The organism is Arthrobacter sp. D1-29, from assembly GCF_054130585.1.
Map to the genome: position 1 here is coordinate 734228 of NZ_CP096383.1, position 56054 is coordinate 790281.

Annotated in this window: 52 protein-coding genes, 1 tRNA gene, 1 other RNA gene and 1 pseudogene (2 of these 55 running past the window's edge); 28 read left to right on the plus strand and 27 right to left on the minus strand. The window is 64.0% G+C overall.

Going from position 1 to position 56054, the window contains the following annotated elements:
• Both M1E17_RS03520 and M1E17_RS03525 read right to left on the minus strand, forming a co-directional pair.
• Window positions 1-486, minus strand: partial view of a serine protease inhibitor gene (locus tag M1E17_RS03520; RefSeq protein WP_457965508.1) — the 5' portion only. Its footprint begins 75 nt before the window's first position; only the first 486 of its 561 coding nucleotides appear in the window; its start codon is at window positions 484-486; the stop codon falls past the left edge of the window.
• 25 nt (window positions 487-511) lie between these two features.
• A complete protein-coding gene (locus M1E17_RS03525; RefSeq protein WP_457965509.1) occupies window positions 512-1057 on the minus strand; it encodes a MarR family winged helix-turn-helix transcriptional regulator in 546 nt (181 codons plus the stop codon).
• A 78-nt stretch (window positions 1058-1135) separates the two neighbouring features.
• Here M1E17_RS03525 and M1E17_RS03530 point away from each other — a divergent pair, with 78 nt between their 5' ends.
• Window positions 1136-1378, plus strand: coding sequence for a hypothetical protein (locus M1E17_RS03530; protein WP_457965510.1), 243 nt, complete (start codon window positions 1136-1138; stop codon window positions 1376-1378).
• A 132-nt stretch (window positions 1379-1510) separates the two neighbouring features.
• Window positions 1511-1717 (plus strand): hypothetical protein, encoded by a 207-nt coding sequence (locus M1E17_RS03535; protein WP_457965511.1) that lies wholly within the window; start codon window positions 1511-1513, stop codon window positions 1715-1717.
• Window positions 1718-1842: 125 nt separating this feature from the next.
• Here the strand turns inward: M1E17_RS03535 and M1E17_RS03540 are convergent, their stop codons facing one another.
• Complete coding sequence (locus tag M1E17_RS03540; RefSeq protein ID WP_457965512.1) at window positions 1843-3201, minus strand: aspartate kinase; 1359 nt, start codon at window positions 3199-3201, stop codon at window positions 1843-1845.
• Between the two features lie 212 nt (window positions 3202-3413).
• Between M1E17_RS03540 and M1E17_RS03545 the strand changes: the two genes are divergently transcribed.
• The 3 genes from M1E17_RS03545 to M1E17_RS03555 all read left to right on the plus strand — a co-directional run bounded on the left by M1E17_RS03545 (window position 3414) and on the right by M1E17_RS03555 (window position 6804).
• Window positions 3414-4385: an ABC transporter ATP-binding protein gene (locus M1E17_RS03545; protein ID WP_457965513.1), complete on the plus strand. Its 972-nt coding sequence runs from the start codon at window positions 3414-3416 to the stop codon at window positions 4383-4385.
• Window positions 4382-5515, plus strand: coding sequence for an ABC transporter permease (locus M1E17_RS03550; protein WP_457965514.1), 1134 nt, complete (start codon window positions 4382-4384; stop codon window positions 5513-5515). Before M1E17_RS03545 ends, M1E17_RS03550 begins: the two co-directional genes overlap by 4 nt.
• A 104-nt stretch (window positions 5516-5619) precedes the next feature.
• On the plus strand, window positions 5620-6804 hold the full coding sequence (locus tag M1E17_RS03555) for a hypothetical protein (protein WP_457965515.1): 1185 nt from the start codon (window positions 5620-5622) through the stop codon (window positions 6802-6804).
• Here the strand turns inward: M1E17_RS03555 and M1E17_RS03560 are convergent.
• The 5 genes from M1E17_RS03560 to M1E17_RS03580 form a co-directional block, all read right to left on the minus strand.
• Window positions 6793-7395: a GNAT family N-acetyltransferase gene (locus tag M1E17_RS03560; RefSeq protein WP_457965517.1), complete on the minus strand. Its 603-nt coding sequence runs from the start codon at window positions 7393-7395 to the stop codon at window positions 6793-6795. The two genes, M1E17_RS03555 and M1E17_RS03560, sit on opposite strands and share 12 nt — an antisense overlap.
• An 8-nt stretch (window positions 7396-7403) precedes the next feature.
• Complete coding sequence (gene recR / locus M1E17_RS03565; protein WP_457965518.1) at window positions 7404-8003, minus strand: recombination mediator RecR; 600 nt, start codon at window positions 8001-8003, stop codon at window positions 7404-7406.
• Window positions 8004-8048: 45 nt separating this feature from the next.
• Window positions 8049-11477, minus strand: coding sequence for a DNA polymerase III subunit gamma and tau (locus M1E17_RS03570; RefSeq protein ID WP_457965519.1), 3429 nt, complete (start codon window positions 11475-11477; stop codon window positions 8049-8051).
• A 62-nt stretch (window positions 11478-11539) separates the two neighbouring features.
• Window positions 11540-11636, minus strand: an RNA gene (ffs, locus tag M1E17_RS03575) — signal recognition particle sRNA small type.
• 55 nt (window positions 11637-11691) lie between these two features.
• The gene (locus tag M1E17_RS03580) at window positions 11692-12015 is read right to left on the minus strand and encodes a hypothetical protein (RefSeq protein ID WP_457965520.1); all 324 of its coding nucleotides are present in this window, start codon (window positions 12013-12015) and stop codon (window positions 11692-11694) included.
• A gap of 347 nt (window positions 12016-12362) precedes the next feature.
• Here M1E17_RS03580 and M1E17_RS03585 point away from each other — a divergent pair.
• Window positions 12363-12450, plus strand: a tRNA-Ser gene (locus tag M1E17_RS03585).
• 23 nt (window positions 12451-12473) lie between these two features.
• On the opposite strand, the gene M1E17_RS03590 is transcribed toward M1E17_RS03585, so the two are convergent.
• Window positions 12474-13451, minus strand: coding sequence for an oxygenase MpaB family protein (locus M1E17_RS03590; RefSeq protein ID WP_457965522.1), 978 nt, complete (start codon window positions 13449-13451; stop codon window positions 12474-12476).
• 170 nt (window positions 13452-13621) lie between these two features.
• Here M1E17_RS03590 and M1E17_RS03595 point away from each other — a divergent pair, with 170 nt between their 5' ends.
• A complete protein-coding gene (locus M1E17_RS03595; protein WP_457965523.1) occupies window positions 13622-13801 on the plus strand; it encodes a MarR family winged helix-turn-helix transcriptional regulator in 180 nt (59 codons plus the stop codon).
• A 427-nt stretch (window positions 13802-14228) separates the two neighbouring features.
• Here M1E17_RS03595 and M1E17_RS03600 read toward each other — a convergent pair whose 3' ends face one another.
• On the minus strand, window positions 14229-14387 hold the full coding sequence (locus M1E17_RS03600) for a hypothetical protein (RefSeq protein WP_457967972.1): 159 nt from the start codon (window positions 14385-14387) through the stop codon (window positions 14229-14231).
• Here M1E17_RS03600 and M1E17_RS03605 point away from each other — a divergent pair.
• A pseudogene (locus M1E17_RS03605) lies at window positions 14364-14669 on the plus strand (M23 family metallopeptidase); the annotation flags it as partial. The gene M1E17_RS03600 and the pseudogene M1E17_RS03605 sit on opposite strands and share 24 nt — an antisense overlap.
• A 95-nt stretch (window positions 14670-14764) precedes the next feature.
• Here M1E17_RS03605 and M1E17_RS03610 read toward each other — a convergent pair.
• On the minus strand, window positions 14765-15388 hold the full coding sequence (locus tag M1E17_RS03610) for a hypothetical protein (protein WP_457967973.1): 624 nt from the start codon (window positions 15386-15388) through the stop codon (window positions 14765-14767).
• 211 nt (window positions 15389-15599) lie between these two features.
• Here M1E17_RS03610 and M1E17_RS03615 point away from each other — a divergent pair, with 211 nt between their 5' ends.
• Together M1E17_RS03615 and M1E17_RS03620 are read left to right on the plus strand one after the other, a co-directional pair.
• Window positions 15600-16112, plus strand: a complete 513-nt coding sequence (locus M1E17_RS03615; RefSeq protein ID WP_457965524.1) for a glutathione peroxidase — start codon at window positions 15600-15602, stop codon at window positions 16110-16112.
• Window positions 16113-16249: 137 nt separating this feature from the next.
• On the plus strand, window positions 16250-17176 hold the full coding sequence (locus M1E17_RS03620) for a phosphodiesterase (RefSeq protein ID WP_457965525.1): 927 nt from the start codon (window positions 16250-16252) through the stop codon (window positions 17174-17176).
• A gap of 2 nt (window positions 17177-17178) precedes the next feature.
• Here the strand turns inward: M1E17_RS03620 and M1E17_RS03625 are convergent, their stop codons facing one another.
• Together M1E17_RS03625 and M1E17_RS03630 are read right to left on the minus strand one after the other, a co-directional pair.
• A complete protein-coding gene (locus M1E17_RS03625) occupies window positions 17179-18594 on the minus strand; it encodes a stealth family protein (protein WP_457967546.1) in 1416 nt (471 codons plus the stop codon).
• 282 nt (window positions 18595-18876) lie between these two features.
• A complete protein-coding gene (locus tag M1E17_RS03630) occupies window positions 18877-19803 on the minus strand; it encodes a hypothetical protein (RefSeq protein WP_457965526.1) in 927 nt (308 codons plus the stop codon).
• A gap of 149 nt (window positions 19804-19952) precedes the next feature.
• On the opposite strand from M1E17_RS03630, the gene M1E17_RS03635 reads away from it, so the two are divergent.
• Both M1E17_RS03635 and M1E17_RS03640 read left to right on the plus strand, forming a co-directional pair.
• Window positions 19953-20252 carry a type II toxin-antitoxin system VapB family antitoxin gene (locus tag M1E17_RS03635; protein WP_267277686.1) on the plus strand — a complete coding sequence of 100 codons (300 nt, stop codon included), beginning with the start codon at window positions 19953-19955 and terminating at the stop codon, window positions 20250-20252.
• The gene (locus M1E17_RS03640; protein ID WP_457965527.1) at window positions 20245-20922 is read left to right on the plus strand and encodes a LytR C-terminal domain-containing protein; all 678 of its coding nucleotides are present in this window, start codon (window positions 20245-20247) and stop codon (window positions 20920-20922) included. Before M1E17_RS03635 ends, M1E17_RS03640 begins: the two co-directional genes overlap by 8 nt.
• 19 nt (window positions 20923-20941) lie before the next feature.
• On the opposite strand, the gene M1E17_RS03645 is transcribed toward M1E17_RS03640, so the two are convergent.
• Both M1E17_RS03645 and M1E17_RS03650 read right to left on the minus strand, forming a co-directional pair.
• On the minus strand, window positions 20942-21592 hold the full coding sequence (locus M1E17_RS03645) for a TetR/AcrR family transcriptional regulator (RefSeq protein ID WP_457965528.1): 651 nt from the start codon (window positions 21590-21592) through the stop codon (window positions 20942-20944).
• Window positions 21593-21716: 124 nt separating this feature from the next.
• On the minus strand, window positions 21717-22415 hold the full coding sequence (locus M1E17_RS03650) for a DsbA family oxidoreductase (protein ID WP_457965529.1): 699 nt from the start codon (window positions 22413-22415) through the stop codon (window positions 21717-21719).
• Between the two features lie 186 nt (window positions 22416-22601).
• Between M1E17_RS03650 and M1E17_RS03655 the strand changes: the two genes are divergently transcribed.
• The gene (locus tag M1E17_RS03655; protein ID WP_457967548.1) at window positions 22602-23663 is read left to right on the plus strand and encodes a glycosyltransferase family 4 protein; all 1062 of its coding nucleotides are present in this window, start codon (window positions 22602-22604) and stop codon (window positions 23661-23663) included.
• A 172-nt stretch (window positions 23664-23835) separates the two neighbouring features.
• Window positions 23836-25023, plus strand: a complete 1188-nt coding sequence (locus tag M1E17_RS03660) for an IS30 family transposase (protein ID WP_457962543.1) — start codon at window positions 23836-23838, stop codon at window positions 25021-25023.
• A gap of 71 nt (window positions 25024-25094) precedes the next feature.
• On the opposite strand, the gene M1E17_RS03665 is transcribed toward M1E17_RS03660, so the two are convergent.
• Genes M1E17_RS03665 through M1E17_RS03680 form a run of 4 tightly spaced genes read right to left on the minus strand, consistent with a single transcriptional unit; the run spans window position 25095 to window position 29246 of the window.
• A complete protein-coding gene (locus M1E17_RS03665; protein WP_457965530.1) occupies window positions 25095-26090 on the minus strand; it encodes a sugar phosphate isomerase/epimerase family protein in 996 nt (331 codons plus the stop codon).
• 1 nt (window position 26091) lies between these two features.
• On the minus strand, window positions 26092-27318 hold the full coding sequence (locus M1E17_RS03670; protein WP_457967550.1) for a Gfo/Idh/MocA family protein: 1227 nt from the start codon (window positions 27316-27318) through the stop codon (window positions 26092-26094).
• A 60-nt stretch (window positions 27319-27378) separates the two neighbouring features.
• A complete protein-coding gene (locus tag M1E17_RS03675; RefSeq protein ID WP_457965531.1) occupies window positions 27379-28497 on the minus strand; it encodes a Gfo/Idh/MocA family protein in 1119 nt (372 codons plus the stop codon).
• A complete protein-coding gene (locus M1E17_RS03680; protein ID WP_457965532.1) occupies window positions 28494-29246 on the minus strand; it encodes a sugar phosphate isomerase/epimerase family protein in 753 nt (250 codons plus the stop codon). Before M1E17_RS03680 ends, M1E17_RS03675 begins: the two co-directional genes overlap by 4 nt.
• A gap of 139 nt (window positions 29247-29385) precedes the next feature.
• On the opposite strand from M1E17_RS03680, the gene M1E17_RS03685 reads away from it, so the two are divergent.
• Window positions 29386-30597, plus strand: coding sequence for an ROK family transcriptional regulator (locus M1E17_RS03685; RefSeq protein WP_457965533.1), 1212 nt, complete (start codon window positions 29386-29388; stop codon window positions 30595-30597).
• Between the two features lie 73 nt (window positions 30598-30670).
• Here M1E17_RS03685 and M1E17_RS03690 read toward each other — a convergent pair whose 3' ends face one another.
• The 3 genes from M1E17_RS03690 to aceA form a co-directional block, all read right to left on the minus strand.
• On the minus strand, window positions 30671-31630 hold the full coding sequence (locus M1E17_RS03690; RefSeq protein ID WP_457965535.1) for a D-2-hydroxyacid dehydrogenase family protein: 960 nt from the start codon (window positions 31628-31630) through the stop codon (window positions 30671-30673).
• A 278-nt stretch (window positions 31631-31908) separates the two neighbouring features.
• The gene (gene aceB / locus M1E17_RS03695; RefSeq protein ID WP_457965536.1) at window positions 31909-33561 is read right to left on the minus strand and encodes a malate synthase A; all 1653 of its coding nucleotides are present in this window, start codon (window positions 33559-33561) and stop codon (window positions 31909-31911) included.
• A gap of 101 nt (window positions 33562-33662) precedes the next feature.
• Window positions 33663-35009 carry an isocitrate lyase gene (aceA, locus tag M1E17_RS03700; protein WP_457965537.1) on the minus strand — a complete coding sequence of 449 codons (1347 nt, stop codon included), beginning with the start codon at window positions 35007-35009 and terminating at the stop codon, window positions 33663-33665.
• 153 nt (window positions 35010-35162) lie between these two features.
• Between aceA and M1E17_RS03705 the strand changes: the two genes are divergently transcribed.
• Both M1E17_RS03705 and M1E17_RS03710 read left to right on the plus strand, forming a co-directional pair.
• Window positions 35163-36677, plus strand: coding sequence for a helix-turn-helix domain-containing protein (locus M1E17_RS03705; RefSeq protein ID WP_457965539.1), 1515 nt, complete (start codon window positions 35163-35165; stop codon window positions 36675-36677).
• A gap of 367 nt (window positions 36678-37044) precedes the next feature.
• Window positions 37045-38355 (plus strand): Nramp family divalent metal transporter, encoded by a 1311-nt coding sequence (locus M1E17_RS03710; RefSeq protein WP_457967552.1) that lies wholly within the window; start codon window positions 37045-37047, stop codon window positions 38353-38355.
• Window positions 38356-38443: 88 nt separating this feature from the next.
• Here the strand turns inward: M1E17_RS03710 and M1E17_RS03715 are convergent, their stop codons facing one another.
• The 3 genes from M1E17_RS03715 to M1E17_RS03725 are packed head-to-tail and all read right to left on the minus strand — an operon-like array spanning window position 38444 to window position 41560.
• On the minus strand, window positions 38444-39466 hold the full coding sequence (locus tag M1E17_RS03715) for a TAXI family TRAP transporter solute-binding subunit (RefSeq protein WP_457965540.1): 1023 nt from the start codon (window positions 39464-39466) through the stop codon (window positions 38444-38446).
• Complete coding sequence (locus M1E17_RS03720; RefSeq protein WP_457965541.1) at window positions 39459-40895, minus strand: sensor histidine kinase; 1437 nt, start codon at window positions 40893-40895, stop codon at window positions 39459-39461. The genes M1E17_RS03715 and M1E17_RS03720 overlap by 8 nt, the downstream gene beginning before the upstream one ends.
• Window positions 40892-41560 carry a response regulator transcription factor gene (locus M1E17_RS03725; RefSeq protein WP_457967554.1) on the minus strand — a complete coding sequence of 223 codons (669 nt, stop codon included), beginning with the start codon at window positions 41558-41560 and terminating at the stop codon, window positions 40892-40894. The genes M1E17_RS03720 and M1E17_RS03725 overlap by 4 nt, the downstream gene beginning before the upstream one ends.
• Window positions 41561-41881: 321 nt before the next feature.
• Between M1E17_RS03725 and M1E17_RS03730 the strand changes: the two genes are divergently transcribed.
• Window positions 41882-43183, plus strand: a complete 1302-nt coding sequence (locus M1E17_RS03730; RefSeq protein ID WP_457965542.1) for a serpin family protein — start codon at window positions 41882-41884, stop codon at window positions 43181-43183.
• 9 nt (window positions 43184-43192) lie between these two features.
• Here the strand turns inward: M1E17_RS03730 and M1E17_RS03735 are convergent, their stop codons facing one another.
• Complete coding sequence (locus tag M1E17_RS03735) at window positions 43193-43501, minus strand: hypothetical protein (protein ID WP_457965544.1); 309 nt, start codon at window positions 43499-43501, stop codon at window positions 43193-43195.
• 95 nt (window positions 43502-43596) lie between these two features.
• Between M1E17_RS03735 and M1E17_RS03740 the strand changes: the two genes are divergently transcribed.
• From M1E17_RS03740 to M1E17_RS03750, 3 genes are all read left to right on the plus strand, one after another.
• Complete coding sequence (locus M1E17_RS03740; protein WP_457965546.1) at window positions 43597-44229, plus strand: TetR/AcrR family transcriptional regulator; 633 nt, start codon at window positions 43597-43599, stop codon at window positions 44227-44229.
• A 118-nt stretch (window positions 44230-44347) separates the two neighbouring features.
• The gene (locus M1E17_RS03745; RefSeq protein WP_457965548.1) at window positions 44348-45127 is read left to right on the plus strand and encodes a queuosine precursor transporter; all 780 of its coding nucleotides are present in this window, start codon (window positions 44348-44350) and stop codon (window positions 45125-45127) included.
• A 23-nt stretch (window positions 45128-45150) separates the two neighbouring features.
• Window positions 45151-45459, plus strand: a complete 309-nt coding sequence (locus tag M1E17_RS03750) for a hypothetical protein (RefSeq protein ID WP_457965550.1) — start codon at window positions 45151-45153, stop codon at window positions 45457-45459.
• Here M1E17_RS03750 and M1E17_RS03755 read toward each other — a convergent pair.
• Window positions 45402-46649: an ROK family transcriptional regulator gene (locus M1E17_RS03755; protein WP_457965551.1), complete on the minus strand. Its 1248-nt coding sequence runs from the start codon at window positions 46647-46649 to the stop codon at window positions 45402-45404. The two genes, M1E17_RS03750 and M1E17_RS03755, sit on opposite strands and share 58 nt — an antisense overlap.
• A 336-nt stretch (window positions 46650-46985) precedes the next feature.
• Between M1E17_RS03755 and M1E17_RS03760 the strand changes: the two genes are divergently transcribed.
• From M1E17_RS03760 to M1E17_RS03790, 7 genes are all read left to right on the plus strand, one after another.
• Window positions 46986-47378 (plus strand): hypothetical protein, encoded by a 393-nt coding sequence (locus M1E17_RS03760; protein WP_457965552.1) that lies wholly within the window; start codon window positions 46986-46988, stop codon window positions 47376-47378.
• Between the two features lie 235 nt (window positions 47379-47613).
• Window positions 47614-48930 (plus strand): extracellular solute-binding protein, encoded by a 1317-nt coding sequence (locus tag M1E17_RS03765; RefSeq protein WP_457965554.1) that lies wholly within the window; start codon window positions 47614-47616, stop codon window positions 48928-48930.
• Window positions 48927-49868, plus strand: coding sequence for a carbohydrate ABC transporter permease (locus M1E17_RS03770; protein WP_457965555.1), 942 nt, complete (start codon window positions 48927-48929; stop codon window positions 49866-49868). The genes M1E17_RS03765 and M1E17_RS03770 overlap by 4 nt, the downstream gene beginning before the upstream one ends.
• Complete coding sequence (locus M1E17_RS03775; protein WP_457965556.1) at window positions 49865-50761, plus strand: carbohydrate ABC transporter permease; 897 nt, start codon at window positions 49865-49867, stop codon at window positions 50759-50761. Before M1E17_RS03770 ends, M1E17_RS03775 begins: the two co-directional genes overlap by 4 nt.
• Before the next feature lie 32 nt (window positions 50762-50793).
• Window positions 50794-51756, plus strand: coding sequence for an ROK family protein (locus tag M1E17_RS03780; protein WP_457965557.1), 963 nt, complete (start codon window positions 50794-50796; stop codon window positions 51754-51756).
• Window positions 51757-51797: 41 nt separating this feature from the next.
• Complete coding sequence (locus tag M1E17_RS03785) at window positions 51798-53474, plus strand: glycoside hydrolase family 13 protein (RefSeq protein WP_457967556.1); 1677 nt, start codon at window positions 51798-51800, stop codon at window positions 53472-53474.
• A 97-nt stretch (window positions 53475-53571) separates the two neighbouring features.
• Window positions 53572-56054: the 5' portion of an alpha-amylase family glycosyl hydrolase gene (locus M1E17_RS03790; protein WP_457965559.1), read on the plus strand. Its footprint extends 337 nt past the window's final position; 2483 of the gene's 2820 nt are visible here — the first part of the coding sequence; its start codon is at window positions 53572-53574; the stop codon falls past the right edge of the window.

Genomic DNA, 56054 nt, shown 5'->3' on the forward strand with positions numbered 1-56054 from the left:
GGCGAAGGTGGCATCAACAGGCGTGTCGTCAACGATTCCGGTGACAATGGCCTCTTGCGGCCCGCCATATTGCTCAGTACACGCCTGGTCCTTGCCCTGGGCGGACGGGCTGAGCACGGCGGCGTTGTTCTTGATGGCCTCACAGGCCGCTTCGGCTGACGGGTGCTTGCTTTCAGCTGCCGGGACCCCGTCCTGGCATACGAGCGTGTAATTGACGGCAGGTTCCGTCTCCGAGGGCCTGACCGTGATGGCCAGTTCGGCGTTGCCGACTCCCGGTCCTGCTGTAGGGGTGCGTGAGGCAGACGGCGCCGGAGCCGGGACGGAGGTTTCGGTGTCCGGGGCGGGCGTGGTGGCAGCTCCGGAAGTGGTGGGGGAGCTTGCGGCCGGCGGGGTGGAGGCGGGAGCGCCGGTGTCCGCAGCCGAGCAGGCGGGAATGAGCCCTGCCGCCAGCAGCAGGGCCGCCACCTGGGTCAGCAATTTACGCATATCGGCCTCCTCGATCGCTGCCATTCTACTGCCGTATTTCGGGCCGCTCGTTGGTCCCTGCGCTGGTCTCTTCGCTGGTCCCTGCGCTGGTCGCTCCTGAAGTCGCCGCGATCAGGCCCATCATTGAGGCGTGCAGTTGGCCCACCTGTTCGCGCGTAAGCCCCAGCCGCTCCATCATGGTGCCGGGCACGGCGAGGGCCTGGTCCCGCAGCCTTGCTCCAGCAGGGGTCAGGTCCACGGCCAGGGCGCGTTCGTTTCCATCCATGCGGTGCCGTGTGAGGAGGCCAGCGGCCTCGAGCCGGCGGAGCAGCGGGGAGATTGTTGCCGGCTCCTGCGCCAGGGCATCACTGATGTTACGCACGGTGCGGGGGCTGGACTCCCAGAGGCAGAGCATCACCAGATACTGCGGATGCGTCAGGCCCAGCTTCTCAAGGACCGGCTTGTAGGCGCCCACCACGCTGCGGGAGGCAACAGTGAGGGCGAAACAGAGCTGGTGCTCCAGCAGCAGCAGGTCATCGTCCGGCTGTTGTTCCCGGTTCTGCTTCCTGAGCTGGGACGGTGCGGTGGACATCACGGGCCTCCAATAGTTAGTGCAGTAATGATTAGCGTACACTTGGTATCAGCAATTCGTTCTCTCCAAGGAGTCAAGATGGGCAAGGGCAAGCCGGCTGACAAAGACAACGCTTCGCAGCGGTTCATGCGGGCAACCGGAAAACTCAGGGCCATCTTCGGCCCGGCCAACCGCAGTTCCCTGTCTCACGACATGACTGAGGAGAACCGCAAACTGCTGCAGCAGCGCGAAGTCGAAAGCCAGCAGTGGGAAACGTTGCGCCGGCCCGATGGCAGCACCTACGTCGTACCCAAAAACCCGGAGGACAAGTCCCTCCGCTGAGCCCGCCGGCAGGGGCCTTTTCCCCGCTCCGGGCGTAAAATAAGGGCACTGGCTCCAGTTGGGGCCGTTGCTCCTTTCGCGGGCAATGGTCCTGCGGCTCTTCCTGGGGAGCGTGGGAAGGGGGTGGAAATAATGGCACATGTAATCAGTGGTTTTATGAACCTGACTGAACGGCTCCGGTTCATCTTTGGCCCGGCGACGCGCCTCGACATCGACGAACCTGTTGTGCACAAGCATGATGCGTTCGAGCAGGCCTCAGACGAGGAACTCTCCCACTTCGAAGTGGAGACCGATTCCCACGGCCACCATTACGCAGTCCGGCGCGAAGATCTCACCTGAAGACCTCACCTGAAGAACGCTGACGGAAAAAGCCGCCCCGCACAGTTCGATGTGCGGGGCGGCTTTCGTTGTGAGTCGGGTGGCTTTGCCCAGGGGGCGCCGCCTCCAGTGCCGGGCGTCCCGGCCTAGCGGCCGGTGCCGCCGTAAACGGTGGCTTCGTCGTCGCTGTCCAGGTCAAAGGCCTTGTGGATGGCGCGGACGGCGTCGTCCAGAAGGTCCGCGTGCGTCACCACGGAGATCCGGATCTCGGAGGTGGAGATCATGTTGATGTTGATTCCCGCTGCGGACAGAGCCTTGAAGAACGTAGCGGAGACACCCGGGTGCGAGCGCATGCCGGCGCCGATGAGCGACAGCTTTCCGATCTGCTCGTTGTATTCGATGTTCTCGAATCCGATGTCGGGCTGTGCTGTCTTCAGCGCCTTCAGTGCGTCCGCCCCTTCGACGATGGGCAGCGTAAAGGAAATGTCCGTCCGGCCGGTGCCGTGGGTGGACACGTTCTGGACGATCATGTCGATGTTTGAATGGGCATCAGCGATGACCTGGAAGATCGCCGCGGCCTTGCCCGGGATGTCCGGTACGCCCACCACGGTGACCTTGGCTTCGGAACGGTCATGTGCAACGCCGGAGATGATTGGCTGCTCCAAGGCAACTCCCTCTTGAGTGGTGATCTTGTCTTCGGCGCTGGGGATAACCCAGGTGCCTTCGTGCTGGCTGAATGAGGACCGTACATGGAGCGGCACACCGAAACGGCGCGCGTACTCAACGCACCGGAGGTGCAGGATCTTGGCACCGGAGGCGGCCAGTTCCAGCATTTCCTCGCTGGAGATCGTGTCGATCTTCTGGGCAGAGGGGACCACACGCGGGTCAGCAGTGTAGATGCCGTCAACGTCGGTGTAGATTTCGCAGACGTCAGCGTCCAGCGCGGCTGCCAAGGCAACGGCGGTGGTGTCGGAGCCGCCCCGGCCCAGGGTGGTGATTTCGTTGGTGGACCGGCTCATGCCCTGGAAGCCGGCAACGATTGCTATGTGCCCCTTGTCCAGTGAGGTACGGATGCGGTGCGGGTCCACATCGATGATCCTGGCCTTGCCGTGGATTCCGTCCGTGATCATGCCGGCCTGCGATCCCGTAAAGGACTGCGCCGATGCACCGAACTTGTTAATGGCCATGGCCAGCAGTGCCATGGAGATGCGTTCCCCGGCCGAGAGGAGCATGTCCATTTCGCGTGCAGGGGCAGAATCGGTCACCTGGGCGGCCAGATCCAGCAGTTCGTCAGTGGTGTCACCCATGGCGGATACCACCACCACAACTTCGTTGCCGGCCTGCTGGGCATCCACCACGCGCCTGGCGACCCGCTTGATTCCCTCGGCGTCGGACACGGATGATCCGCCGAACTTCTGGACAATCAGCTGTTTGGTGACTGCACCGCCGTCGGGCCCCTTTTGTGGCTGGACTGCGGTGTGCACTTCGGTAGTGGGCGTACTCATGCGCGTACCTTCACGGATCAATCGGAGTTTTGGAGGCCAGCCGCATTGAGGCGCAACGGCGTAGCTTGTATGCCCAGTTTATCTTTGCCTGCCGTCCGCCGTTGAATTGTGACCCAATCCCATCCTGTCGGAGGACCCGGGAGGGCACAGTGCAGGCGTACGATCCTATAGTCAGTATGCATTCACAGACTTGGGGGACAGGTGCGCGGAAAATGACAGCAGATCAGCACACGAAGGGCAGGCCGGGCCAGCCGGACAGCGGGCAGCAAGGGGGCATCACAGCCAGCGGGGTAAGCCGAAGCTTTGGCGCTGTACACGCCGTCGAGCACATGGACTTCCATGCCCCCGCGGGAAAAGTGACGGCCCTGATCGGTCCCAACGGGGCTGGAAAAACAACATTGCTCCTGATGCTGGCGTCCCTGCTGGCGCCGGATTCCGGAACCGTCAGCGTGGGCGGGCTTGATCCCCGGCACCATCGGTCGGAGGTACGGAGCAGGATCGGGTGGATGCCGGACACCCTGGGCGTGTGGGAGTCCCTCACGGCCCGCGAAATCCTGACGCAGATGGCCCGCTTCTACCGGCTTCCGGCCGCAGGAATCGCCCAGCGTGTTTCGGCGATGCTGGAGCGGGTCCGGCTCACCGACCTGGCGGACCAGCCGGCGCGTGTCCTGTCCCGCGGCCAGCAGCAGCGGCTCAGCCTGGCGCGTGCCCTGATTCACGAGCCCTCTGTCCTCCTCCTTGATGAGCCGGCATCGGGCCTGGACCCGGGGTCACGGGTGGAACTCCGGGTCATGCTGCGCCAGCTTGCAGCCGAAGGAACCGCCGTGGTGGTCTCCTCCCACGTCCTGAGCGAACTTGATGAAATTGCCGACGGCGCCGTCTTCGTCAACAACGGCCGCACCGTCAGGCAGCAGACCATCGAAGAGGCTGCAGCCTCCGGGCGCCGTTACGCCATTTCCGCGTCGGACGGGGCTGCCCTGGCAGCCAAGCTCACCAGCCTGGGCCTTGCGTTCCGGGTTGAGGACGGACGCCGGCAGGCCGTCAGCCTCATGCTGATGAACGACGACGACGCCGCGCGCCTTCTGCGGGACCTCGTGCTGGCAGGCGTGGGAGTGAGCTCCTTTGCCCCCGCCTCAGGTGCCCTGGAAGAGACGTACATGAGCCTTGAAGGGGAACGCCGATGAGCCAGCTGACCGAAACACAGCACCAGCCATCTGGGCCACATGCCGCCGGAGGCTACCTCGCCGGAATCAGGGACGTGGTGGTCCTTGAACTGAAACAGCGCCTGCGCTCGCGGGGCTGGTACATCATGCTGTCCATCTGGTTTGTCCTCACCGGCCTGGTGACCTGGCTGACCTGGGCCAGCTGGAGTGCCAACCAGGCAGCCCAGCGCGCCTATTCGGACTTCGCTCCCGAGGCCACTGGCCCTGGTTCCATGATCTTCGAAGTGGTTTTGGCCTTTGTCCTCCTGTTCGCGCTGCTGGTGGCGCCGGCGTTGTCAGCCAACGCCGTCAACGGCGACCGCGCCGGCGGAACCCTGGCGATCCTGCAGGTGACACTGCTGCAGCCAGGGCAGATCCTGTGGGGGAAATTTTTCGCCGCCTGGCTTGCGGCGCTGGCGTTCCTGGTATCCAGCGCACCTTTCCTGGTCATCGGCGTGGCACTTGGAGGGATGACGCCTGGCCACGTCTTCGTGGCGCTCTTGATGCTCACGCTGGAAGTGGGCGTTGTCTGCGCCGTGGGCGTGGGAATCTCGGCCCTGGCCGGGCGTCCATTGTTTTCCATTGTGGTGACCTACCTCGCGGTGGCGGGGCTGGTCTTCGGCACCCTGATTTCCTTTGGGCTGGGCACCGGCCTGACCCATGGCACCGTCATGGCAAACGAGGCCCAGTACAGCGGGTTCAGCCAGCCGGCACCGGATCCGGCAGAACCTGAATACACGTGTTCCGGGCCGCTCCGGGAACGTTCCACCATGCACACCGAACGCATCGCCTGGCTGCTGGCCATGAATCCGTACGTGGTGGTGGCCGACGCGATTCCCTATCCGGACCGTAGCGTGAGCCCGTTCGGCTATTCAGCTGTTGGAGCCATTGAATCGATCAGCCAGGGGGCTCGGCACGCCATGGCCGGCCCGGAGTGGACATTTCCCTGCGCCAACGGGGAGCCCAAGCCCCGGTATTTGGCGCAGTCCGCCCCGTTGTGGCCCCTTGGCCTTGGCCTGCAGCTGTTGTTCGCCGGGCTCCTGATGTGGCTGGGGTGGCGTTCACTGCGCACTCCCGCACGCAAGCTGGCGCGGGGCACGCGGATCGCCTAGCTTCTCCTCTGGACAGGCCTGCCACAGCGGATCACGATTGTAGGAGCCGGCGGTGCTGCCGGATCTCGGGTGGCTGGGCCTGTCCAGGGATGGAGGCTGGAACGATGCCCGAAGATGACCACCAGGCTGCCATGCGGCCGGCTCCGGAACCGTTCCACGAAGAACCGTTCTACGAACCCATCGGCGGGGGCTGGATCAATGAGCCGCAGGAAGACGGGGACGACGCCGGCCGGCCACCGCGGCAGCTTAGCGCCACCCGGGTGGCGCTAAGGCAGGCCGCGGACGACTGGCTGCGTTCCATCAGGACGGTCCGGTTCTGGGGCTCTACGGTAATTGTTGTGTTTGGTGCCTGGCTCGCGGCCGCGGCTGTTATCGGGGTCAGGACTGTCCAGGAGGATCCATTCCCGGAGGAAAGCCAGCTCTGGACCTACATTCTGGCCTCGGCCTTTATGGCCCCGGCCGCTGCCCTGCTGGCTGTGCATTGGGGGCGCCGGGGTATCTCCTCATTCGATGGCATGGAACGGCCCGGCCACGCCAGCCGGAGCCCCCTGGCGGATTTCTTCGCGACGGCGGCCCGCGGCTTCGTCTTTGCGGTGCTGGCACTGGTTGTCCTGCTCGTTCACGCCGGTGTTGTGGGCGCCCCAGGCGGGCTTGCGGTGGCAGCCGCAGGGTTGGCCCTTCTCGAGTTCGCCGTATTCGGCGCCCTTGCGGCCGGCATCTCGGCGTGGCTCGGGCGTTCCCGTGCTGCGGACACGGCTGCCTGGGCACTGGCCTGGTGGCTGGTGCTCGGGAACCTTGCCGCCGTGTGGGCTTTATTTCCTGCAGTCCGGTCAGAAGAACCGGTGACGGTGGTGCTGAACATAGAACGGGGTCCTGACGGCGTTCCGGTGGCTTACGACTGTGCAGCGGAGATTGTGGGTGTAGCCGAGGTCTTCCACACGGAACGGATTATGTGGCTGGCCGCTCCCAATCCGATGATGATTTTCGTTATGGTGGCTGCGGGCGCAGACGGCGGCTCCGACGCCTACCCCGACTACACTTCCGCTCTCGGTGGCCCCGGTGTCTTGGGCTGGTTTCCCATGGCCCTGCAGGCGACAGCCGACGGAACCCAGGTCCCGTGCGTCAATTCCGAGCCGAAGGCTGCCGGCTCCTTCCAAACCCCTTTGGTGGCGATGGGCCTGGCCATACAGGGTGGGCTCGCCGTTGGGCTCCTGGCTGCCGGCCATCATGCCGCCCGTCGCCGGGTGAATTCGGAGAGAGTGGACCAGGGGGAGGCCTCAGCCGGATGAAGCGCCGGGGTTGTCCAGCCTGAACATCAGCGAAGGGAAGCCTTTGCCGAATTTGTCCAGCTCCGGGGCGACGTAGCCGTCCCGGGTAAAACCCAGATGCCGGAGCAACCTAATCGATGCAGTATTCGGTTCATAGACTCCGGCGAAGACAGTGCTGACGCCAAGCTCCCGGAAAAGCCACTGCACGAGTGCACCTGCAGCCTCGCGGCCGTATCCCCGGCCCTGGTAATGGGGGTGCAGGACGTAACCCAGCGACGCCTGATGCGAGGGGAGGCGGCCGGGAGTTAACGTTCCGCGTGCCGGTGAACCCGCACTGTTCCAGGTCCTCCCGTCGCCGATGAGCTGGCCGGTTTCCCGAAGAGTAATGGCCCAGCCGTAGTGAAACCACTCATGCGTGGACACGGCAGCACGCTCCACTACCTCCTCCAGCCGCACACGGTTCTCTTCGGCTGTCAGGGGCCCGTGGGACAGAAAGCGTGTCACGGCTTCATCCCCGCGGAAACTGTGAACGGCAGCGGCGTCAGCAGGGGTCAGCAGGCGCAGTGTGAGGCGTTCAGTCTCAATTGGTGCGGTGCCGGCCGTGCTCATCATGCCTCCCGTTAGGTCAGTGCGTTGCGGCGGCCTTCGAAAGCCCGGCCAAGGGTGACTTCGTCTGCGTATTCCAGATCCCCGCCGACGGGCAGCCCGGAAGCCAGGCGGGTAACCACTATCCCGATCGACTTCAGCATGCGGGCCAGGTACGTGGCCGTCGCCTCGCCCTCCAGGTTGGGATCGGTGGCGATGATGACTTCCTGGATGGCGCCGTCATTGAGCCGCGTGAGAAGTTCGCGGATCCGCAGTTGCTCCGGGCCCACGCCGGCGATGGGATTGATGGCTCCGCCGAGCACGTGGTACCGGCCACGGAATGAGCGGGTGCGTTCCACCGCAAGGACGTCTTTGGACTCCTCCACGACGCAGATAACTGAAGGATCGCGCCGGGGGTCACGGCAGATGTTGCACAGCTCCTGCTCCGTAACGTTGCCGCAGGCAGAGCAGAACTTCACCCGCTCCTTCACCGTGGTGATGGCATCCACCAGCCGCTTCATGTCCTGCGGATCGGCTTCAAGGATATGGAATGCAAGACGCTGCGCAGACTTGGGGCCAACACCGGGAAGGCGTCCGAGCTCGTCAATCAGCTCCTGGACCGCACCTTCGTACACGTTTCCCTCTTTTAATCGGTTTGGATGGTCGGTGGATCAGTGCGGTCAGAACCGCGGTGGAAGCGGGCTACCGTCAGGGGAGCGCTCTTCGATCAGCTTTCCGCCCAGAATACGCTCCACCGCAGCACGCCCAAAGACGCCCGATTCTTCGATGGTTTCATCGTCCGAGCTGGGAATGTCCTGGACATAGGTAGCGCTCGCCGCTACCACCCGGGCCGGCGCCTTGGCCCGGCCGGCCTCGGCTTCGGGACTGTTGGAAAGCCGCTGGTACAGGCTTTGCCGGGCAGCGGCCGCCGCCGGCGATGTTGCAGGTGCTGCCTGCGGGGCGGCGGCGGGTGCCGACGAGGCCATGGCATAAACGGGCTCCGCATAGATAGGTGCCGCATCAACAGGTTCCCGTCGGGGTTCCGTCACCGGCTCTGGCGCAGCCGGTGCTGAGGCCGGAATGGTGGTGGCAGTGGGGGACGCCACTGGTTCTGGTGACAGACCCCAACTGGCCTCCGCTTCCGGATTAGCCCGGACGGCAGCAGGGCCGGGGACTTGGGCCGCGGCAGGCTCGTAGGACGGCGCCGGGGCGGCCTCTGGAATTGCCGGGTCGGCGGGGGCAGGGCTTTTGCCGACGTTGCTCTCTGCACCCGTGACCCAGATGCCCGGTGCCTGCTCGACAGCACGGGTCCACGGATCGTGCGACGTGTCAGGCTTCGATGCTTCTGACGACGAAGCCGGTTTCCTGCCGCCGGAGCGCGGGGTGGTCTCCGCCCGATTCTTTGCAGGCTGTGAGGCGGCAGCGGGAACGGGGGCGTGCCCCTGCTGGGAGCCAAGCCCCTGCTGGGAGTCAACGGGGGCCGGGGGTGCCCAGTCCATGGGCGGTTCCTCATCCAATGGCGGCGCGTCCTCGTCCCGCGGTGGACCCCAGTCGTCGTCAGAATACGAGTACGTGCCCTCAGTGCTCAGCCCTGGTTCGGCGGCGGGAGCCGGCCAACCCGGAGCCGAGGAGGCTTCTGTGCCGGTGTGCACGGCCTGAGCCCCAGAGTGCCCTGCTGAGGGGGCTGGATCGTCCCGGGTTGGTTCGTCCCGGGTTGGTTCGTCCCGGGATGGTTCCGGAAGCACGGGGCGTGCGTTGCCCGGCACAGCATCCTGCGGCGGTGACTTCGCTGGCTCCCGTTCCGGGGACTCCGCCGGGGACTCGGCTTGGGACTCCCCCGGGGACTGTACGGCGGACTGCGACGGGGTTGCGTTCTGGCCCGGCGTGGGTCCGGGAACCGGGCCGGCTGGTTGCTGTGCAGGCGCGGCAGCGGGACTGGGGGCAGGGGCCAGTCCCCAGGCAACGTCCGCGGACGTGGCCTGGGCCTCCGGGCTAGCGGGTGCTTTTGGGTTTGGCTCAGAGCTCACTGGACTGTTGGCGGTGCCGGCGACTGCGGTGATCTGGCAGTCGATGCCAACGGTCTTGTGGATTGCCTGGCGAAGGTTGTCGGAATGATCGGCCCGGCCGAACGCGCCGGCAAGGCCGGTGGTGGTGAAGGCCAGCGTGAGGACCTGGCCATCAAAGGCGCCTACCTGGGCGTTGGGCTCCACCAGCGCCCAGGTGCTGCGCTTGATCTTGGACAGTGCCTGAAGGATCTCGGGCCAGGCACGGCGGAGCACTTCCACGTCGCCTGAGGAGCTTGCACTGCTTGGTGCCGGAGGCCGTGGGGATGCTGCTGGTTCTGGTTCCCGCCCGGCAGGTCTGGCATTTTGGACCGGACCGCCACTTTGGACCGGGCCGCCACTTTGGACCGGACCGCCACTTTGGACCGGCCCTGCAGTATGGACGGGCCCTGCAGAAGGGACGGGCGCGCCACTAGTGGCGGGCACAGGTTCATGGGCCGGCAGGGGATGAGGGGCCGGCGCGGGTCCTGGTGCTCCTGCCGCCTGCGCTGCCTCCTGAGGCGACTGGGCGGCATGCCTGTTGACCGGAGCGGTTTGTCGTCCATCCGCCCGTTCCTCCCTGGGCCAGTCGGCAGTAGTGACGCGCGGCGGGGTCAGCGGCTGGCCCGGTTCCGCCTGCGCACCCGGTTCTGCCTGCCCGGCCCCGGCGGCCTGCCCTCGCGGCTCCGCCGGCACAGCAGGCGTCGGCTCGGAAACGGGGGATTCCGTCGGCAGCTCACGCCGCAGCGGTGCGGCGGCGGATGAAACAGCCTCCGGCCGTTCAGGGCGGCGCTGACGAGGGCCGGCTGGGTCAGCCTGCGTTACAGGCACAGCCGCCGAGGCTGATTCCGGCCTCGGTGCCGCGATGGCAGCGGCGGGAGCACCGGCGTCGTTTCCTGCATAGTTGAGCCGCCGCTCCACGCGGTCGATCCTGGCGGCGATGCCGCGTTCAGTCTGTTCGGAACTGGGCAGCAGGATACGGGCGCAGAGAAGTTCCAGGTGCAGGCGCGGTGACGTGGCCCCGGTCATTTCGGTCAGTGCCGTGTTGGTGACGTCCGCGGCGCGCGAAAGTTCTGCCGCGCCCAGGTTGTGGGCCTGGTTCTGCAGGCGGGCGATCTGGTCCGTGGGCATGCCGCGCAGGATGGTCTGAGCACTTTCAGGCATGGCCTGAACGATGATGAGATCGCGGAAGCGTTCCAGCAGGTCCTCGACAAATCGGCGCGGATCATGGCCGGTCTGGATGACCCGGTCCACCGCCCGGAACACTGTGGCGGCATCGGAAGCTGCGACGGCCTCCACAACGTCGTCCAGCAGGGAAGCGTGGGTGTAGCCGAGCAGGGCGACCGCGAGCTCGTAATCCAGGCCAGTGGGACCGGCGCCGGCCATGAGCTGATCCAGCACCGAGAGGGAGTCACGGACGGACCCGCCGCCGGCGCGGATCACCAGGGACAGGACTCCGGGGGCAACTGGCACGTTCTCCTGCCGGCACAGCAGTTCCAGGTATGCCATCAGCGGTTCCGGCGGCACCAGGCGGAAGGGGTAGTGATGGGTGCGGGAACGGATGGTGCCGATGACCTTGTCAGGCTCCGTGGTGGCGAAGATGAACTTGATGTGCTCCGGCGGTTCTTCCACGATCTTGAGCAGGGCGTTGAAGCCGGCGGAGGTGACCATGTGGGCTTCGTCGATGATGAAGATCTTGTAGCGGTCCCGGACGGGGGCATACGTGGCACGTTCGCGAAGGTCCCGCGCGTCGTCCACACCGCCATGGCTGGCGGCATCGATCTCGATGACGTCAAGGGAACCGGAACCGCCGCGGGCCAGTTCGATGCAGCTGGCGCAGGTGCCGCACGGAGTGTCCGTGGGGCCCTGGGCGCAGTTGAGGCAGCGGGCCAGGATGCGGGCGGACGTGGTCTTGCCGCAGCCGCGGGGGCCTGAGAAAAGGTAGGCATGGTTGACGCGGTTTTTGCGCAGGGCCGTCATCAGGGGCTCGGTGACGTGTTCCTGCCCGATAACGTCTGCAAAGGAGTCAGGACGGTATCTGCGGTAAAGGGCGGTTGTAACAGTCACAGAGAAAACCCTACCAATCCGGGCTGACAATCAGGGCTCCTCGCCGGGCCCTGTGGGGGAATAGTAAAGACCCCCCATGCACCCGCCAGAGCCCGCTTACCCTTGCTACCTTCCGGTCCTGGGGGAGTTCAACAGGATGACGCCACATGAGGGGCCGTCAGCAAGTTTACCCGACGTTTTGGGGTGCCTCGAACCGGGCAGCCTGACCGCAGGGCTAACGCCACCCGTCCACGGGCCAGCTCATAAACGCTGGTTCCTCATAGGGGTGGGCATCACGTAAAGCCAGCACTGCGGCGTCGAGCTTTGTGGCCTCAACTACGCATTCGATCCGGTCCTCGGCCACGGTGGTGGGGCTGCCCACCCTCCCAATGAAGGGAGCGGCGCCTTCGAGCGGCATGAAGCGGCCGGTCCCGGCAGTGACGAAGGAACAGTGCGAGTAGTTCCCGATCCTGCCGGCCCCGGCGTCACCCAGGGCAGCCAGAACAGCGCCCGTATGGGAGGCCGGGACGTAAACCACCAAGGCGTGAAGCGCAGTCATGAGTCCATGGTGCCAAGAAAGCTGCCCTGAGTCCCGGGTTCAGGGTGTTCGAGGATGGCAATTTTCATTGCTTATCTGGCCCGCAGGCACGATCATGGGTATGTACAACGATTGGGGCAATCTCCAGATTGTGAGCTGCGGGGCCTGGCTGGTGGGGCCGGACCCGGCAGCTCAACGTGTACCGGTGGAATGGGCGCGTTGGGGGCGTCCATTTTGGCGTTAAAGCGCCCGCCGCACCCGGGCTCTAAGTCCGGCCGGGCCCGCTGCCGCCGCCTCAGCCCCGGCTCAATTGGGCGATGCTGCGATGTTCAGGTATTCTAGTATCTGCTTTTGATTCAGAAGCAGCTGGAGAATTCGCCTAGCGGCCTATGGCGCACGCCTGGAACGCGTGTTGGGTTAACGCCCTCGGGGGTTCAAATCCCCCATTCTCCGCCATCAAAAACCCGGCTCTGACATTGTCAGGGCCGGGTTTTTGCATTCCTCAATGAAGTAATTATTGACGCCCCTGACGAGTGGGTCTTTGTAGAATCCTCGGTGATGTAGCCAAGTCGCCGCAGCCTTTGCAGGGCGGCGAGCTCGCTGGGGCCCTTCCGTCCCAGTGCCAGATGTACGACGCCGAGCGTCACCTTCGTTGCCAGCTTCACTGGCAGCGGGAGCGGACCCAGCCGCGGGTTCCTGAGCCCCAGCATCCGGCGATAGGCGGGCTCCAGGCTGTAAACGGCCCCTGCGAACATGATCCGGTAGCCGGGCCGCAGGAGTGGATGCAGCGGCGGGTAGCGGATAAACGCCACCGTTTCGCTGACTCTGCCGTCCGCACGAAGCTCCCTGTTGTAGCGGTCCAGTTGCCGGCGCATCTCCGCTTCTGTCAACGGCGGATCCTCCACCCCCATCAGCCGTCCTGCCTGTGCCCACTCGCGGACGTACGCGTCCGGCCCGCCGGGGATGGGGCCGCCCCAGATTTTGTGGGCAGAGAGAAAAGCGTCCATAAAAGCGATGTGTACCCAGCGGGCCAGGTCAGGATCATTGGCGGAATAGCTCCGCGGGCGTCCCTGCCCGTCGAGGTAGGTACCTTGGACGGGCTCGTGGAGGCGGCGGAGCCTGGCTGAAGCTTCCTGGGCCGCAGCCGTGGATCCGTAGGTGACAGTAAAGATCCATCGGATGGTCCGGGCCAGCCGCCCCAGCGGATCCTCCCGGAAATTTGAATGCTCGTGGACCCCCGCCAATGCACCAGGGTGAAGCGCCTGCATCAGCAGCGTCCGGATTCCGGCAACAATGGTTGGCATCGACCCGTGCACAGCCCACACGGCAGAACCCGGCTGGTGATATCCGGCGTCGTCCCCTTCCGCCAGCCGCGGAACCCAATCGGGCAGGGCGTCGGCGCTGCCGGTGAACGCCTTTTTCAGCTCGCCCTGCCACTCCCTGAGGATGTTGCGCATATTCCCATTGTTGCGCACTCCCTCAGCTGCGTACCGCCAGGGCTGCAGCCGTAGGCAGCTGCTTCCGCGCGTCAGATATGGCCGGCAGCTACAGGCTCGGGGACATGGCGACGGCGTGGCCGACAGCGTCGAATCGGCCTGCCGGATGAAGCAGCTGGGGAGCGCACCCCATGACCCAGAGCGCCATGTCCAAAGTTGTGGACCGCCTTCAAAAAGCCGGCCTGCTCATCCGCAAGGCCTGCGAGGAGGACCGTCGTTCCCTCTACCTTGAACTGACCGAGGCTGGACGCACGCTTGATACCGCTGCCGCGGCCGTTCATCGCACCCTCCTGAAGGAAAACCTGGGTTGAATCCGGCCTGACACTGGCCCGCACGGTTATCCACAAAATCCGCAGTAAATCAGAAGCGGGGTTCCCAGGCCACTGGCCATGTGTTCCCATGGGAGGGAGAACACGCCCGGCCGGATTTGGGGTCTGACGGGACGATCGGGGAGTCAATGTAGTGGGTAGTCACTGGGGGTCCGGCCGCGAGAAGGAATCTGCGGGCGCGTGTGCCATTGCCGTGCGGGCACTGGCTGCCTCAGCGGTTGTGGCAATGGCCCTTTTTGCCGCCGGCCTCCCTTTGCCGGGCCGGAACGACGGCGGCACCGCAGCTGGCAGTGTTGGCCCCGTTCCTGGTGGCTTGGCCCCCGGCCAGGCCCACCATGCCTTGCCACCAGGGGGCGGGACGGAAGCGCCTTGGACAGGAACAGCCGGTCAATCGGACCTGACCGGCCTGTCAGGCGGCTTCGTGGCTGATGCCAGGGCCCTGGTTCCCTTTAGCCGGACCATTGTCAGGGCAGTTCCAAGAGACGGCCTGCCCCAGCTCAATGTCGCCTCCGCCGGACTTCCACGGCCGCCGCAGGGATTCCTTATGGCGCCCCTTGAAATCCTCCATTCGAGTTCACCCTTTGGCCACCGTGTCAGCCCCCTCACCGGAGCAGGCGGTGACTTCCACCTCGGCCAGGACTATGCAGCCCCCTGCGGCACCAGGGTCTATGCCTCGGATTCGGGCGCGGTGCGCGCCGCGGGCTGGCACCCGTGGGGCGGCGGCAACCGAGTAGAGATCGATCATGGCAACGGTCTTATCACCACCTACAACCACCTGGAAGCCATTGGCGTGCAGGCGGGTGACTCTGTGCAGGTGGGCCAGGTGATCGCCCGGGTGGGAACCACCGGATGGTCCACCGGCTGCCACCTGCATTTCGAGACGATCCTGCATGGCAGGCATACCAGTCCGCTCAATTGGAGGCTCATCCCCATCAGCCAAGTGGATCAGCTGGCTGCCATTGCCATGATCAGCTTTGCCGATAGTACGCCTGCTTCCGCCCGGACGAACAACTGGGCGATCCCCGCCGCCTCCGACCACAGCCACACGGTCCTGGGCGGCGAGAACGAACTGACCGTGGCGCCCACGCCGGACCAAAGCACAGCTCCACCTGCGCCCACTGCCGACGCCGAACCTGCCCAGCCGCCCGCCGCATCGACGCCGGCTCCCAGCGGATCGCCTACACCAACAGCTACGGACACGCCTTCGGGTACTGCGAGCCCGACGGAGACGGCCACGCCTTCGGGTACTGCGAGCCCGACGGAGACTGCCACGCCTTCGGGTACTGCGAGCCCGACGGAGACTGCCACGCCTTCGGGTACTGCGAGCCCGACCGAGACTGCCAGCCCCACCGCTCCTGTGCCGTCGGACTCTGCGTCCGCCACATCAACGCCGGCTGGCCCGCCCACCCTCGCTGTGACCTCCGAGCCTGCGCCCACAGCTGCGGCCACCATGGCGGACCCGGCGCCGCCGCCAGAAACGGCTGCCGTGGCTCCCGGTACCCCGGCTGATCCATTGCCGACACCGGCCCTTCCGCCAGCACCCCCGCCAGCTACCGAACCTTCAGCCACGGAGTTGGCCTCGAGGGAGGCCGAAACAGCGGCGATTGCCCCGGAAACAGCAACTGCAACGGTCAGCGCCGCTCCCTGACCCGAAAAGAAGCAGTTTGATAAGAAAAGGACCGCCCTGACAGGAAACACCCTGACAGGAAACGTTCAGCGTGGCACCGTACGCTTAAGTTGGCAAGAATCTCCGGCATCACCAACTTTTCGAGGACCGCCCGTGACATCCCTGTACTCCATTCCCCTCACCCTCAACGATGGCACCTCAACTGACTTCGGCCGGTTCAAGGGGGACGTGGTGATGGTGGTTAACGTCGCCTCGAAGTGCGGCTTCACGGCCCAGTACGCAGGCCTTGAGACCCTCTACGAAAAGTTCCAGGACCGGGGCTTCGCGATTTTGGGGGTCCCCTGCAACCAGTTCGCAGGCCAGGAACCAGCCAGCGACGCCGAGATTGCAGAGTTCTGCCAGCGGAACTTTGGCGTCACCTTCCCCCTGACGGAAAAGGCGAATGTCCGGGGCAAGGACCAGCACCCGCTCTACGCCGAACTCACCAAGTTCAAGTCCGGCGTTCTGCCCGGGCTGGTGAAATGGAACTTCGAGAAGTTCCTGGTCAACCGCGACGGCGAGGTGGTGGCCCGCTTCGCCCCCGCCGTCGAGCCGGACTCCGCGGAGGTCATCGACACGATCGAGAAGGCCCTCGGGTCTGCGTTGCCGGATAGGCCGTCTGCATAAAAAGCCGAGGGTAATTCTTTTACCTTTTTTCAACTCGGCCGCGGCAATTTACCCAAAGTTTGCCAAATGTCTGATTGGATAAAGATAACTGATAGGTAGAAGGGAAACGCCGTTTCCCACCGACCACAGAGGCAGCAATGGAGCACATCGAGGCCGAACACCCCCGGCCACGCCACTTCCTACTCCACCTGAGCGATCCCCATCTGATGGGAGGTCCGAACCCCCTATACGGCGCCATAGACAGCGAAGCCAAACTCATCCAGCTTTTTGATGAAGTGCGGGCTTCCGGAGCCCAACCTGAGGCTGTGATTTTCACAGGAGACCTGGCGGACAAGGGTGATCCCGAAGCCTACGTGAAACTCAGGGCCATCGTGGATCCCGCCTGCGAGGAACTCGGTGCCAAGGTTATCTGGGCCATGGGAAACCACGACAACCGGGCAAACTTCCGCACCGCGCTGCTGGACCAGCCCGGAAGCGACGCCCCGGTGGACCACAGCTACTTCATCAACGGCCTTCGCGTCATCACTATGGACACCTCGGTGCCAGGGTTCCATCACGGTGAGCTCGACGAAGCGCAGCTGGAGTGGCTGGCCAATGAGCTGGACACCCCTGCCCCTGACGGCACCATCCTGGCGCTGCACCACCCGCCCGTCCCGTCTGTCCTGGACCTGTCCGTGCTGGTGGAGCTGCGGGACCAGGCGAACCTCGAAGCCGTTGTGCGCAATTCGGACGTCCGGACCATCCTGGCCGGGCACCTGCACTACTCCACTACTGCGAGCTTTGCCGGCATCCCCGTCTCGGTAGCTTCCGCCACCTGCTACACCCAGGACCTCAACGTTCCGGTCGGCGGCACCCGTGGGCGCGACGGCGGGCAGGCGTTCAACCTCGTGCACGTATATGAGCACACCATCGTGCACTCGGTGGTCCCGCTGGGCAGCACGCCCACCGTGGGGGAGTACGTTACGCCGGAAGGGACGGCCGAGCGGTTAGCTGCAGCAGGCGTCCGCATCCCGGACAAGGCAAAACCCAGGGGCACCAAGGTGGGGGTCAGGTCAGCCGGTTAGGCTCAGATTTCCCAAGGTGCCTTGATGGGGAAGTACTTCTCCAGGAAATCCGTCACCAGCTCCGCCCGTTCGTCCGCAGGGACTTCGGGGAAGCTTCCGTCATTGAGGCAGAAGAAGTCCATGTTCCGCTTGGCCAAAAGCTTCGGCAGGTAGTTCAACCCTGCACGCATGGTGGTGTCCACGTAGCGCACCTTCGCCGCTGTTTGGGTCACGGCCTGTCCGGTGAGCAGGGCGTAGTAGTGGTAGAGCGAGTTGGTGACGGAGATGTTGTCGGCGGCCCGGAAACGGCTGGCGGCCGTCTTCCTGAACTCCTCCGGAAACTCGCGTTCCATCTGTGACACCACGCTGCGCCTCAGCGGTGCGGCAGTGTGTTCCAGGTGACGGGTGGTGATGCGGCCGAACCTGTTCCACAGCAACTTGCGGTTGACCCGGGCCGCGTTCTCGAACCCGCTGCGCTCGGCGTCGTTGTCGCCGAGCCCGATTCGGGTTTCGGCCTCGACGAACTTGGTGATGCCACCCGGGGTGAAAAACATGTCCGGGCTGACGGGCCGGCCAAAGAACATGTCGTCGTTGGAGTACAGGAAGTGCTCAGACAGCCCTTCGATGTTGTGCAGCTGGCATTCCACGGCCTGTGAGTTGTGCGTGGGCAGCACCGAGGGGTCGGAGAAGAATTCCTCGCTGCGCACAATCGTCACGGCCGGGTGTTCCGCGAGCCAGGCAGGTGCGGGTGAGTCCGTGGCAATAAAGATCCGCCGGATCCACGGCGCAAACATGTACACGGAGCGCAGGGCGTACTTGAGTTCGTCGATCTGCCGGAAGCGTGCCTCGTGGTCATCGCCTTCGCCGAGCACCACGCCCTGCTGCTGCGCGCGACGGGCAGCGATATATTCGGGCGAGCTGCCATCCACCCAGGAAAACACGAGGTCGATGTCGAAGCTGATGTCGCTGGCGTGGTCAGCGAACATGTTCTCGATGGTGGGCCACGTGTGGCCGTAACGTTCCACAGTTCCGCGGACCGCGTCCTGGCTGAGCATGGTCCGCCGGGTCAGGGAATTTTCGATCGGCAGGATCACCTGGTTGCCCTCAAAGCTCCACAGCTCCACCTGGACACCGGCCGAGGATCCAAACTCGAAGCCGCCGTCGGGCTCCACGCGCGGGCGGTACAGGCGGAAGATGCGCGCCTGCCGGTTGGGCGAGAGCTCGCCGTCGGCAACGAGGACAAAGGACTTCTTTTTGGCATCCACCGTCATCGAATAGACGGGCTCGTTGCGGCAGGCCTTTACCAGCGCATCCCGGAGCGTCTTCCGGTCCTTCCAATCAAGCGCGATCACCGGGCGGTCGCTGTTGCCTCGGACAAGGAGGTAGTCCAGGCCGGCGCCTGCGAGGACGTTGCGAAGGAAAAGCAAGTCCTCCACCATCGCCTGGTAGGGCGTCCGGTTGTGGTTGATCAGGGCATACCTGCCCTTATGCCGGACGACGTCGGGGCGGTGCTTGAGGCGCGCCTCCGCCGCCGGGGATGTCACCTCCGCGTGTACGCGCGCTTCTACGGACGCCTGGCTGCCGTAGTAAATCTCGTCCTGGACCGGTGCTTCTGTAATGGTTGTCTCCGTGCTGCTAATTAGTAAGCGTTCTTACCCTGCATAATAGCCCGGCCCGGAAAACAGCAGGTTTCGAATGGGCCAACTGGCCGGGAATGGGCCTCAGCTGACCAGTGCGTCGAGCCAGTCCCGCAGGAACGCGCCGCCGGCGTCGTCGTGAATTATGTCGGCGGCCAGTCCCAGATCAGCGGCCGTTAGCACCGCGTACGGTTTCACCGGGACGCCGTCCGCGGGACGGACGTCTACGTGCTTCACCGCGTGGTCGTTGTGGTGAAGCCAGTCTGCCATGGCGTAGTCCGTCCGGGAATCTCCCACCGTGCGCCAGGCCTGCGGGGTGATGCCTTGGGCGGCGAGAAGTTCCACTGCCCGGCTCGCGCCGAGGTCTTTGCCCAGCCGTACGGATTCGATGTCGGTGGAGATGATGGTGGGGTCCACCCGGTAGTCCACTTGGTCCTCGGAATTCGGCGCGTGATGCTCCAGCCGAACCACACCCAGGCCGTGGCGCGCCATCAGGTCCATGGCATCGGAATCGAAGAGCTTCTGTTCCGCCAAGTAATCGGAGTTGGCCACCTCGACGTGCTGTTCCACGGACACCATGGCGCGCTTGGTTTCGTCGAAGAACATGTGCGCGGCGTAGTCCTCAGCGACCAGCCTTCGTATGTCATCCCCGTAGGCCTTCGGTACTGCCAGTTCCCGGTCCACGTGGATGGGGCCGGGTCCCGCCACTGTGTAACTGAACCACACAGCACCCTTCTCGCAGATGGCGTGGATGACTGTCTCTGAGGGCATTCCGGCGGCGATCATCGGCTCCATCACCTGGGTCCGGATGAACTCATCGGAGCGGCCGGTGTTGAAGATGACGGGGATGCCGGCAGCGGCCAGCGCCACCAGGTCCGCGATAATTTCCGGTTTCACGTCGCGGGTCACCGGGCTGGCCACGGGACCATCGACGTCGAGCAGGAGTGCCAGGGGCGGCATGGACGGCAGGCGGACGTCGGGTGTGCCGGCAGGAAAGTCGGTTGCAGTCATGGCTCCATTGTGTCAGCCGGGACCATGCGGACCTGCGGCAGGGGCTGAAGCTCCCCGGGATGTGACAGATGGTCACCGTTTGGCTACAACCTTGGCACGCCACGATCCTGATCTTCCTCTAGGACTGGGAAGCTGCCTAGGCTGGCAGGGTGATATTTAAAGCTGTGGGCGAGGGCCGCCCTTACCCCGACCATGGATACAGTTCGCCCAAAGAGTGGGCTGCGCTGCCGCCGCGCCCGGTCAGGCTGGACGAGCTGGTGACCACAAAACGGACACTGGACCTTGAAGCGCTCCTTGCCGAGGACTCCACATTCTTCGGCGATCTCTTTCCACACGTGGTGCAGTTTCAGGGAACCCTGTATCTGGAAGACGGGCTGCACCGGGCCGTCCGCACAGCCCTCCACCAGCGCACCGCCATCCACGCCCGCGTGCTGGTCATAGATGGCTAGAACGCCCAAGGCCAAGGACCCCGCGGTTCTGCACGGCCATCACGTAGTCACCGGCTCCGAACTTCGCGCCGCATTCGAGGCCGGAGCGGATCCGGACAACCCTGTCCGGCTGCGCCGCCGGGTCCTGCACGGAGTGGTGCTGGTTCTCCTCCTGGGGCTCATTGCCGCCGCAATCATCACCGCGATGGCAATCATCAACGGGCAGTTGAAGATTCCGGCCGCCGAAAGCAGCGAGGAGCCCACCTCGGTCTGTCCCACAGCCACTTTTGACTACACCCCGAACGAGAAGATCAACCTCAACGTCTACAACTCCACCAGCAGGCCCGGGCTGGCGCGGACCGTCGCCGATGAGTTCCTGGCCCGGAAATTCGTGGTGGGGGCCGTGGGCAACACCGACGCCGGCTACAAGGGCGTTGCCGCTGTGGTGTCGGGCGCGGCTGGCCAATCGGCGGCCTTTAGCGTCCAGCGCAACCTGCCTGGTTCGGACTACTACCAGGACGACCGCGCGGACGCGAGCGTGGATGTGATCGTCGCCGGAGACTTCAAGGAACTTGCGGCGGCGGAACTCGTGGACCAGACGCCCGGAACGCTCAGTTGCCCGCGTGAAAGCCGGCGCATCGCCGATGACGACAAGTGGCCCGTCATCCCGACGGCGGGCGCCACGCCCTAACGCTTCTGCCGGGACGGGCCTAGCCGGTCACGGCGGGAAGCTGGCCGACGCGGACTGGACGGCCGCCGTCGTCGAACCTTGCTCCGGCACCCAACTGGATAAAACGGACCGTCCGGGCGATCCGGGTTTCAAGTTCCCCGGGCTCATCGCTGCCACGGGCGGCGCTGGAGGACAGCGTGCCGTGGATCAGCTTCGCCTGCTCGGCGATATCGGCCAGCGGCAGATATCCCTGCTCCATGCCGTCCCTCAGGATGCCCTGCAGCAGGACGCTGAGCTCACCAACATGGTCCGCCAGTTTGGCGAAGGAGGACGGCGACATCACCGCCGCCATGGCCGGCCCCGGCGGGAGGTGGCGGCGGCTCAGGTCCTCCACCTGTGAGCGCACGTACAGCGCCAGCCGCTCCACGGGGTTATCCAGGCGGTCCAGGGCCTCCCGCAGTTCGGCGAGGAACCGTTCGGTCTCATCCAGGGCATACGCAATGAGCAGCTCTTCGATGTCCGCGAAGTAGTTGTAGACCGCCGTCCGTCCCACCCCGGCATGCCGGGCGACGTCGGTCATGGTCAGGCCGGGCAGCCCATGCGTGAAGAGCAGCTCGCCGAATGCCGTGAGGATGCGGCGCTGTGTCTCGGCGCGTTGGGCGGCGTTGCTGGCCGCCGAAATCCTGGGCATGCAGACACTTTACCGCCGTGTGTCAGTAAACCAGCAGTTGCTACTGCGTGCTCGCGCGCCGCGGGAGGTGCTGTGCAGTGTCAGCCAGCGCAGGCCAGACGGCCCAGTGTCAGACTCCGCAGTGTCAGACGGCGCAGCCGTCCGGGCCGCAGGAGTCGCCGTTGGCGTTGTTGACCAGGACCAGCGGATGGCTTTCCTGCCAGGCCTGGTTCAGGGCGGCGGTGAACGTCTCAGCCGGTTGGGCGCCGGACAGGCCGAACTTCCGGTCGATCACAAAGAAGGGGACTCCCGTGACGCCCAGGGCGCGGGCTTCCTGGAAATCGTGCCGGACGTCGTCGGCGTACTTGTCAGTGGAGAACAGCTCAGCCACCTCGGCCGCATCCAGGCCCAGGTCCTTGCCCAGTGCGGTCAGGTACTCCTGGCTGCCAATGTCCTTGCCATGTTCGAAATGGTCGCTGAGCAGGCGCTCCTTGGCTGCGTCCTGCGCGCCGTGGGCTGCCGCCAGGCGAATCAGGCGGTGGGCTGTGAAGCTGTTGGCGACCACAACGTTGTCGAAGTCGTAGTTCAGGCCTTCCGAGCGGGCCTGGGCGGCCACATGGTCAAACATCTGCCTGACCTGTTGCGGCGCCAGCCCTTTCCGGGTGCTCAGGTAATCCAGTTCGGTGCCGTCGTAGTGTTCCGGGAGCGTGGGATCCAGCTGGTAGCTGCGCCATTGCACGTCCACCGAGTCCCGGTGCGGGAACTCGGCAAGGGCGGCCTCAAACCGGCGCTTGCCGATGTAGCACCACGGGCACGCGACGTCTGACCAGATCTCAATCTTCATGACTGGTTCAACTCCCGTGTCCCGGCCGCCATTCCGGGGAGGAGTGTCGGTTGCGTCACATTTTGGCCTTGTTTTGGGACCGTTTTCGGACCATAGTCAAAGCACAGGTTATGCAGAGGCCTTTCGGAATTAACTGGACGCTTGGCCACAGGGGGAGCCTGGCCTGTCACCCTCCTGGAGGTCTGGATGCGGATAGGGCTGATTGCAGGACCGTGGATTCCTGTACCGCCGGTCACCTATGGCGGCATAGAAAGAGTAGTGGATCACCTTGCACGCGGGCTTGTGGATGCAGGCCATGAGGTCCTGTTGGCCGTCTCCTCCGACAGCGAGTGCCCGGTACCACGCGTTCCCGGCATGGCCCCGTCCGACCCCGAGGAAGTGGGCACAACTGTCTCGGAACTGAGCCACGTCATTAAGGCCTACAAGGGTGTGCAGGGCGTGGACATCATCCATGACCACACCCTGGCCGGGCCGTTCTGCCCCTTCCGTCCGGAAGGGACCCCGGTGGTCACCACCATCCACGGACTGCTCACCCCCGCCGTCGCGGAGATTTACCGCGCCGCCAGCGCCAACACCTCCATCATCGCCATCTCCCACGATCAGACCTCCCGCGCTCCCGATATCCCGGTAGCGAAGGTGATCCATCATGGAATGGACCTCTCCTCTGTCCCGGCAGGCAGCGGGAGTGGCGGCTACCTGTGCTTTGTGGGCCGGATGTGTCCGGACAAGGGAGTCATGGAAGCCATCGACCTGGCGCGGAAAGCGGGGATGCCGCTGAAAATCGCTGCCAAGATGCGCGAAGCCGAGGAACTGCGCTATTTCCGCGACGTCATCAAACCGCTGCTGGGATCCAACGAGGAGTTTGTGGGCGAAATCGGTGACGCCGAAAAATACCATCTGATGGGCGAAGCGATGGCCTTCCTTAATCCCATCCAGTGGTCAGAACCCTTTGGCCTGGTCATGATCGAATCCCTTGCCACTGGCACGCCGGTGGTGGGTACCCCCATCGGTTCGGCCCCCGAGATAGTGGAGCACGGACGGACGGGCTACCTGGCAGCCACCGACAAACTGGCGGAACTGCTTCCGGCGGCCGCGGGCCTGGACAGGACGGCGTGCCGGGCCAGCGTTCAGGAACGCTTCAGTGCCGAACGGATGGTTGCGGACCACCTTGCCCTTTTTGAACAGCTCCTTGAAGGGAAGCCGGCTGCAGGGGTGCCGAATCCTGTTGCCTTGTACCAGAACCAGTAGGCGCCAGGCCCAGCCGGCGCTCGGCTGTTGACACCCAGCCAGACGCCCGCTGCGCCGGATTCCGCCGCGGACCGGAGGCTGGCATGCCCTGTGAATTTTTGTCCATTTGTGGCGACTTTGACCCTGGCAGATTCATATGGTGGTTGCAACGCTCTGAATGATGGAGCGTTTGATGCCGAAGTTGTTTCCTGCCAATGTCCGTGGTGATTTTCTTGATCTGGTGTGCTCCGGCGCGTCTGTGAGCGAGGCTGCACGGCGTGTCGCGGCCTCCCGCGGGACCGGGAAGAAGTGGTGGGCCGAGTCTGGTCAGATGAAAGTGAAGATGGGGGTCGTTGGCGGTCTGGCGGACCCGGCGCCGGGTGCGGAAGGCCCGGGCGGGCGGACGTTGACGGAAGCCGAGAGGGGGATGATCCAGATGGGCGTGGAGGCCGGGATGGGTTACGCCCAGATTGGCAAAGCGGTCGGCCGGGACAGGTCCGTCATCTGGCGGGAGGTGAAACGTAACTCCGACGCCGGCGGCAGGTATCACGCCAAAGTTGCGCACGCCAAGGCGCATCAGGCACGGCGCCGGCCCAAGCCCTTCAAGCTCATCGAGGACGAGGACCTGTGCCGGCTGATCGCCTTCTGGATGGATGAGGGGTGGAGCCCGAAACTGATCTCGTCGATGTTGGCGTTTTACTTCGCCGGTGACCAGACTATGCAGGTGAGCCACGAGACGATCTACCAGGCGCTGTACGTCCAAACCCGCGGAAGTCTGCGCAAAGACCTGGCCGAAAACCTCAGCCTGAAACGTAAACAGCGCGTCCCGCACATCGCTGACCGGCGCAAGAACAGCCCCTACAAAGAGGCGTTCAAGATCAGTGAACGACCCGCCGAAGTCCAGGACCGGGCCATCCCGGGGCATTGGGAAGGCGATCTGATCATCGGTTCTGACGGGACCGCTATCGGCACCCTCGTGGAACGCTCAACCCGGTTCACGATCCTGCTGCACCTGCCCGGGGACCACAGCGCCGAGACCGTCGCCGCAGCGATGATCCGGGAGATGGCGAACCTCCCGGATCATCTGCGCCGCTCCATCACCTGGGACCGCGGCTCCGAACTGGCAGGCTACGCGAAGATCCAGACAGCCTTGGAAACCACGCTGTATTTCTGCGACCCGCACTCGCCCTGGCAGCGCGGCACCAACGAAAACACCAACCGGCTCCTGAGGTTCTGGTTCGAGAAAGGCTCCGACCTCTCGGCCCACACACCGGAGGACCTCCGCCGCGTCGCCGCGACACTCAACCGCCGGCCCAGGCCGACCCTGAACCTACAAACCCCAGCCAACCGGCTAAACCAGCTGCTGCAAACAGCGGCATAACCCGCGCGTTGCTCTCACCACTTGACTTTGCCCCTGGCAAAGTCGCCACATCTGGACAAAAACTCTTCAGGTTACTGCTTGAAGGCGGCGTCGAAAGAAGTGCTCGACGGCGGGAAGCCGAATTTCTTGAGGGCGGCGAGGGCTTCGGGGGCGCCGTGGAGACGGTCCATGCCGGCGTCTTCCCATTCAACCGAAATGGGTCCGTCATAGCCGATCGCGGCGAGGGCCCGGAAGGACGATTCCCAAGGGACATCCCCGCGGCCTGCAGAGACGAAGTCCCAGCCTCTGCGCGGATCACCCCACGGCAGGTGGGAGCCCATGACAGTGTTCCGGCCCGTGGGGCGGAGCTTGGTGTCCTTGCAGTCCACGTGGTAGATCCGGTCCTTGAAGTCCCAGATGAAGGAGACCGGATCGATGCCCTGCCACATCATGTGGGACGGATCCCAGTTCAGGCCGAACGCCTCGCGGTGGCCGATGGCCTCGAGGGTGCGGACGGTGGTCCAGTAGTCGTAGGCGATCTCGCTGGGGTGGACCTCGTGGGCGAAGCGGACCCCGCATTCGTCGAAGACGTCCAGGATGGGGTTCCAGCGGTCGGCGAAGTCCTGATAGCCGGCGTCAATGACCTTCTCCGGGACCGGCGGGAACATGGCTACGTACTGCCAGATGGAGGAGCCGGTGAACCCGACGACGGTGTCCACGCCAAGTGCCTTGGCGAGCCGGGCGGTGTGCTTCATTTCCTCGGCGGCACGCTGGCGCACGCCCTCGGGATCGCCGTCGCCCCACACCTTGGCACCGACGATTCCCTCGTGGCGGAAATCGATGGGGTCATCACACACCGCCTGGCCCTTCAGGTGGTTGGAGATGGCCCAGACCTTGAGGTTGTACTTTGCCAGGACTGCGAGCTTGGAGTCCACGTAGCCCGGCTCGTCCCAACGCCAGGCGTCCAAGTGGTCGCCGGAGACGGCGATTTCGAGTCCGTCATAGCCCCAGCCGGAGGCAAGGCGGGCGACTTCCTCGAACGGGAGGTCGGCCCACTGGCCGGTGAACAGGGTGTACGGGCGGGGCATGTCAGGCTCCTTCGGTCGGGACGGTTTGGGACGGGCCTATGTTGCTGGGCAATTTGCCAGTCGTGGGTGTTTCAGCCGTGGCCGGCGCAACGTTGATGATGGAACCTTTCGCGGCGGACGATTCTTCAATTGCCGCCAGGACCCGCTGAACGGCCAGGCCATCCTCGAACGACGGCGAGGGCTGGGTTCCGCCGTCGATGGCCAGCAGGAAGTCACGGATCTCGTGGGTGAACGTGTGCTCCCAGCCGATGATGTGGCCCTGCGGCCACCACGCCTCAAGGTAGGGGTGCTCAGGCTCGTTGACCAGGATCCGGCGGAAACCCTGCTCGCGGACGGGGGCCGTGGCGTCCAGGAACCCGAGTTCGTTCAGGTTCTCCAGATCAAAGAGGATGGAGCCCTTATCGCCGTAAACTTCCAGCTTCAGTGAATTCTTCTGCCCGGTGGCCACGCGCGAAACCTCCACCGAGGCGATGGCCCCGGAGGCCAGGGACAGCGTGGCCCAGGCGGCGTCGTCGACCGTTACTTCCTCCGGGCCAGCCGCCCCGGGACGGCTGGTAGTGAAGGTGTGTGTCCGGCCCGAAACCTCCCTGACGTTGTCTCCGAGCAGGAACATGACCTGGTCAATGGCGTGCGAAGCGATGTCCCCGAGAGCACCCGAACCGGCGCTTTCCTTCTTCAGCCGCCAGGTCATGGGGGCCGTCTCATCCGCGAGCCAGTCCTGGAGGTAGGCGGCGCGTACGTGCCGGATGACGCCCAGCCGGCCCTCGGCGATCAGTTCCTTCGCCAGGGCCAGGGCCGGAACGCGGCGGTAGTTGAAACCCACCATGGACTGCACACCATGTGTCCGGGCAGCCTGGGCCGCAGCCGTCATGGCTTCGGCCTCGGCCAGCGTGTTGGCGAGCGGCTTTTCCAGGAGTACGTGCTTCCCGGCCTCCAGGGCCGCCGTGGCGATCTCGGCGTGCAGCCATCCCGGCGCGCAAATATCCACAATGTGGATGTCATCCCGTTCGATCACGGTGCGCCAGTCCGTCGCGGTTTCGGCCCAGCCGTACTTCGCCGCGGCTTCCTTCACTCCGGCGGCATCCCGGCCGACGAGTATCTTCTGCTCGAAGGCCGGTACATCAAAGTAGCTGCCTACATTCCGCCAGGCGTTCGAATGGGCCTTGCCCATAAAGGCATAGCCAACCATCGCCACGCCCAGCGGCTGATCATCCCGGCGTAAGGGCATGGTGGGTTCCGGGTGCGGACGGTAGGTGGTCCGGTCCTGTGGGGTCATGGTGTGCAATTCCTAGAGTGTTTTGGTTTCCGGTGCCCAGTCCTCCGGGAGGGCCGGGGAGGCGGGGGCGGTGCTTTCGACGTTGATGAAGGTGCCGGAGTCGATGGATTCGGTGATGGAGACCATGGTGTCCAGGACGTGATAGGCGAGGTCGCCGGTGGCGCGGTGCTGGACGCCGGCACGGAGGGAGCGGGCCATGTCCAGGACGCCCATGCCGCGGCCGTTTGCCGGGCCGGTGGCGGGGATGGTGGTCCAGTCTTCGTCTCCGGCGCGCCAGAGTTTGATGTCGCCGTCGAAGTAGTTCGGATCGGGCAGGGAGATGGTGGCTTCGGTGCCGGTGATTTCGACGAAGCCCATGTGTTGGCGGGGGGATTCGAAGGAGAAGACGCTGTGGGAGGAGGCGCCGTTCTCGAACTGGGCCATCGCGGAGACGTGGGTGGGTACCTCGACGGTGAACTCCTGGCCGGTCTTGGGGCCGGAGCCGATGATGCGGGTTTCTTTGGCTTTGGAGCCGACGGCGGCGACTTTCCGGATGGAGCCGAAGGCCTGGATCAGGGTGGTGAGGTAGTACGGGCCCATGTCGAACAGCGGCCCGGCGCCGTGCTGGAAGAGGAACGCGGGGTTGGGGTGCCAGGATTCCGGGCCGGGGGTCTGAAAGGTGGTCATGGCGGTCAGCGGGATGCCGATGTCGCCGCGCTGGATCAGGCGCAGGGCTGTTTGCAGGCCGGCGCCGAGGAACGTGTCGGGGGCGCAGCCGAGCCGGATTCCGGCGGCGTCGGCGGTCTTGAGCAGCCCGAGCCCGGATTCGCGGTCCAGGGAGAAGGGTTTCTCGGTCCAGACGTGTTTGCCGGCGTTGACCGCTGCGGTGGCGACTTCCACGTGGGCTGCGGGGATGGTGAGGTTGACGATGATTTCGACGTCGGGATGGTTCAGTGCCGCGTCCACGCCGCCGGATTCGGGGATGCCGTATTCCTTCGCCCTTGCGAGGGCCGTGTCTTCGAAGAGGTCTGCGATGACGTGGACTTTCAGGTCCGGGAACGCGGTGAGGTTGTCCAGGTAGGCCTTGCTGATGTTCCCGGCGCCGATCACGGCGACGCCCACCGGGCCGCGGCTGGTGCCTGCGCCGGTCATGCCAGCTCTCCTGCGTTCACGGCCGCCGTCTGGAGGTAGGCCAGGCTTTGGGCGATGCCATCGAAGATGTCGCCGGCGTAGTCGTCGAACTCCACTACGCCCACTTCCAGGGAGGCGGCGGCGGCGATGACGTCCAGGACCGGGACCTTGCCCTGGCCAGCGGGCTGCTGGGCTTTCGTGTCGGCAGTCAGCGGGCCGTCCTTGATATGGATGAACTTCACCCGGTCACCGAGTTTGCTGAGGATCTCTACCGGGTCCTGTCCGCCGACGGCCACCCAGTAGGTGTCCACCTCCAGGACCAGCTCAGGATCCAGCAGGTCTGCAAAGTATTCCAGGGCGGTGCGGCCCTCGACCATGGACTCCAGTTCCCATTGGTGGTTGTGGTAGCCCACCCGGATGCCGTATTCGGCACCCTTCTTTGCGGCGGCGTTGAGGGCTGCCGCGGTGGCCTGGATGTCCTCGGCCTGCTGCCAGCGCCCGGCCGGGATGAACGGATCAATCACCGTGCTGATGCCCAGTTCCTTCGCCGCGGCAAAGATTTGGTCCTGGTCCTGGCTGAGCAGCGGGGCGTGGCCGGACGGCGCGGTCAGGCCGTTCTCCCGCAGCGCCGCACCGAGTTCCTTGGCCGTGGCCACAAAGTTGTACGGTTCCACCTGCGTGAAACCAATCTCCGCGACCCTCCTGATGGTCCCGGCAAGGTCCTCCTGGATGGCATCGCGCAGTGTGTAGAGCTGAAGTGAATAGGTCATATTCCTGGTTCTCCTGAAGTGCAGTTGGTTTCCCCTAAAGCTAGAACCACTTTTGCCGATCGTCAAGCATAAGTTGAATGATAGCCGTCCATCTTACTTCGGGGTGACAAGCAGAAGAATCGTGTGTTATCCATAAACAATGAGCCTTACCTCCCGGACCGTGCCTGCCAACCCTGATATCGGCGGCAATCTGGCGCGCGCCGGTGACCTCTTCCAGCTCCTCCGCGACGGCCAGGCCCGGACCCGGGCCGAACTGGCCGTGACAACCGGCCTCGCCCGTTCCACCGTCGCTGCACGCATCGACGCACTCATCGCCTCCGGCCTTATTGCCGCGGCGGGGGAGGCGAACTCAAGCGGCGGCAGGCCGCCGTCGCGCTTTGCCTTCAACCCGGCGGCACGTGCCGTCCTTGCCGTGGACGTCGGGGCTACCCATGTCATCGTGGCCGTCACCGATCTCAGTGGAGCAGTCCTGGCGGAACAGCGCCTGGTGCAGGACGTTGCCGACGGCCCGGAAACCGTTTTGGATCGGGTGGTGACGGAAGGGCTCTCGCTCCTGGCAAAGGCTGGCCGGAGCATCAATGTCCTTGCCGGCGTCGGGATCGGTTTACCGGGTCCCGTGGAGCATGCCACCGGAAGGCCCGTGAAGCCGCCCATCATGCCGGGATGGGACGGGTTCGACGTGGTCCGCTATGTCCAGCGTTCCCTGCCGGGGCCTGTCCTGGTGGACAACGACGTGAACATCATGGCTCTGGGCGAGCGCAGTGCGCATTGGCCGGAGCACCAGGATTTTGTGTTTATCAAGGTTGCCACGGGGATCGGTTCAGGCATCATCAGCAACGGCGAGCTGCAGCGCGGGGCCAACGGTACCGCCGGCGATCTTGGCCATGTCCGCGTTCCCCGCGGAGACGATGTGCTCTGCCGGTGCGGGAACTACGGCTGCCTGGAAGCGCTCGCGTCCGGCCCGGCGCTTGCCGCGGAACTCACGCGTCAGGGAGTGCCTGCCTCGAAGGGCAGCGACGTGCTGCGCCTTGTGGCGGAGGGCAACCTGCCGGCCATCCAGGCCTTGCGCCAGGCCGGGCGGGATGTGGGGGATGTGCTGGCCACCGTAGTGAACCTGCTGAACCCGTCTGTCATTGTCATTGGCGGAAGCCTGGGCCAGGCGGGAGAGCATTTGATGGCGGGGGTCCGGGAAGTTGTCTACCGGCGCTCGCTTCCGTTGGCTACAACCCACTTGCGGATTGCCCCGTCCAGGGCGGGGGACCAGGCCGCGGTTTTCGGCGCGAGCCAAATGGTCATCCAGCATGTGTTGTCACCGGCGGCTATTGAGTCCACGCTACAGGCGACCGGTTAAAAAAGGGTCTTTCTGCTTTCACGTTCCATGTCAGGCCGGGACCACACGGATTTCTTCTCACACGGATTTCTTCTCAGGCGGGGATCACCCGGATGGGTGAGCCTGCCAGCCAGGCGTTGACGTCCTCGAAGGCGCCGCCATAGAACTGCCGGTAGCTTTCCCGTGTGACATAACCCAGGTGTGGCGACAGGACAGTGTTGGGGGCGGCGAGGATCGGGTGGGCCGCCGGCAGCGGTTCCTGGTCAAACACGTCCAGGGCGGCGCCGCGGATCCAGCCCTCCGTCAGCGCACGGATCAGGGCGTCCTGGTCAACCAGCGGGCCGCGGGCAGTGTTCACCAGGATCCCTTCGGGTCCCAGTAGCCGCAGCTCCCGCTCACCAACCGTGCCTTCCGATCGAGGGGACAGCCGCAGGTGAAGGGTGGCCACATCTGCGCTTCGAAAGAGATCGTCCTTGCTCACCCTCCGGACTCCCGCGTCGGCGGCGGCCTCATCGGTCAGGTTCTCACTCCAGGCCAGCACGTCCATGCCAAACGCCTGGCCGTAGGCTGCAATTCTGCGGCCGATCTTGCCAAGCCCCACGATGCCCAGGGTCTTGCCGGCCAGTTCAAACCCCACGGTGCTCTGCCATGCCCCGGCACGCATCGAGTTGTCTTCGGCAGGGAGGTTCCGGGCAATGGCCAGCAGCAGGGCCCAGGTGAGTTCCGGTGCTGCTGTAGGTGATCCTGGCGTCCCGCATACCGTGATGCCATGATCTTCGGCGGCAGCCACATCGATGGCTGCATTAGCCATCCCGGTAGTGACCAGGAGCTTCAGCGCGGGCAGCTTTTCCATGACCGGGCGGGGAAACGGAGTCCGCTCGCGCATGGCGATGACAATGGAATAACCGGCCAGCGCGGCCACCAGCGCTTCCTGGGACGTGAAGGGCTCCCGGAAGACGGTGACGGACACACCCTCTTTCTCAAGGGCAGTCCAGTCGGCGAAGCCGTGCGCCACATCCTGGTAGTCATCCAGAATGGCAAGCCGGTGCTCCATGTCTGCTCCTTCGTCCGTCAGTGGCGTGATGCTTATCGTATGCCAGCCCGGGACTATCACTGCCTGCCGCAAAGGGTGTCCCAGCAGTGAGCGCGAACGAACACTTGGGGCCCCCAACAACGGCGCGAACTGGCAGCTAAAGCCCTCAAAACTTGGTTTTGGGGCTATTAGCTGCCAGTTCGCGCTTTGATGCGTTCCGTTGCCGGGCCGGCGCCCCGGATTTCGGGGTTCCTGTTGCGAACGGTGCTGGCCCGGCAGACGGAAGTCTTTGCCGCTGACTAGGCGGCGGCGAGTTCCTCCTGGCTTGCCTTTTCACGGGCTTCCGTCAGGTACCGCGCGTAGGCGGGGAGGGTGAGGAAGGACGGGAAGTCCCGGGCCATCGTCACTTCTTCGAAGATGTCGCGGGCGTCTTCGAAGCGGTCGCCGTCGAAGCGTTCCAGCCGGGCGAATTCCTCGTCGAGGAGTTCTTCGATCCAGTGATGGCTGATGATTTCGCCGTGGTCGGTGATGGCCCGGGCGTACATCCACTGCCAGAGCTGGGAGCGGGAGATCTCGGCGGTGGCGGCGTCTTCCATGAGGTTGTGGATGGCGACGGCGCCGTTGCCGCGGAGCCAGGATTCGATGTATCGGATCCCGACTTCGATGTTGTTCCGGATGCCCTGTTCTGTGATGGTGCCCTCAGTGGCGGCCACGTTGATGAGGGCGCGGTCATCAGGAGTCACGTCTTCCCGGCTGCGGTCCAGCTGGTTGGGACGCTCACCGAGGATGGAATCGAACACCTCACGGCAGACCGGAACCAGGTCCGGGTGGGCAACCCAGGAGCCGTCGAAGCCGTCGTTGGCCTCGCGGGTTTTATCTGCCCGGACCTTTTCGAGAGCGTTGGCGTTCGCTTCAGGGTCCTTGCGGTTGGGAACTGCCGCAGCCATCCCGCCGATGGCCATGGCGCCGCGCTTATGGCAGGCACGCACAAGCTGTTCGGTGTAGGCACGCATAAACGGCTGGGTCATGGTGACCTGTGCGCGGTCCGGCAGGACGAACCGGGGGCCGCGGGTGCGGAAGTTCTTGATCAGGGAGAAGATGTAGTCCCAGCGGCCGGCGTTCAGGCCGGCAGCGTGGTCGCGCAGTTCGTAGAGGATTTCTTCCATCTCGAAGGCCGCGGTGATGGTTTCGATCAGCACGGTGGCGCGGATGGTGCCCTGCGTGATGCCGAGCAGGTCCTGGGCGAGAATGAAGATGTCGTTCCAGAGCCGCGCTTCGAGGTGGTTTTCGATCTTGGGCAGGTAAAAGTAGGGGCCCTTGCCCTGGGCGATCAGGCGGCGGGCGTTGTGGAAGAAGTACAGCCCGAAGTCCACGATGCCGCCGGCCACGGGAGCGCCGTCGATCAGCATGTGCTTTTCCGGCAGGTGCCAGCCACGGGGACGGACCACGATAGTGGGCAGTTCGACGGCGGGGCGGAGCCGGTATTCCTTGCCCTCCGGGCTGGTGAAGTCGATCCGCCGTTCCAGGGCGTCGGTCAGGTTCAGCTGGCCCTTGATCACGTTCCGCCAAGTGGGGGTGGAGGAGTCCTCCATGTCCGCCAGCCAGACCTTCGCCCCGGAATTCAGGGCGTTGATGGCCATCTTCTTGTCAACGGGGCCGGTGATCTCCACCCGGCGGTCCTCCAACCCAGGCGCCGGCGGAGCGACCCGCCATGAAGGATCGTTGCGGATATCCTCGGTCTCCCGGAGGAACCGTGGATCCTGCCCGGAAGCGATCTCGGCCCGCCGGGTCCGCCGTGCCTGCAGCAGTTCCTGCCGCCGCTCAGCAGTGGCCCGGTGCAGCCTCGCAACGAACTCCAAGGCGTCCGGAGTAAGAACCTCGTCCTGCCGGCAAATGGGCTGGGCAGTCAGGGTAATGCCATTGATGGTGAAGCTGTCAGTAAAAGAGTTCATTTCAAATCTCCTTGAATATCCCGTTGCTCTATCACTCGGAGTCCCTAAAGGCGGCGAATGAGGACCACAAGTGATAGAGCAACGGGTGGGAAAGGCGGGGGTTAGTGGAACTGGCCCTCTTCGGTCGATCCGACCAATGCGAGGGTGGAGGCGTTCGGGTTGAGCGCAGTAGCGATGTCGTCGAAGTAGCCGGTTCCGACTTCGCGCTGGTGCTTGGTTGCGGTGTAGCCGCGGGATTCGGAGGCGAATTCCTTTTCCTGGAGCTCGACGTAGGCGCTCATGCCTTCCCGGGCGTAGCCGTGGGCGAGGTCGAACATCGAGTAGTTCAGGGCGTGGAATCCGGCCAGGGTGATGAACTGGAACGTGAAGCCCATGGCGCCGAGTTCACGCTGGAACTTGGCGATGGTGGCGTCGTCCAGGTGCTTGCGCCAGTTGAACGACGGTGAGCAGTTGTAGGAGAGCATCTGGTCCGGGAACTCGGCCTTGACGGCTTCGGCGAACTTGCGGGCCAGTTCCAGGTCCGGGGTGCCGGTTTCCATCCAGATCAGGTCGGAGTAGGGGGCGTAGGCCTTAGCTCGGGCGATGCAGGGTTCGATGCCGTTGCGGACCTTGTAGAAGCCCTCCGCGGTACGAACCGGCTGGCCCCCTTCGCGGAGGATAAATTCCTGGTCCCGCTCATCGACGTCGGAGGTGATCAGGGTTGCTGCCTCGGCGTCGGTGCGGGCGATGACCACCGAGGGCGTGCCGGCGACGTCGGCTGCCAAGCGGGCGGCATTCAGGGTGCGGACGTGCTGCTGGGTGGGGATCAGGACCTTGCCGCCGAGGTGGCCGCACTTCTTCTCCGAGGCCAACTGGTCTTCCCAGTGCACACCCGAGGCGCCGGCCTGGATCATGGATTTCATGAGCTCGTAGGCGTTCAGCGGCCCGCCGAAGCCGGCCTCGGCATCGGCGACGATCGGAACCATCCAGTCCTCAACGGTCTGAATGCCCTCCGCGAATTCGATCTGGTCAGCGCGCAGCAGGGCGTTGTTGATCCGGCGGACCACGGTGGGGACCGAGTTGGCCGGGTACAGCGACTGGTCCGGGTAGGTGTGGCCGGAGTTGTTGGCGTCGGCGGCAACCTGCCAGCCTGAGAGATAAATGGCGCGGAGTCCGGCCTTGACCTGCTGCACGGCCTGGTTTCCGGTCAGGGCGCCCAGGGCGTTGGTGTAACCTCCGGTCTTGTGCTCCTCGGTGAGCTGCTTCCAGAGCTTCTCCGAACCGCGGCGGGCAAGAGTGTGCTCTTCGGAGACACGGCCGCGGAGGCGGACGACGTCGGAGGCCTTGTAGTCCCGGGCCACACCTTCCCAGCGCGGGTTGGCGGCCCACTCGAGCTCCAGGGCGGCCGCCTGCGTGTTTGCTGTGTCCTGGGCGGACGGCTGCTGGGTAGGCTCAAATGCTGCAGTCATCGTTGATCTCCTTGATTGAGCGCCGGGGTGGTTCATGCCGGCAGGAGCTGCGCCTTTGCAGTCCTGCCGGCTTCCCCGGTGCGGTGTTTCTTTCCGTGATCACTACTTTTCAGCACTTCCAACCCTTTCAATAGGGGAAAAGCATGGAAAGAAATGCACTTCTTCGCGTATCCTCAAGAAATGTCGCCTTCAAGCTGGAACCGCAAAGCCGCCCCGCCGCCGTCGAGCACTGCCGCCCCGGAACTGGATGTGATCAGCCTTGGCCGGCGGGTCCGTCACCTGCGCAAGGCCGCGGGCCTGACGCTGGATGACTTGAGCGCCGCCGTCGGAACCGCTCCCAGCCAACTCAGCCTGATTGAAAACGGCAAACGGGAGCCCAAACTGGGACTTCTTCAGCAACTCGCCGCCGCCCTGAATGTTGGCATTGACCAGCTCCTCGGCGCGGACCCGCCTAACCGCAGGGCAGCGCTGGAAATCGAGCTGGAACGGTACCAGCGAAGCCCTATTTACGAATCGCTGAACCTGCCGAAAATCCGCATCAGCTCACGGCTTCCGATGGATGTGCTCGAGTCGATGGTGGGCCTGCAGCATGAGCTGGAACGCAAGCTGAACGAGCAGATCGCCACCCCGGAGGAGGCCCGCCGCGCCAACGGTGAGCTGAGGGCCATGATGCGGAAGCGGAACAACTACTTTCCCGAGTATGAGGCGGAGGCCCAGAAGGTGCTGGCGACCGTCGGGCACACCACCGGTCCGCTGTCCCAGCACGTGATCGCGGACATCGCCGCGCACCTCGGATTCAGCCTCCATCATGTGGGCGATTTGCCGCATTCAACGCGTTCGGTGACCGATCTTAAGAATCACAGAATTTATCTCACGCAGAACCAGCGGACTGACCACGACCCCCGTTCGGTGCTGCTGCAGGCCCTGGGTCACTACGTCCTGGGCCACCAAACGCCCAAAAACTATGGTGATTTCCTGATGCAGCGGGTGGCCACCAATTACTTTGCCGCGGCGCTGATGCTCCCGGAGAAGGCCACGGTGGAGTTTCTGCAGAAGGCGAAGCAGGCCAAGGAAATTGCCGTCGAGGACATCCGTGATGCCTTTGCCGTGTCCTACGAGACGGCCGCGCACCGGTTCACCAACCTCGCCACCCAGCACCTGGACATCCGTACGCACTTCCAGAAGACACACCAGAGCGGCATCATCTACAAGGCCTATGAGAACGACGGCGTGACGTTCCCGCAGGACCACACCGGCGCCATTGAGGGCCAGCCGTCCTGCAAGCAGTGGACGTCACGGGTGGTATTCGATGTGCCGGACAAGTTCCGGGCGTACAACCAATACACGGACACTCCGGCGGGGACTTACTGGTGCACCGCCAGGACCGAGCGCTCGGCCAACGGCGAATTCTCGCTGTCGGTGGGGGTGCCTTACGCCCATGTGAAATGGTTCCGCGGCCGGGACACCACGGAGCGGTCCAAGTCAACGTGCCCGGACGAGAGCTGCTGCAAGCGTCCTCCTGCTTCGCTGGCCTCCGAATGGGCAGGCAACGCGTGGCCCTCGGCGCGGGCACACTCGCACCTGCTCGCCGCCATGCCGCCGGGCGCGTTCCCCGGCGTGGACGAGACTGAGGTCTACAGCTTCCTGCAGGCGCACTCAGGGAACTAACCTGAACGCTCTCTCACCTAATGTGGAGGTTTCCCGTGGTTGGGCCCCCGTTGGCAGTGCAGTATCCATGCGATAGCTAATTGGTTTTCTTGCGTCCAGTTTTCCCAGTAGCGTTTGGGCGCCATGCCGTTCAGGGATCCGTGGGGCCGTTCATGATTGAGATAACTTTCCATTAATGGGCCAAAACTGTCAGATGTGCAGGCGCAGAAACCTAAGGAAGTGTTAGGAAACACCGGGTTGCCTTGGATGCGGCGCCAGTCACGCATAGCTTGACTGGAGTCCTCTCTTTTCAGGGGTCAATCAACGTCGAGGAGGAGCCATGAGCAACGATGCCATGGACAGCACCACCCCAAGGAGCAAACTGGTGATGGCAGCAAACCAGCAGGTTCCGTCCGGAGTCAGCCACGCTGACCGTATTGACGACGACGGCGGCCGCCCCGCTAAATGGCGCATCATCGGGCCCGGTCTGGTGGTTGCAGCCACCGGCGTGGGCGCCGCTGACATGGTGGCCACCCTGGTGGCCGGTTCCCGGTACGGCTACGGCCTGTTCTGGGCCGTCATTGTTGGTGTGGTCCTGAAGATCATCCTTGTTGAAGGGGCCGGCCGGTACACATTGGCAACCGGAAAGACGATCTTTGAGGGATGGCGTTCCCTCGGAAAATGGACCACCTGGTACTTCGGGCCCTACATCATGATCTGGGGCTTCGTCTATGGAGCCACGGCCATGTCGTCGGCGGCATTGCCGCTGGCGGCCGTGTTCCCCATCCTGCCCCTCTGGGCATGGGCCATCCTGATGGGCCTGGCCGGTTTCGCGATGGTGTGGTGGGGCAAATACGCCACCTTCGAGAAGATTACCGCCGCGCTGGTGGGACTGATGTTCGTGACTGTGGTGGGCCTGGCCATCATTGCCGCTCCGAACATCCCGGAGATGCTCACGGGGCTGATTCCCATGATCCCGTCAACCGACGGCGCAATCTTCTACACGCTCGCCTTGGCTGGCGGAGTGGGCGGCACAATAACGCTCGCCGCGTACGGGTACTGGCTGCGCGAGAAGGGCTGGTACACGCCGAAGTGGATGAAGGTTATGCGGATCGACAACTCCATGGCCTACGTGATGACCGGTGTCTTCGTGGTTGCCATGCTCATTGTGGGCGCCGAGGTAGTCCGCTCCGCAGGTGTTTCCCTCAGTGCGAGCGACGAAGGCCTGCTGGATCTTTATGGCGTCCTTAAAGCGGAGTATGGCGATGTCGTTGGTACCGGGTTCCTCGTCGGCTTCTGGGCCGCTTCCTTTTCCTCAATCATCGGTGTTTGGAACGGTGTCTCCTTGATGTTCGCCGATTTCTGGGGCAATATGCGGGGCAAGGAATCAGGCCACCCCGATACCCGCGTGGGTGGAAAATACTTCAAGTTCTACATCCTGTGGCTCACGTTCCCGCCCATGATCCTCTTCGCTCTGGGCCAGCCCATCGGCCTTATCCTGGCCTATGGCGCTCTGGGTTCGCTGTTTATGCCGTTCCTGGCACTGACACTGCTGGGCCTGCTCAACGGCAAGCGGATCCCCAGGGTCTGGGCCAACAAGCTGCCCACCAACATCGCGTTGGGATGCTGCGCACTGCTATTCGTCATCCTGGGCATCCGGCAGTTCTGGACTTCCCTCTCGCCGCTTTTCGGCGCCTAGGGATTTGGGGTTTAGGCGCTGAGCCCCCTATAACGCTTGAGTCCGACGGCGGGACCTCTCGCCGTCGGACTCGAGAAAGCGTTTCCGATCAGCCGTGCAGCGCCTTGTAGGCGGCCGCGGCTGCGGGGTGCAGCGGCAGGCCGGCTGTGTTAATGAGTGATTCGGCGCTGAGGAACTGAACCCCCAGGCTGGACCGCGGAACGAGTTCCTGGCCATGGCCCACGAGCAGTTCCACGGTCCTCCTGACCGTGCCGGCGTCCAGGTCATCCCGGCACAGGAGAAGGTTGGCCACACCCACAGTCCACACGGCCGGCGTCCCCTCATAGCTGCCCTCAGGAATCAGCACACGGTCGTAATAGGGGCCGTATCTGGAACGCAGCGCCGGGAGCAGCGCGGAGAGATCGAGGAATGCCAAGCCCACGTCGTGATGGGCAGCGGCGATGGCGGCCGTGGGCACCCCGCCGGACCAGAACAACGCATCCACGGAACCTGCCCTGAGTGCGGCAATCCCGTCATTCAGCCCCAGGTTAAGCACCGTGATCGGGCCGCCGGCCGGACCCACGGCGCCGGATCCAACGGCAGTGGGGGTCAGCCCCGCGGCTTCGATGAGGCGGGGAGTAGTCAGTGACGTCCCTGAGCCGGGCTGGCCCACGGCGACTGTCCTGCCGGCCAGTTCAACGAACGTTCGGATGCCTCTGTCCCGCCGCACGACGCAGTGGACATAGTTTTCATACACCTTGCCGACGGCGGCAATTCCGTTGCCGGATCCGGTTGCCGCCGCTGCCTGCTGGACCGAGGCGTCAGCGAGTGCGACGGCGAAGGTGGCTTTGCCGCTCAGCAGATGCTCGAGGTTGTCCAGACTGCCGCCGGTAGTCAGTGCCGTGGCGTTGCGGGCCACACCGTGGCGCTGGAGGGCTTCCGCGAGCAGGGTTGAAAACTCAAGGTAGAAGCCGCCCTGCTCACCGCCGGCTACCGTGACTGTCCCGGGCCGGTTTTCCGATGTGCACGACGTGAGTGCCGGCAGCAGCAGGCCGGTCAGTCCGGCTGCCAGCCCGGCTTTGAGGGCTGTTCGCCGCGCGGGGAGAAAGGGGAGGGCGCGTGCCTCACTCATCCGGACCCACCTGGCCGTCCCGCGCTGAGGGGTGGGGAAAGTCGAGGCGGGCGTCCAGGCCATGCGGTGACCGTTCGGCTAGGAACAGCCGGCCGCCGTTGGCCGCCGCGAGTTTGGCCACGATGGTCATGCCCAGGCCGGTGCCGCTGACCAGCCGGTGCCGTGGCGAGCGCCAGAACCGCGTGGTGGCGGCGGCCCTTTCGTCGGCGGACAGGCCGGGACCGTCGTCGGACACCCCGATGATTACGCCGCCAGAGCTGACGCGGACGGAAACAGAGACGCGGGCGCCGTCGGCATATTTGATGGCGTTGTTCAGGAGTTCACCCACCATTTGAGCCAGGTCCTCGGGGTTGCAGGCCAATTGCACCGGCGAGTTGGGCGGCTCTTCCAGCACCACCGCCGCACCCGCCCGCCGCGCCGCAGGCATTGCCCGCTCCACCTCGTCCGCCACGATCGGGAAGGGGTCGATAAGCGTCCCGTTCCGGCCGTAAGCCGGGCCCAGCGTGCCCCTGGCAGAATCCTCCGACGCCCGGTGTTCCGCGGCCGCCAGCCTGAGCACGCCGTCCAGGATCTCCTCGACGCGTTCCAGCTCTGCAACAACTCCCGCTGCGGCCGCCTTTTCACGGTCCGAATCCACTTCCAGCTGGAGCAGATCGATCCTCAGCCGCAGGGCTCCCACGGGATTGCGCAACTGGTGTGACGTGTCGGCAATCAGCTGCCGCTGCGAGGCAATACTGTCGCTGACAGTCCGCGCCATGGCGGTGAAGGAGCGGCTCAGCTTCTTCAGCTCAGGAGGCCCGTCGTCCGGAAGCTGGGCTGTCCGTCCCGTTGCTTCGAGTTCAGTCACCGCCGAATTCAGGCGATGAACAGGCCGCAACACCCATCCGGTCACGCGGGCTGCGCCCCACAGGAGCAGCGCTCCGAGCGCCGACGCCGCCAGCACGACGGCGAGCCACCGGTCCCGCAGTTTCTGGCGGGCCGCGTCCAGGTTGACTTCGACAACGGCCTCACCCAGGACCTGGCTGGCGCTTCCGAAGGACCGGGAGATCACCTCGGAGCCGGTCCCGAACGGTTGAAGCGGGGCCAGGGTGGTGTCGCTGAGGTTCAGGTTCGCGCTGGCGATGGCGTCCCGGACGTCTGCCCTGTCTTCGCTCAGGCCACCGGAACGCAACGTGGCATTTTGGAGGCGGACCAGGATTCCCTCGCCGTAGAGCTCCGAGTACCTGTCCATCTCCCGTTGCAGCTGACTTGAGTCGCCGTCACCCGCGGCATCGAAGGCCACTTGGGCGAACCTGTTCAGGGCTGCGACCCGGTTGATTTGGAGTTCCTGCGTGAGTTCCCGGCTGGCCGAGGTCAGGATGACAGTGGAGACAATGATGACCAGGAGTGCCGACAGCAGGCTCAGGACGCCCAGGACCCGCAGCTTCATGCAGGATCCGCCTCGATCCGGTAACCCACGCCACGGACGTTGATGATAAAGCCGGGCAACTGGAGCTTTGCCCGCAGCCCGGTCAGGTGCACATCAAGGGACCGTGAGGAGGCAAGGAAAGCATCACCCCAGAGCGCATCCAGGATCTGTTCGCGGGTGACCACTGATCCGGCATGGCGGGCCAGGAGCGCGAGCAGGTCGAACTCGGTGGCCGTCAGAGGCAGAACCTGTGAACCGAGGGCGGCCACGCGCCGGTGAACGTCCACCTCCAGGTCTCCCAGCACAATGCTTTGTGGGGGCGCTGCGCCTTGGCGGAACGCACGCCTGGTGACAGCTTCGATCCGGGCCAGCAACTCAACGAGCTTCACCGGCTTGACCAGGTAATCGTCCGCTCCGGACCGCAGTCCCAGCACCACGCTCCGCTCGTCGTCGCGGGCAGTCAGGATCAGAATCGGGCAGTGAGTGACCTGGCGGAGCTTGCGGAGTACGTCCAGGCCATCGATGTCCGGGAGCCCAAGATCCAGGAGGATGACCTCGAACCGCCGGTGGGCCAGCAGCGCGTCAGCTCCCCGGGACACCCTGGTTGCCTTGTGGCCGGCGGACCCGACGGCTGCGGCAAGTGCCGACGCCATGGCGTCGTCGTCCTCGACGATGAGCACTTCTATTGCTGGTCCCTTTTCCCGTGGTGAGCACTTGCATCCCTGCCCGCATTGGAGGTTACCTCCTTTCACGCCCTGCCGGGGGCGAAACCTAGGGAAGTGTTAGGAAAAGCCCCGCGGCATAGGTTGTGCCGTAATTTCGGGGCCGGAACCGGCCACCCGCCGTCGTGATTTTCTGCGTGCTGGATCTCAGCGCGTGGTCTTCAGCATCCCGCCGAGACCGAAACGATGGCAAACCGTGACCGGGCAGGCATCGTTAGTTGCCGCCGTCGCTGCTTCACTGGGAGCAGGCGGGCTCCCGCCGTTGCTAACGGGGAGGCAATCACGATGGTCATCAGGGCTCAACTGCTTACACGCGTACTGGCATTGGGTGCGGTGGTGGCCCTGACGGCGTGTTCGTCGCCGGCGGTGGGCCTGGTGAAGGCTGACGGCGTTGAGCGTGTTTCGGTGGAACGTGCGGCTTTTGACGGTGAGCTGTCGGCGTTCAGGACCTCCGCCCTCAAACTCGGGAATGCCCTTCTGGCCGACGGCGGCGACGACGCGAACGGGAACGTGATCGCCTCGCCCGGAAGCCTGCTGATCGCCTTGGCCATGCTGCGCGCGGGGGCGTCGGGGGACGCAGCCGCTGAAATGGATGCACTATTGGGTCTTCCGGAAGCCAACCGGGATGAGGCCATGAACGCCCTCCTGGCCGAGCTCGAAAAGTTCGACGGCGACCCCGGGTCAGTGGATGAGGACAATCCACCGGCGGAACCCTTATTGCATGTGGCCAACGGACTATTCGTCCACGGGAGCGTCCCCACCGGGGAGCCGTATCTGCAGACGCTGGCAAAGCATTACGGGAGCGGCGTCTATCCGGTGGACTTCCGCGATAAGGCCGCCACCAGCCCGGCCATCGACGCGTGGGTAGATAAGAACACGGGTGGCCGAATCAAGAAGGCGCCGGCGGATTACGACGTCAACAACACCTTCAGCCTCCTGAATGCTGTCTATTTCGCGTCCGCGTGGGAGACGCCGTTCAGCCCCAATGCCACGTATGAGGCGCCCTTCACCACTGCAAATGCCGGCACGCTGAACGTTCCCATGATGCACAGCCTGCAGGACCTGGCCTATGCGGAAGGCGACGGGTGGCAGGCTGTCGACCTGCCGTACGGGGAAGGCTTCGTGATGCGGTTGGTGCTTCCCGCTGACGGCGGCGCCGCCCAGGGCACAGGCCAGAGTGGGGACCTTTTTGACCCTCTCCAACTCGCCGACATTGCAGGCTCCCTGGAGGCTGCCGCTGACGAAAGTGTTCAGCTCTCGCTGCCAAAGTGGGATCACAAAAGTGCTTTTGACCTGCGGCGGGTCTTTGAGCAATTCGGGCTCAGCTCAATGCTGAACACGACGCGTGACTTCGATGAGATCCAGCGGGGCATGACCATCACGCAGGCGGCGCAGGCGGCCAACATCACCGTGGCGGAGAAGGGGACCATTGCGGCCGCAGTGACTCAAATCAATGCCGAGGCTGTGAGCGGAAAGATGCCAGAGCCTGCGCGCATCCTCGAATTCAACCGGCCGTTCCAGTACCAGATCGTCCACGTTGAAACCGGACTGCCGCTCTTTATGGGCAAGGTAGCCGATCCGCGCTAGGCAACTGCGTCAGCGCCGGGAGTGCCTGCGCCGCACGAGGATGCCGTAAGCGGCGAAGAACCTCGGTACTACCAGGTACACGGCCACCGGGACCACTGCAAGAGTCAGGACCAGGGCGCGCAGCACGGGATGCCACCCCTCCATCAACGGCGCGGACGCCAGCATGCCCAAGGTCACCAGCGGGAAGATGGCCAGCCACGTGATGACGGCCCGGACGTGGACTGACGGAGCCCCAGGGGCAGCCGGCGGCCCTGAGGAAAGAGTGCTTGACTGGGCCGCGGTGGCGGCTGATACAGGGCTGAGTGTGTTCTCCAACATAATCCCCAACTGTTTAGTTGCAATTGATAGAACGACACTAGCTGTGCCCGCAGGAAAGTGCAACTGGTTAGTTGGAGAAGGGTTACACTTGGCCTATGGCTTGGAACACAGAGCGCACCAAAGCATTGCTGCTGGCGGCTGCCACCGATGAATTCAGCGCCAACGGCTTGGCTGGTGCCCGGGTGGACCGGATCGCAGCTGCCGCAGGCGTGAACAAGGAGCGGATCTATCAGTACTTCGGTAAGAAGGATGAACTCTTTGACGCTGTGCTGGCGGCCGAACTGGTACGCGTGATGACGGATGTGCCCATTGAAGGGCGCGGTGCCGAGGCCTTTGGGGACTACGCAGGCCGGCTCTTCGACCGCCACACCACAGACGGCGCCCTGCCGCGGCTGCTGTTCTGGGAAGGGCTGGAACGCGGGCGCAATACGGTGGACCGGGTGACGCGGGCAGACCATTGCGCCACCAAGGTGGATCAGGTCATGAAGGTCCTGCCCGGCGTCGACCGGACGGATGCCGCCGATCTGGTGATCACGGTGGTGACCCTCTGCGACGGCTGGACCGTCCTTCCCCAGCTCGATGCGCTCCTTGCCGGCGATGCGCCGGACCGGGCGAACCGCCGTCGGGCCTTCATCGTGCGGACCGCAACGCTCATGGCGGAAACCCTGCTGGAGGAGTCGCCGCTGGGCGCTTCGCAACTGGGGGCCGCGTCAGTCGCACAGGCTTAGGCGCCGGCAGGGCCCTGACGTGGGCCGTTCAGTGGGAGAATGTGGTGACAGTGCTAATACAGCCGCCGCCCGTGACAGTCCCGGGCGGCGAGCAAACCACTACGAACGGACACTCCCCATGCCCTCCGCATCCGGCCCTTCCACGCCAAGCCCAGACGCCCTGCCCCTTACAGGCCAGTCAGGCAGCGCCGCCAGGTTTGCCTCTATCGGCTCGCCCTACTTCGGCATCCTGCTGGCCTTCATGGCCGTGGTTCTCATCCTGTCGAATATCGGCGCTTCCAAAGGTGTTGCCATCGGGCCGGTCATCACAGACGGCGGCTTTTTCCTCTTTCCGCTGGCGTACATCCTTGGCGATGTGATCAGTGAGGTTTACGGGTTCCGGGTTGCACGCAAAGCTATTCTTTGCACGTTTGCGCTGTCCGTCTTCGCCTCGCTCAGCTACTGGGTGATCATTGCGTTGCCGGGTTTCGACGACGAGTTTGGAACGTCCAAGCAGGCGGCACTGGAAGGTGCGTTGGGACCGGTTCCACAGATCGTGCTGGCCTCGCTGCTGGCGTTCCTGGCAGGCCAGACCATCAACTCGTGGATCCTGGTCAGGATGAAGGCCCGATCGGGGGAGAAGTCCCTGTGGGCGCGGCTCATGGGGTCCTCGGGTGCCGGCGAATTTGTGGACACGCTGATCTTCTGCAGCATCGCCGCGTCTGTCATCGGCATCACCGACTTTGGCACGTTCGTGAACTACGTGGTGGTGGGCTTCGTGTACAAGACCCTGGTGGAGTTCCTCCTGGTGCCGGTGACGTCACTGGTGATCGGCTGGATCAAGAAGCGCGAGCCGAGCTACGGGGCTGTACAGGGCAGCAGCTCAGGAGATCGCGGGAACGTTGCGGGATCGATATAGCGGACCAGCGCCACGTCAACCTCATGACCGACGGCGGCGGCCGGGTATCCCTTTACGTTGCGGTCCCTTCCACGCCCGCCGAGGACGAACTCGAAGCCGCCGCGGCCCTGGTGGCGGGGGCGGATCTCGCCCTGATTCACCTGAGCGAGCTTGGCCTGCTCTTGCTGGAACGCGAAGAGGTCCGGCATACGCCGCTGTGGGTGGACCTTCACGACTCCGACGGGTCCTCCGCGGAGGGGCGTGACCCGGACCCTGCCGGCAAGGCAAATTCCCCTTATTCAGCCAGGCTCCGCGCGTGCAGCTCAAGGTCGAGGCTGTTTTTCTCGACGTAGTCCAGAGCGCTTCTTATTGCTCCGACTGCGACTATTGACTCGCCCAGGGGGGAAACCGCGATCCGGGGCGGCGTGGCCGTAAATTCGTCCAGCCGTTCCGCGATGGGTTCCAGAAGTACTCCGGCGGACTTTGCCACGCCGCCGCCAATGACGACAAGTTCGGGGTTGAAGATGGTGGCTACGGCTCCGATAACTCTGGCCATTCTGTCGGCGAGGCGGTCCAAAATCCTTTGCGCCAGGCGGTCCCCGTCTGCGGCGGCGGCGAATACATGTTCCGCATCGATTTCCTCATGGGGATGCTTTCGGAGGGATGTCTTGGCTTTGCCGGCAAGGGCTTCGGCGGCCCAGGTCCTGGCCATGAGGGCGATACCGAAGGTGTCGCCCACGCCTTCGATCTGCTTCAGGAAAGCCAGCTCTCCGGCGCCGCCATGACTGCCATGGAGGAGCCTCCCGCCGTCGATGACTCCCGAACCGAAGCGTTCGCTGGAGAGGATCACCACGACGTCGTCTACACCGGAAGCCGCGCCGTGCCAGCGTTCGCCCAAAGCTGCCAGGTTTGCATCGTTTTCCAGCAGCACCGTCCAGCCGTGGAGATTGTTGAAAGCAGACTTGATGTCCAGGTTGAACAGCTCCCAGAAATGTTGGGTGGCTAAAACTTCACCGTTTCGGTCAACGGGTGCTGCTATGCCGACGGTCATGGCGAGCACCATGTCGGCAGAAGCACCTGCATCTTGAAGGGCCGCCATGGCCGCCTGATCGATGATGGCAATGCGTTCCTCGGCCGTAATCTGGGCGCCGGGAATGCGATCCTCGGCGGTGATCTGCACGCCAGGAAATGGCTGGCTGGATCGTCCGACAGTTTCCCCTCGGAGATTTGACACCACCGCAGTGACCTTTGCGATTCCCACGTCCACGCCCAGAACGAAACCGGCACTTTCATTGAGTTCAAATCTGCGGGCCGGGCGGCCTTTCTGGTATTGGCCAAAGGCCCGCTGGTTCTCCAGCTCCCTGATCCAGCCCCGTTCAATGAGTTCCTCGCACACCGATATGGCAGTGGCGCGGGCGAGCCCTGTTGCCTCCATGATGTCGGTAACCGTCACGGCACCTGAAGCCCGCATGAAGTCAAGGACAGTGCTGGCGCTCACTCTACGCAGCAGCTGAGGCTCCGGTGCGGAGATCGCGGAAGACATGGTATTGACCTCTCTGACGGATACGGCCCATAATACTTGAAGGAGTAAATTTTAGCCTCGAATAAATGGCCTCGCTGACTATCCTTCACGCGTAGACCCTACTAACACCGTCACATCAGCACGGCACCCCTCACTCTGTATCCCAGTTACTCGATGCCCGGTGATGAGGTCACGAGGGTTCAAAACTGCCCAATGAGCGGCCGCCGACAATGGGCCTTTAGCGGCACCGCCGTTCCGTGCCTGGATTTTCCTGCCGCGCTTGCCGGCTCAGCTTGGCCTGCGGTTTCGGCCCATACCCGACCCTTGACCGTCGAAAAGCACAATAGAGGACACCCCATGCAACAGGTTATTCACGTCTCACCCGAGACCAGCTCGGAAAGAGATTTACGGCTCAATGCAGCAATCGATGTGGCTATGAGCATTGCCATCAAGGATCGCGCCGGGGGGATCCTGATTACCCGGAACGCTCCTGCTATCTTCACCGTTGCCATCACCCCTGAAGTCCCTTACGGGCTAGTAAGAGAAGCGGACGGTACAACTGCACGCGATCAACTCCAATCGTTCGGCCAGGAAGAGGCGGGCGGCGTAAAGAAGGAAGACAGCGCCTCCGAATCAGGGGACGGCCCTTGGGACAGGCTGTGGGAACCGGCTGCCCGCCACTACAGGGACATGGAACACCTTCCGCAAGCCACCAAGGAAGGCCGGTTGCATCCTGCCGCCGATGGATGAAGAGGCTGGCTTCAAGTGAGCCCAGGCGGGTATGGCCGCTCTTAATCGACGGCCCGGTAGCTTCATGGGCGCTTTTGTTGCCGCACCTTCACCTGAAAGTCACAAAGCCTTCGTGCCTTGACGTGTGATGTAACACACCCTCATAGTTCTTACGGGCTCTAAATTTAGTTCCAATATTAAATAATCGTCGGCGAAGCTGTCTCAAGACCGTCGCGTACTGAAAGGCCTGACATCGATGTCTAACTCTCTCTTCTCACGTTCTGTTGACCGGCGAGCTGTGCTGCGCGGCGGCCTGTTTGGCGCACTCGGCCTGGCGGCCGCTCCAGCGGTGGCCGCTTGCGGCGGCGGTTCTGGCTCCAGCGCCGGAGGCAGTGTTTCCTGGGCGGCCTGGGCCAACCCGGGGGAGGACGAACGCTATAAGCAGTTCGCCACTGAGCTCGGCAAGAAGATTGACGCCAAGGTCAGCTTCCAGGCCGTCGTCGGCGACTACCAGGCCAAGCTGCTCTCGCAGCTCGCAGGGGGCTCCGCCCCCGATGCTTTCTATGTCGGTGATGCCGATATGGCCAAGATGATTGACGCGAAGCAGATTACGGACCTCAGCGACTACCTCAAGGGTGGTACGTCTCCGGTCACGCTGGAGGACTTCCCGGAGGATCTCTACCAGTGGTGCAAACCGGCAGATGGCAGCGCAGGGATTTTCGGGATTCCGGTTGACTGCAATCCCTCAGTGCTCTGGTTCAACAAGGACGTTCTCTCTGCGGCAGGAGTTTCCAAGGACCCCGCCCAGCTTTTCGAGGCAGGCGCTTGGACGCCGGACGCGCTGGAGGATCTGCTGGGCAAGGTTCGAGCCTCCGGCAAGAAGGGCCTGATCCTGTCCAACTGGTGGTTCAACTGGTGCACCGCCACCACCATGTTCGGCGGTCAATTGACCGACGAATCCGGCAAGCTGGTTCTTGCCGAGGACCCCAAGGCCCAGGAAGGACTGGAATGGCTGCTTGAGCAGTTCAGGTCCGGCAACATCACCTATGCAGGTTCCCTGCCGAAGGGCCAAAGCGGAGACGCCCTTTTCCTGGCCGGGCAGCTTGCTCTGAACAATGTCGGCCGTTGGGCGCTCCCGACGCTAAAAGACGTCAAGTTCGGTTATGACATCACCCCTGTCCCCTCGCCTTCGGGCAAGGACATTCTTCCTGCGCCGGTCGCTACGGCGGCCATAGCGCTCAACGCCAAGGCCAAGAACCCGGAGAAGGCCCGCGAGCTGATTGGCAACTATGTCAGCCGTGACGGGCAGAAGTTCCGGCTCTCCGGAGGTGGTAACGCCGTGCCGTCCATCAAAGGCCTGGACGAGGTCGCCACCGAGGGCGGCGTTCCGGCTCACGGGCAGTGGTTCAACGAGGTCGTGGCCAAGGGCTACGCCATTCCGCGCGCGTTCGTCGGCAATCCCAAAACCGCTACCGAGCTGCCCCTTCTGGTCGACAAACTTTTTAAGGACTCCTCGACGACAGCGGCGTCGTTCAGCTCCGCCGTCACCCAGCTGGTGGAGTCGACCAGGTGAGCACGCTGACCGCAACCGCCACGCCGGCACGGGCCGCCGAGCCCCCTTCCCGGGGCCCATCCCGGCGCCGTCGCAAGGACACTATCGCCGCGCTGGTCTTCCTGTCGCCGCAACTCGTGGGGCTGGCCGCCTTCATGATCGGACCGCTGGTCTTCGCCCTGGTCTTGGCTTTCAGTAATTGGGATGGTTTCGGCGCGGCGACATTTGCCGGATTCGCTAACTTCACAGAGGTACTGTCCAACCCGCGGATCCAGCGCTCGGTCCTGAATACTGTGTGGTTCACGGTCCTGCAGGTGCCTGGCTTGATGATTTCAAGCTTCGTCTTTGCGCTGCTGATGCAGAAGGCGGGCAAGATGACGTCGGTCTACCGGCTTTGCTTCGTGGCACCAGTGGTGACCTCTTCGGTGGCGGTCGCTGCAATCTGGCTGTGGTTGTTCAATCCTGAAATCAGCCCGGTCAGCAGTGCTTTGGGCAGCATCGGTGTCCAAGCCCCGGACTGGCTGCAGGACCCCAACTTCGTGATCCCGGCCTTCACCATCGTGTCGATCTGGCAGGGCTTGGGCTACCAGCTGGTGATGTTCATGGCCGGACTGCAGAGCATCGGCTCTTCCTATTTGGAAGCTGCAGAACTGGACGGCTGTACCGGATGGCAGAAGCTGGTTCACGTCACCGTTCCGCTGCTGTCTCCCACGATCCTGTTTCTCTCGATCACCTCGATCATTGGCTCCTTCCAGATCTTCGACTACATCTACGTCTTCATGGACAGCAATGCTCCTGAAGCAGCCCGCACGATCGTTTACGAAATCGTCCAAATCGCCTTCCGCGAATTCAATTTCGGCCAGGCCTCGGCCCTGGCGTTCCTGCTCCTGCTGTCCCTGCTCGGTGTGACCGCGCTGCAGCTGGCAGCTCAGAAGAGATGGGTCCACTACGCAGAATGAGTACTTCCACCGCTACCCGAAACAACCACCGCAGCCTGAGCCAGCCAGGGAAGGCCAGGCGGATCCACCCCCAGCGTCTTGCCGGCCGAACCATCCTGCACGCCGCGCTGGCTGTCTGTGCAGTCCTGATGGCGCTGCCATTCCTCTGGATGCTGCTGTCATCGTTCAAACCGCTGACCGAGATCTTCGCGCACCCCCCGGCCTTGTTCCCGCTCGAATGGACCACAGAGGGTTACGAAAAAGCCTTCACAGGCGCGGACTTCGTCCGCGGATTCTGGAACAGCACCTACATTGCGGTAACCGTCACCGCCATCTCGCTGCTCACCTCATCCATGGCCGCCTACGCCTTCGCCAGGATTGAATTCCGTGGAAGCAAGCCCCTGTTCATGGTGTTCCTGGCAACCATGATGGTTCCTGCCCAGCTGACCATCATCCCGCTTTACATCATCATGGGAGGGCTGGGCTGGGTAGACACCCACGCGGCACTTATCGTCCCGGCCGCGCTCTTCAACGCTTTTGGCGTGTTTCTCATGCGCCAGTACGTCAAAGGCATCCCGAAGGAGCTGGAGGAGGCCGCGGAGCTGGACGGTGCCAGCCGCTTCCGGATCTTCACAACCATGATCCTGCCGCTGCTGCGCACACCCCTCACCGCGCTCGGCATCTTCACCTTCCTCGGACAGTGGAACAACTTCTTCGGACCGCTGATCTTCCTCAACAGCGACGCCAACTTCACACTCCCGCTGCTCGTGAACCAGTTCAAGGGCCAGTACGGCGCCGACTGGACTGCCCTCATGGCCGCCACCACCCTGGCTGCAGCACCACTGCTGATCCTGTTCGGAGTCGCCCAGCGCCAGATCGTCGACGGCATCGCCCTCTCCGGATCAAAATCCTAAACTTGATCGGCCACTACTCAGAAGGTCCAACGATGACTTGTTCTCTCGGCGTAGATATAGGCGGCACGAAGATTGCCAGCGCAGTCCTTGACCGTGACGGAACTGTCTTGGATGTCCACACGACTCCAACCGCCCGGGGTGGTGACGTGATCCTTGGGCAGGTCGCGGCAATCGTCAATGGCGTCGCGGCGAAGCATGACCTGTCAGGAATTGGAATCGCCGTCCCTGGGGATGTCAATCCTTCCACCGGCATCATCAGATCCGCCCCGAACATTGGATGGAGCGATCTGGATATTGCCGAGCACGTCCGGTCATTCCCGCCGGCAGGAGCTGCGGTCCGGGTGGACAACGACGCGAATGCCGCCGCGTGGGCCGAATACCGCTTTGGAGGACATCCCCGCACGGATTCGTTCGCGATGATCACCGTCGGTACCGGGCTGGGCGGTGGATTCATTATCAATGGGCGCCTCCTGTGCGGGGCAACCGGCGCAGCGGGCGAAGTGGGCCACTTGGCCCTTGTTCCCGGCGGCGACAGCTGCCCCTGCGGATCCCGCGGCTGTTGGGAACGCTACGCCAGCGGCAGCGCTCTCCATCGGGCAGCGGTGGCCGCCGGTTGGGACGAAGGCTCGGCGGGCCACGACGTCCTAGCGGCCGCTGAAATTCATCCCCCTGCCCGCCGGGTCGTTGAAGGTGTGGCCCGCGACCTCACACGGGGCATCCTTCTTCTCGCCTCCGCCTTGGACCCTTCCTTGGTGATCCTCGGCGGAGGACTTGGCAGTGACCCCCGCTTCCTGGCGATCGCACAAGAAGCAATGGCCGGCGCTGAAGTTACCCCGCCTCGATCCCGTCCCCAACTCAGGACCGCCGTTCTGGGCCCGATCGCCGGGGCGATCGGGGCTGCCGATCTTTCACTGGCACCCCCCGATCAAAACGCGGAACCATCACAGACAAATCCGTCAGTTCAATTCAGATTCCACCATGAAGGAGCAGCGTGAGCACCATCGTCGAAACGACAAGAAGCACAGACAACGAACGCATGAAGGACCACAACTGGTGGCGCCAGGCAGCCGTCTACCAGATCTACCCACGCAGCTTCGCCGACTCGAACGGCGACGGCCTGGGCGACATCCGGGGCGTCACTACCAAGGTCCCTTACCTAAAGTCTTTGGGAATCGACGCCGTATGGCTAAGCCCCTTCTACCCCTCTGCGCTGGCTGACGGCGGCTACGACGTGGACGACTACCGCAACGTGGACCCCAAATTGGGCACCTTGGAAGACTTCGACGAGATGGCCGCCGCCCTCCACGATGCCGGCATCAAGCTGATCGTGGACATCGTCCCCAACCACTCCTCGAACCGGCACGAATGGTTCAAGGAAGCACTGGCCGCCCCAAAGGGTTCCCCGGCCCGCGACCGGTACATCTTTCGTGACGGCCACGGTGAAAATGGCGAACTGCCGCCGTCGGACTGGGTTTCAGTGTTCGGCGGCCCCACCTGGGAGCGGATTACCGAGCCGGACGGCACACCGGGACAGTGGTACTTCCACATTTTCGCGAAGGAACAGCCGGACTTCAACTGGGATAACCAAGAAGTCCGCGCGGACTTCCTGAAGACTTTGCGTTTTTGGTCCGACCGTGGCGTGGACGGCTTCCGTATCGACGTCGCCCATGCGCTGACAAAGAACCTCGAGGGCGCGTTGCCCACCAGGGCGGACCTTGAGGTGAAGGGAACGCGTGCAGACGCCTTCAACGATGGCTCCCACCCCTACTGGGACCGCAACGAAGTCCACGACATTTACGCCGAATGGCGCAAGCTCTTTAACGAGTACAACCCTCCGCGCACCGCTGTCGCCGAGGCCTGGGTGCATACTGACCGCCGTGCCCGCTACGCCAGCCCGGAGGGGCTCGGCCAAGCCTTCAACTTCGACCTCCTGCAGGCCGACTTTAACGCGGCCAGATTCCGGACAATCATCACGAAGAACCTCGCCGAGGCTGCAGCGTCAGGTGCCTCATCCACCTGGGTGTTCTCCAACCACGACGTCGTCCGGCACGCCACGCGCTACGGACTCAACGCCACCGCCGCTGCCGCTGAGAGCGGGGTTATGGCCGGCCAGGCTGGAAAACAGTGGCTGCTCGATGGCGGCAGGCAGGAAGACGTCAATGTTGAACTTGGCCTCCGTCGTGCCCGCGCCGCCTCCCTGTTGATGTTCGCCCTGCCCGGATCGGCATACCTGTACCAAGGCGAAGAATTGGGCCTGCAGGAAGTGGGCAGCGAGATACCGGATTCCGAGCGTCAGGACCCGGCCTTTTTCCGCAACAAGGGCGTGGAAATCGGCCGGGACGGCTGCCGTGTTCCGCTGCCATGGACCGCAGAGGGCCCCTCCTTCGGCTTCGGCGACGGTGGCGCCCACCTGCCGCAGCCGGAATGGCTCGCCGCCTACGCCGCCGACAGCCAGGCCGGGATTGATGGATCCACCCTGGAGCTTTACCGTGCCGCACTGAGGCTCCGCCGCGAGCTGCAGGCCGCCGAAGACCTGGAATGGGTCGAGACCGTCAACCCGGAGGTCCTGCACTTCAAACGCCCGGGCGGCTGGCAGTCGATCACCAACTTCGGCGAAACGCCTGCCGACCTTCCGCCAGGAACAGTTCTTGTCAGCAGCGCGCCGCTGGAACAGGGCAAACTGCCGGCCAACACCACAGCATGGCTGCGGTGAAGCAAGCACAGCCCGCCCACAGGTCCCGCACATTTACCCAAGCGCCCCAGAGCGGCGACTTGGCCCCAAGCAGAGTCGCTTAGCGGAAGGTTCCACCTTGTCATTTCGCAGTCCTCAATCCCCTGTTCCCCACGTCAACCCACACTCAAGCGCGCGTAAGTCGCTCGCTCGCGCGGCCTCCGTCCTGCTCGGAACAGCAGTGGTCACGGCGTCCACCATGCTGCCAGCCAGCGGCGGTACCTTCATTGCCAACCAGCCTGTCCCTGATCCGGCCGCCCAGCATTCGATCCGCGGCGGCATCAGCGACCAGAATTTCTACTTCGTCATGCCGGACCGTTTCAACAACGGAAGCAAAGCCAACGACGAGGGCGGGCTGGGTCCGGACCCGATGGCGTCCGGATATGATCCAACCCGCAAAGGGTTCTTCAATGGTGGCGACCTGAAGGGCCTGCAGGACCGTCTGGACTACATCCAAGGCTTGGGAACCAACGCCCTGTGGCTCACACCGAGCTTCAAGAACAAGGCAGTCCAGGGCGGCGGGCAGCTGGAGAACAGCTCCGCCGGCTACCACGGTTACTGGGTCACCGACTTCACGCAGATCGACCCGCACATGGGCACCAATGCGGAGCTGAAGGCGCTCATCCAGGCGGCCCATGCCCGCGGGATGAAGGTCTACTTTGACATCATCACCAACCACACCGCGGATGTCATCCAGTATCAGGAAACGTCGTCCGCTCCCTACATTTCAAAGGAGACCGAGCCCTACCGTACTGCCACCGGTGAGGCTTTTGACGACAAGGACTACGCCGGCACGCGGGACTTCCCAGCCCTGGATCCGGCAACATCATTCCCTTACTCCCCGGTGATCCCCGCGGCCGAGCAGGACGTCAAAGTTCCCAGCTGGCTCAACGATTCCACGCTCTACCACAACCGCGGCAACACCAACTTCTCCGGCGAGGACTCGCTCTACGGCGACTTCTTCGGACTGGATGATCTGTTCACGGAAAACCCGAGAGTCGTCAACGGGATGAAGGACATCTACAAGACATGGATCCGGGATTTCGGGATTGACGGCTTCCGCATAGACACCATGAAACACGTCAACGACGAGTTCTGGCAGCAGTTCGGGCCAGAGGTGCTCAGCTACGCCAAAGAGCAGGGCAAGGACGAGTTCTTCATGTTCGGGGAAGTGTTCGACAGCTCCAAAAACGTCCTGTCCAAATTCACCACCAAGAACCGCATCCAGGCAGTTCTTGATTTCGGTTTCCAGGGAGCAGCCCGCGGCTTCGCCTCCCAAGGCGCCAAGGCCACCGGCTTGGCTGACTTCTTCAACGGCGATGACTGGTACACGGACGCCGATTCCAACGTCTACCAGTTGCCCACCTTTCTGGGCAACCACGACATGGGCCGGATCGGCACGTTCATCGCCCAGGACAACGCCGGAGCCCCGGCCGCGGAACTCGTTGAACGTGATGAGCTTGCCCACGAACTGATGTACTTCTCACGCGGAAACCCGGTGGTCTACTACGGCGATGAGCAAGGCTTCACTGGCCCCGGCGGAGACCAGGATTCACGGCAGTCGATGTTCGCCAGCCGGGTCCAGGAGTACCTTGACGACGACCTGCTGGGAACGGGTTCCACGCACGGGACGGACAACTTCGACACCCAACACCCTCTATATCGGAAGATCAGCGAGCTCGCTGCACTCACCGCCAAGCACCCCACACTCCGTGACGGGGCCCAGCAGAACCGCTACGCCGCCGACGGAGCCGGGATATATGCTTTCTCCCGGATCGCTGCCAAGGACCAGCGCGAGTACATCGTGGCCCTGAACAACAGCGAGACCGCCCAAACCGCGGCAATCCCCACCTACGAGGCCAAGCAGCCCTTCGAGCTCGTCTACGGCGACGCTGCCGCTGTGGCCAAAACCGATGGGCAGGCAAACCTCACCGTAACGGTCCCGCCGCTGTCCGCCGTGGTGTATGAAGCGAAAGGGCAGCTCGCGAAGTCCAAGGCGGCGCCCGCCGTCGCACTCAAAAAGCCCGTCATGGCAGCTGGTGACGCGGGTCGCCTTAAGGTGACTGCCGACGTCGACGGTAACTCGTTCTACGAGGTCACCTTCCAGGCGCGGACCCCCGGAGGTGAGTGGCAGGCCATTGGCACTGACGACAACGCTCCGTACCAGGTGTTCCATGACGTGTCTGCGATCGACGCCGGCACTTCGGTAGAGTACCGGGCGGTAGTGCTGGACAACCGCGGGCAAACATCTACTGCTGAGCCGCGCAGTGGTGTTGTGGGCGAGCCCGCCCAGCCGACCACCGTCAGCGTGGCAGGAAACTTCAACACCGAACTTGGCTGTACCGAGGACTGGCAGCCGTCCTGCGAGAAGGCTTTCATGACGTTTGAACCGGTCCACCGGTTGTGGCAGCTGAACGTCCAGAACCTGCCGTCGGGCACGTACGAATTCAAGGCAGCGCTCAATGGGACGCTGGATGAGAACTATGGTGCCGGCGGTGAGCCGGACGGCCCGAACGTCCTGTTCGACCATGCAGGCGGCCCGGTCACGTTCCTGTACGACCA

Coding starts and splice junctions, on each gene's coding strand:
- M1E17_RS03760 (WP_457965552.1), top strand. CDS start 46,986: ATGCAACAGGTTATTCACGTCTCACCCGAGACCAGCTCGGAAAGAGAT.
- M1E17_RS03625 (WP_457967546.1), bottom strand. CDS start 18,594: ATGGTGGAGGACTTGCTTTTCCTTCGCAACGTCCTCGCAGGCGCCGGC.
- M1E17_RS03640 (WP_457965527.1), top strand. CDS start 20,245: ATGGCTAGAACGCCCAAGGCCAAGGACCCCGCGGTTCTGCACGGCCAT.
- M1E17_RS03580 (WP_457965520.1), bottom strand. CDS start 12,015: ATGACTGCGCTTCACGCCTTGGTGGTTTACGTCCCGGCCTCCCATACG.
- M1E17_RS03555 (WP_457965515.1), top strand. CDS start 5,620: ATGCCCGAAGATGACCACCAGGCTGCCATGCGGCCGGCTCCGGAACCG.
- M1E17_RS03740 (WP_457965546.1), top strand. CDS start 43,597: ATGGCTTGGAACACAGAGCGCACCAAAGCATTGCTGCTGGCGGCTGCC.
- M1E17_RS03550 (WP_457965514.1), top strand. CDS start 4,382: ATGAGCCAGCTGACCGAAACACAGCACCAGCCATCTGGGCCACATGCC.
- M1E17_RS03660 (WP_457962543.1), top strand. CDS start 23,836: ATGCCGAAGTTGTTTCCTGCCAATGTCCGTGGTGATTTTCTTGATCTG.
- M1E17_RS03650 (WP_457965529.1), bottom strand. CDS start 22,415: ATGAAGATTGAGATCTGGTCAGACGTCGCGTGCCCGTGGTGCTACATC.
- M1E17_RS03595 (WP_457965523.1), top strand. CDS start 13,622: ATGACCCAGAGCGCCATGTCCAAAGTTGTGGACCGCCTTCAAAAAGCC.
- M1E17_RS03780 (WP_457965557.1), top strand. CDS start 50,794: ATGACTTGTTCTCTCGGCGTAGATATAGGCGGCACGAAGATTGCCAGC.
- aceA (WP_457965537.1), bottom strand. CDS start 35,009: ATGACTGCAGCATTTGAGCCTACCCAGCAGCCGTCCGCCCAGGACACA.
- M1E17_RS03630 (WP_457965526.1), bottom strand. CDS start 19,803: ATGACTGCAACCGACTTTCCTGCCGGCACACCCGACGTCCGCCTGCCG.
- M1E17_RS03655 (WP_457967548.1), top strand. CDS start 22,602: ATGCGGATAGGGCTGATTGCAGGACCGTGGATTCCTGTACCGCCGGTC.
- M1E17_RS03535 (WP_457965511.1), top strand. CDS start 1,511: ATGGCACATGTAATCAGTGGTTTTATGAACCTGACTGAACGGCTCCGG.
- M1E17_RS03590 (WP_457965522.1), bottom strand. CDS start 13,451: ATGCGCAACATCCTCAGGGAGTGGCAGGGCGAGCTGAAAAAGGCGTTC.
- M1E17_RS03765 (WP_457965554.1), top strand. CDS start 47,614: ATGTCTAACTCTCTCTTCTCACGTTCTGTTGACCGGCGAGCTGTGCTG.
- M1E17_RS03540 (WP_457965512.1), bottom strand. CDS start 3,201: ATGAGTACGCCCACTACCGAAGTGCACACCGCAGTCCAGCCACAAAAG.
- M1E17_RS03670 (WP_457967550.1), bottom strand. CDS start 27,318: ATGCCCTTACGCCGGGATGATCAGCCGCTGGGCGTGGCGATGGTTGGC.
- M1E17_RS03745 (WP_457965548.1), top strand. CDS start 44,348: ATGCCCTCCGCATCCGGCCCTTCCACGCCAAGCCCAGACGCCCTGCCC.
- M1E17_RS03600 (WP_457967972.1), bottom strand. CDS start 14,387: ATGGAGGATTTCAAGGGGCGCCATAAGGAATCCCTGCGGCGGCCGTGG.
- M1E17_RS03545 (WP_457965513.1), top strand. CDS start 3,414: ATGACAGCAGATCAGCACACGAAGGGCAGGCCGGGCCAGCCGGACAGC.
- M1E17_RS03690 (WP_457965535.1), bottom strand. CDS start 31,630: ATGGAGCACCGGCTTGCCATTCTGGATGACTACCAGGATGTGGCGCAC.
- M1E17_RS03785 (WP_457967556.1), top strand. CDS start 51,798: ATGAAGGACCACAACTGGTGGCGCCAGGCAGCCGTCTACCAGATCTAC.
- M1E17_RS03530 (WP_457965510.1), top strand. CDS start 1,136: ATGGGCAAGGGCAAGCCGGCTGACAAAGACAACGCTTCGCAGCGGTTC.
- M1E17_RS03715 (WP_457965540.1), bottom strand. CDS start 39,466: ATGAGTGAGGCACGCGCCCTCCCCTTTCTCCCCGCGCGGCGAACAGCC.
- M1E17_RS03710 (WP_457967552.1), top strand. CDS start 37,045: ATGGCAGCAAACCAGCAGGTTCCGTCCGGAGTCAGCCACGCTGACCGT.
- M1E17_RS03680 (WP_457965532.1), bottom strand. CDS start 29,246: ATGACCTATTCACTTCAGCTCTACACACTGCGCGATGCCATCCAGGAG.
- M1E17_RS03525 (WP_457965509.1), bottom strand. CDS start 1,057: ATGTCCACCGCACCGTCCCAGCTCAGGAAGCAGAACCGGGAACAACAG.
- M1E17_RS03750 (WP_457965550.1), top strand. CDS start 45,151: ATGACCGACGGCGGCGGCCGGGTATCCCTTTACGTTGCGGTCCCTTCC.
- M1E17_RS03685 (WP_457965533.1), top strand. CDS start 29,386: ATGAGCCTTACCTCCCGGACCGTGCCTGCCAACCCTGATATCGGCGGC.
- M1E17_RS03775 (WP_457965556.1), top strand. CDS start 49,865: ATGAGTACTTCCACCGCTACCCGAAACAACCACCGCAGCCTGAGCCAG.
- M1E17_RS03665 (WP_457965530.1), bottom strand. CDS start 26,090: ATGCCCCGCCCGTACACCCTGTTCACCGGCCAGTGGGCCGACCTCCCG.
- M1E17_RS03620 (WP_457965525.1), top strand. CDS start 16,250: ATGGAGCACATCGAGGCCGAACACCCCCGGCCACGCCACTTCCTACTC.
- M1E17_RS03730 (WP_457965542.1), top strand. CDS start 41,882: ATGGTCATCAGGGCTCAACTGCTTACACGCGTACTGGCATTGGGTGCG.
- M1E17_RS03735 (WP_457965544.1), bottom strand. CDS start 43,501: ATGTTGGAGAACACACTCAGCCCTGTATCAGCCGCCACCGCGGCCCAG.
- M1E17_RS03645 (WP_457965528.1), bottom strand. CDS start 21,592: ATGCCCAGGATTTCGGCGGCCAGCAACGCCGCCCAACGCGCCGAGACA.
- M1E17_RS03705 (WP_457965539.1), top strand. CDS start 35,163: ATGCACTTCTTCGCGTATCCTCAAGAAATGTCGCCTTCAAGCTGGAAC.
- M1E17_RS03720 (WP_457965541.1), bottom strand. CDS start 40,895: ATGAAGCTGCGGGTCCTGGGCGTCCTGAGCCTGCTGTCGGCACTCCTG.
- M1E17_RS03675 (WP_457965531.1), bottom strand. CDS start 28,497: ATGACCGGCGCAGGCACCAGCCGCGGCCCGGTGGGCGTCGCCGTGATC.
- M1E17_RS03560 (WP_457965517.1), bottom strand. CDS start 7,395: ATGATGAGCACGGCCGGCACCGCACCAATTGAGACTGAACGCCTCACA.
- aceB (WP_457965536.1), bottom strand. CDS start 33,561: ATGAACTCTTTTACTGACAGCTTCACCATCAATGGCATTACCCTGACT.
- M1E17_RS03755 (WP_457965551.1), bottom strand. CDS start 46,649: ATGTCTTCCGCGATCTCCGCACCGGAGCCTCAGCTGCTGCGTAGAGTG.